Source organism: Sphingomonas sp. GW821-FHT10F11 (assembly GCF_058809095.1).
In genome coordinates, this window is record NZ_JBXASH010000001.1 from 278926 (window position 1) to 336596 (window position 57671).

The 57671-nt window shown below is 66.4% G+C and carries 48 protein-coding genes (2 of these 48 only partly in view); 19 read left to right on the forward strand and 29 right to left on the reverse strand.

The annotated features are described in order from the left end of the window. The 8 genes from AC1RT8_RS01335 to AC1RT8_RS01370 form a co-directional block, all read left to right on the forward strand. Positions 1-730, forward strand: the 3' portion of a protein-coding gene (locus AC1RT8_RS01335; RefSeq protein ID WP_493073619.1) for an electron transfer flavoprotein-ubiquinone oxidoreductase. It extends 926 nt beyond the left edge of the window; only the last 730 of its 1656 coding nucleotides appear in the window; the start codon falls outside the window, past its left edge; the stop codon is at positions 728-730. 31 nt (positions 731-761) lie between these two features. Continuing rightward, complete coding sequence (locus AC1RT8_RS01340) at positions 762-2327, forward strand: tetratricopeptide repeat protein (protein WP_493073624.1); 1566 nt, start codon at positions 762-764, stop codon at positions 2325-2327. Next, positions 2324-3151, forward strand: a complete 828-nt coding sequence (locus AC1RT8_RS01345; RefSeq protein ID WP_493073628.1) for a 4-(cytidine 5'-diphospho)-2-C-methyl-D-erythritol kinase — start codon at positions 2324-2326, stop codon at positions 3149-3151. The genes AC1RT8_RS01340 and AC1RT8_RS01345 overlap by 4 nt, the downstream gene beginning before the upstream one ends. Before the next feature lie 211 nt (positions 3152-3362). Continuing rightward, positions 3363-4097 carry an N-formylglutamate amidohydrolase gene (locus AC1RT8_RS01350; RefSeq protein WP_493073630.1) on the forward strand — a complete coding sequence of 245 codons (735 nt, stop codon included), beginning with the start codon at positions 3363-3365 and terminating at the stop codon, positions 4095-4097. Between the two features lie 7 nt (positions 4098-4104). After that, a complete protein-coding gene (gene ilvD, locus AC1RT8_RS01355) occupies positions 4105-5826 on the forward strand; it encodes a dihydroxy-acid dehydratase (RefSeq protein WP_493073634.1) in 1722 nt (573 codons plus the stop codon). Next, complete coding sequence (locus AC1RT8_RS01360; RefSeq protein ID WP_493073639.1) at positions 5807-6214, forward strand: hypothetical protein; 408 nt, start codon at positions 5807-5809, stop codon at positions 6212-6214. Before ilvD ends, AC1RT8_RS01360 begins: the two co-directional genes overlap by 20 nt. Beyond that, positions 6211-7602, forward strand: coding sequence for an NAD(P)H-hydrate dehydratase (locus AC1RT8_RS01365; RefSeq protein ID WP_493073643.1), 1392 nt, complete (start codon positions 6211-6213; stop codon positions 7600-7602). The genes AC1RT8_RS01360 and AC1RT8_RS01365 overlap by 4 nt, the downstream gene beginning before the upstream one ends. Beyond that, positions 7599-8783, forward strand: coding sequence for a class I SAM-dependent RNA methyltransferase (locus AC1RT8_RS01370; RefSeq protein ID WP_493073648.1), 1185 nt, complete (start codon positions 7599-7601; stop codon positions 8781-8783). Before AC1RT8_RS01365 ends, AC1RT8_RS01370 begins: the two co-directional genes overlap by 4 nt. A gap of 16 nt (positions 8784-8799) precedes the next feature. On the opposite strand, the gene truA is transcribed toward AC1RT8_RS01370, so the two are convergent. Continuing rightward, a complete protein-coding gene (gene truA, locus AC1RT8_RS01375) occupies positions 8800-9540 on the reverse strand; it encodes a tRNA pseudouridine(38-40) synthase TruA (RefSeq protein WP_493073652.1) in 741 nt (246 codons plus the stop codon). After that, the gene (fmt, locus tag AC1RT8_RS01380) at positions 9537-10442 is read right to left on the reverse strand and encodes a methionyl-tRNA formyltransferase (protein WP_493073656.1); all 906 of its coding nucleotides are present in this window, start codon (positions 10440-10442) and stop codon (positions 9537-9539) included. Before fmt ends, truA begins: the two co-directional genes overlap by 4 nt. A gap of 53 nt (positions 10443-10495) precedes the next feature. Here fmt and recR point away from each other — a divergent pair, with 53 nt between their 5' ends. After that, positions 10496-11092 carry a recombination mediator RecR gene (gene recR, locus AC1RT8_RS01385; protein ID WP_493073661.1) on the forward strand — a complete coding sequence of 199 codons (597 nt, stop codon included), beginning with the start codon at positions 10496-10498 and terminating at the stop codon, positions 11090-11092. A gap of 56 nt (positions 11093-11148) precedes the next feature. Further along, positions 11149-11679: a peptide deformylase gene (gene def / locus AC1RT8_RS01390; protein WP_493073665.1), complete on the forward strand. Its 531-nt coding sequence runs from the start codon at positions 11149-11151 to the stop codon at positions 11677-11679. A gap of 36 nt (positions 11680-11715) precedes the next feature. Here the strand turns inward: def and AC1RT8_RS01395 are convergent, their stop codons facing one another. Then, positions 11716-13380 carry a formate--tetrahydrofolate ligase gene (locus AC1RT8_RS01395; RefSeq protein WP_493073668.1) on the reverse strand — a complete coding sequence of 555 codons (1665 nt, stop codon included), beginning with the start codon at positions 13378-13380 and terminating at the stop codon, positions 11716-11718. 153 nt (positions 13381-13533) lie between these two features. On the opposite strand from AC1RT8_RS01395, the gene AC1RT8_RS01400 reads away from it, so the two are divergent. Next, the gene (locus AC1RT8_RS01400; RefSeq protein ID WP_493073673.1) at positions 13534-14931 is read left to right on the forward strand and encodes a DNA recombination protein RmuC; all 1398 of its coding nucleotides are present in this window, start codon (positions 13534-13536) and stop codon (positions 14929-14931) included. A gap of 2 nt (positions 14932-14933) precedes the next feature. Beyond that, complete coding sequence (locus tag AC1RT8_RS01405) at positions 14934-15686, forward strand: AAA family ATPase (protein WP_493073679.1); 753 nt, start codon at positions 14934-14936, stop codon at positions 15684-15686. A gap of 30 nt (positions 15687-15716) precedes the next feature. Here the strand turns inward: AC1RT8_RS01405 and AC1RT8_RS01410 are convergent, their stop codons facing one another. Genes AC1RT8_RS01410 through AC1RT8_RS01445 form a run of 8 tightly spaced genes read right to left on the reverse strand, consistent with a single transcriptional unit; the run spans position 15717 to position 21606 of the window. Next, positions 15717-16424 carry an META domain-containing protein gene (locus AC1RT8_RS01410; RefSeq protein WP_493073683.1) on the reverse strand — a complete coding sequence of 236 codons (708 nt, stop codon included), beginning with the start codon at positions 16422-16424 and terminating at the stop codon, positions 15717-15719. Positions 16425-16484: 60 nt separating this feature from the next. Further along, positions 16485-17294: a TrmH family RNA methyltransferase gene (locus AC1RT8_RS01415; protein WP_493073688.1), complete on the reverse strand. Its 810-nt coding sequence runs from the start codon at positions 17292-17294 to the stop codon at positions 16485-16487. Positions 17295-17301: 7 nt separating this feature from the next. Then, on the reverse strand, positions 17302-17574 hold the full coding sequence (locus AC1RT8_RS01420; protein WP_493073692.1) for an HPr family phosphocarrier protein: 273 nt from the start codon (positions 17572-17574) through the stop codon (positions 17302-17304). Continuing rightward, on the reverse strand, positions 17574-17981 hold the full coding sequence (locus tag AC1RT8_RS01425) for a PTS sugar transporter subunit IIA (RefSeq protein ID WP_272626945.1): 408 nt from the start codon (positions 17979-17981) through the stop codon (positions 17574-17576). The genes AC1RT8_RS01420 and AC1RT8_RS01425 overlap by 1 nt, the downstream gene beginning before the upstream one ends. Next, on the reverse strand, positions 17978-18946 hold the full coding sequence (gene rapZ / locus AC1RT8_RS01430) for an RNase adapter RapZ (protein WP_493073699.1): 969 nt from the start codon (positions 18944-18946) through the stop codon (positions 17978-17980). The genes AC1RT8_RS01425 and rapZ overlap by 4 nt, the downstream gene beginning before the upstream one ends. Then, a complete protein-coding gene (locus AC1RT8_RS01435) occupies positions 18943-19365 on the reverse strand; it encodes an HPr kinase/phosphorylase (RefSeq protein WP_493073703.1) in 423 nt (140 codons plus the stop codon). Before AC1RT8_RS01435 ends, rapZ begins: the two co-directional genes overlap by 4 nt. Further along, on the reverse strand, positions 19362-20930 hold the full coding sequence (locus AC1RT8_RS01440; protein WP_493073706.1) for a sensor histidine kinase: 1569 nt from the start codon (positions 20928-20930) through the stop codon (positions 19362-19364). Before AC1RT8_RS01440 ends, AC1RT8_RS01435 begins: the two co-directional genes overlap by 4 nt. Then, on the reverse strand, positions 20899-21606 hold the full coding sequence (locus AC1RT8_RS01445) for a response regulator transcription factor (RefSeq protein WP_493073708.1): 708 nt from the start codon (positions 21604-21606) through the stop codon (positions 20899-20901). Before AC1RT8_RS01445 ends, AC1RT8_RS01440 begins: the two co-directional genes overlap by 32 nt. Positions 21607-21777: 171 nt before the next feature. Here AC1RT8_RS01445 and AC1RT8_RS01450 point away from each other — a divergent pair, with 171 nt between their 5' ends. The 3 genes from AC1RT8_RS01450 to AC1RT8_RS01460 are packed head-to-tail and all read left to right on the forward strand — an operon-like array spanning position 21778 to position 24276. Next, positions 21778-23385, forward strand: a complete 1608-nt coding sequence (locus AC1RT8_RS01450; RefSeq protein ID WP_493073710.1) for a phosphoenolpyruvate carboxykinase — start codon at positions 21778-21780, stop codon at positions 23383-23385. A 39-nt stretch (positions 23386-23424) separates the two neighbouring features. Continuing rightward, positions 23425-23877 carry a hypothetical protein gene (locus AC1RT8_RS01455; protein ID WP_493073711.1) on the forward strand — a complete coding sequence of 151 codons (453 nt, stop codon included), beginning with the start codon at positions 23425-23427 and terminating at the stop codon, positions 23875-23877. Positions 23878-23916: 39 nt separating this feature from the next. Further along, on the forward strand, positions 23917-24276 hold the full coding sequence (locus AC1RT8_RS01460) for a hypothetical protein (protein WP_493073713.1): 360 nt from the start codon (positions 23917-23919) through the stop codon (positions 24274-24276). 355 nt (positions 24277-24631) lie between these two features. Here AC1RT8_RS01460 and AC1RT8_RS01465 read toward each other — a convergent pair whose 3' ends face one another. After that, on the reverse strand, positions 24632-25081 hold the full coding sequence (locus AC1RT8_RS01465) for an NfeD family protein (protein ID WP_493073715.1): 450 nt from the start codon (positions 25079-25081) through the stop codon (positions 24632-24634). Further along, a complete protein-coding gene (locus AC1RT8_RS01470; RefSeq protein WP_493073717.1) occupies positions 25078-26052 on the reverse strand; it encodes an SPFH domain-containing protein in 975 nt (324 codons plus the stop codon). Before AC1RT8_RS01470 ends, AC1RT8_RS01465 begins: the two co-directional genes overlap by 4 nt. 173 nt (positions 26053-26225) lie before the next feature. Here AC1RT8_RS01470 and guaB point away from each other — a divergent pair, with 173 nt between their 5' ends. Beyond that, positions 26226-27683 carry an IMP dehydrogenase gene (gene guaB / locus AC1RT8_RS01475; RefSeq protein WP_493073720.1) on the forward strand — a complete coding sequence of 486 codons (1458 nt, stop codon included), beginning with the start codon at positions 26226-26228 and terminating at the stop codon, positions 27681-27683. A gap of 133 nt (positions 27684-27816) precedes the next feature. Here the strand turns inward: guaB and AC1RT8_RS01480 are convergent, their stop codons facing one another. Then, positions 27817-28341, reverse strand: a complete 525-nt coding sequence (locus AC1RT8_RS01480; RefSeq protein ID WP_493073721.1) for a gamma carbonic anhydrase family protein — start codon at positions 28339-28341, stop codon at positions 27817-27819. Positions 28342-28518: 177 nt separating this feature from the next. On the opposite strand from AC1RT8_RS01480, the gene AC1RT8_RS01485 reads away from it, so the two are divergent. Next, on the forward strand, positions 28519-30045 hold the full coding sequence (locus AC1RT8_RS01485; RefSeq protein ID WP_493073723.1) for a glucuronyl esterase domain-containing protein: 1527 nt from the start codon (positions 28519-28521) through the stop codon (positions 30043-30045). Positions 30046-30054: 9 nt separating this feature from the next. On the opposite strand, the gene AC1RT8_RS01490 is transcribed toward AC1RT8_RS01485, so the two are convergent. From AC1RT8_RS01490 to AC1RT8_RS01515, 6 genes are all read right to left on the reverse strand, one after another. Continuing rightward, positions 30055-30789: a GDSL-type esterase/lipase family protein gene (locus AC1RT8_RS01490; RefSeq protein WP_493073725.1), complete on the reverse strand. Its 735-nt coding sequence runs from the start codon at positions 30787-30789 to the stop codon at positions 30055-30057. A 72-nt stretch (positions 30790-30861) separates the two neighbouring features. Further along, complete coding sequence (locus AC1RT8_RS01495) at positions 30862-31227, reverse strand: hypothetical protein (protein ID WP_493073727.1); 366 nt, start codon at positions 31225-31227, stop codon at positions 30862-30864. A 178-nt stretch (positions 31228-31405) separates the two neighbouring features. Continuing rightward, positions 31406-32575 (reverse strand): patatin-like phospholipase family protein, encoded by a 1170-nt coding sequence (locus AC1RT8_RS01500; protein ID WP_493073730.1) that lies wholly within the window; start codon positions 32573-32575, stop codon positions 31406-31408. 11 nt (positions 32576-32586) lie between these two features. Continuing rightward, on the reverse strand, positions 32587-33030 hold the full coding sequence (locus AC1RT8_RS01505; protein WP_493073732.1) for a hypothetical protein: 444 nt from the start codon (positions 33028-33030) through the stop codon (positions 32587-32589). Between the two features lie 122 nt (positions 33031-33152). Continuing rightward, complete coding sequence (locus AC1RT8_RS01510) at positions 33153-35066, reverse strand: pyrroloquinoline quinone-dependent dehydrogenase (protein WP_493073736.1); 1914 nt, start codon at positions 35064-35066, stop codon at positions 33153-33155. A 161-nt stretch (positions 35067-35227) separates the two neighbouring features. Then, entirely contained in the window at positions 35228-38173 is a 2946-nt protein-coding gene (locus tag AC1RT8_RS01515; protein ID WP_493073739.1) for a TonB-dependent receptor domain-containing protein, read from the reverse strand. A 435-nt stretch (positions 38174-38608) separates the two neighbouring features. On the opposite strand from AC1RT8_RS01515, the gene AC1RT8_RS01520 reads away from it, so the two are divergent. Continuing rightward, entirely contained in the window at positions 38609-40336 is a 1728-nt protein-coding gene (locus AC1RT8_RS01520; protein ID WP_493073743.1) for an outer membrane protein assembly factor BamB family protein, read from the forward strand. Between the two features lie 67 nt (positions 40337-40403). Here AC1RT8_RS01520 and AC1RT8_RS01525 read toward each other — a convergent pair whose 3' ends face one another. Then, on the reverse strand, positions 40404-40736 hold the full coding sequence (locus AC1RT8_RS01525; protein ID WP_493073746.1) for a c-type cytochrome: 333 nt from the start codon (positions 40734-40736) through the stop codon (positions 40404-40406). Positions 40737-41101: 365 nt separating this feature from the next. On the opposite strand from AC1RT8_RS01525, the gene AC1RT8_RS01530 reads away from it, so the two are divergent. Then, on the forward strand, positions 41102-42205 hold the full coding sequence (locus AC1RT8_RS01530; protein ID WP_493073752.1) for a ComEC/Rec2 family competence protein: 1104 nt from the start codon (positions 41102-41104) through the stop codon (positions 42203-42205). Positions 42206-42234: 29 nt separating this feature from the next. Here the strand turns inward: AC1RT8_RS01530 and AC1RT8_RS01535 are convergent, their stop codons facing one another. The 8 genes in view from AC1RT8_RS01535 to AC1RT8_RS01570 are tightly spaced (at most 57 nt apart) and all read right to left on the reverse strand, a layout consistent with a single transcriptional unit that may run on beyond the window. Further along, positions 42235-45825 carry an eCIS core domain-containing protein gene (locus AC1RT8_RS01535; protein ID WP_493073756.1) on the reverse strand — a complete coding sequence of 1197 codons (3591 nt, stop codon included), beginning with the start codon at positions 45823-45825 and terminating at the stop codon, positions 42235-42237. Position 45826: 1 nt separating this feature from the next. After that, complete coding sequence (locus AC1RT8_RS01540) at positions 45827-47779, reverse strand: ATP-binding protein (protein ID WP_493073760.1); 1953 nt, start codon at positions 47777-47779, stop codon at positions 45827-45829. After that, positions 47776-49605, reverse strand: a complete 1830-nt coding sequence (locus tag AC1RT8_RS01545; protein ID WP_493073765.1) for a hypothetical protein — start codon at positions 49603-49605, stop codon at positions 47776-47778. Before AC1RT8_RS01545 ends, AC1RT8_RS01540 begins: the two co-directional genes overlap by 4 nt. Before the next feature lie 8 nt (positions 49606-49613). Further along, on the reverse strand, positions 49614-51773 hold the full coding sequence (locus tag AC1RT8_RS01550; RefSeq protein WP_493073769.1) for a hypothetical protein: 2160 nt from the start codon (positions 51771-51773) through the stop codon (positions 49614-49616). A gap of 46 nt (positions 51774-51819) precedes the next feature. Continuing rightward, on the reverse strand, positions 51820-53106 hold the full coding sequence (locus AC1RT8_RS01555) for a hypothetical protein (RefSeq protein ID WP_493073773.1): 1287 nt from the start codon (positions 53104-53106) through the stop codon (positions 51820-51822). Between the two features lie 18 nt (positions 53107-53124). Then, positions 53125-54399: a hypothetical protein gene (locus AC1RT8_RS01560; RefSeq protein WP_493073776.1), complete on the reverse strand. Its 1275-nt coding sequence runs from the start codon at positions 54397-54399 to the stop codon at positions 53125-53127. Continuing rightward, positions 54396-55661, reverse strand: a complete 1266-nt coding sequence (locus tag AC1RT8_RS01565; protein ID WP_493073779.1) for a hypothetical protein — start codon at positions 55659-55661, stop codon at positions 54396-54398. The genes AC1RT8_RS01560 and AC1RT8_RS01565 overlap by 4 nt, the downstream gene beginning before the upstream one ends. A 57-nt stretch (positions 55662-55718) precedes the next feature. After that, a protein-coding gene (locus AC1RT8_RS01570) for a phage tail protein (protein WP_493073781.1) crosses the window boundary here: on the reverse strand, positions 55719-57671 show its 3' portion. 813 nt of this gene lie beyond the right edge of the window; the window shows 1953 of its 2766 coding nt (coding positions 814-2766); the start codon falls outside the window, past its right edge — the gene reads right to left on this strand; its stop codon occupies positions 55719-55721.

Sequence of the window (57671 nt, forward strand, 5' to 3'; positions counted from 1 at the left end):
CGGGCTGCAATCGGTACCGAAGCTGGTCTTCCCGGGTGGCGCGCTGATCGGGGATTCGGCGGGTTTCCTCAACGTGCCCCGCATCAAGGGCAGCCATACCGCGGTGAAGAGCGGAATCATGGCCGCCGAGGCGGCCTATGACGCGGTCCAGGCAGGCCGGTCGAGCGACGAGCTGACCGCCTATCCCGAGGCGTTCGAGCGGAGCTGGGTGAGGAGGGAGCTGTCGATCGTCCGCAACGTGGTGCCGCTGGTGAAGACCTTCGGCGATTTCCTCGGATCGGGCCTGTCGGGCATCACCATGTGGTTGGAGAATTTCGGCATCAAGATGCCGTTCACGCTCAAGCACCATCCGGACAATGAGAGCCTGTGGCGCAAGGACCAGGTCAGGAAGATCGATTATCCCAAGCCCGATGGCGTGCTGACTTTCGACCGGCTGTCCTCGGTGTTTCTGTCGAACACCAACCATGAGGAGGACCAGCCGGTTCACCTGACGCTCAAGGACCCGGCCATCCCGGTCGCGTACGATCTGCCGATGTATGACGAGCCGGCGCAGCGTTATTGCCCGGCGGGCGTTTACGAGATCGTGGGCGAAGAAAGCGGCGATCCGAAGTTCGTGATCAACGCGCAGAATTGCGTCCACTGCAAGACGTGCGACATCAAGGACCCCACCCAGAACATCAACTGGGTGGTGCCGGAAGGCGGTGGAGGACCGAATTATCCGAACATGTGATCGACTGGGCATCGCGCTGCTGGCGCTGACCGTGGCGACGCCCGCCTGGGCGGATCGCGGTGCCGACGACCTCGCCGCCTATGCCCGTGCCCGCGCTGCCGACGGCGACGGTCGGGTCGAGCAGGCGGCGGCGGGTTACGCTACCGCGCTGGCCGGCGCTCCGGGCAACCTCGCCATCGCGCGGCGGGCGTATCGCGAGGCGATTGAGGCGGGCGACGATGCGCTGGCCGACCGTGCGATCGTGACCTTGGATGCGGCGCGCGCGGCGCCGCCCGATGCGATCCTGTTCAGCTATGCCCGGGCGGTGCGCGCCGGGGACAAGGCGGCGGCTGCCTCGATCCTGACCCGGATCGGTGCTGGGCCGTTCGATTTCGTGGCGACCCTGCTCGGGGCCTGGGCGGTCTACGATGCGGGTGGCGATCCGATCGCGAAGCTCGGCGAAGGCAAATCCAATCCGGTCGCGCGCCGCTACACCGCGGAAAACCGCGCGTTGCTGCTGATCGCGACCGGCAAAGTCGATGAAGGTGCGGTTGCGCTCCAGGCGCTGCTGGGCGCGGATCAGGCGAGCCTCGATCTACGGATCAATGCGGCGGAACTGTTCGCGGCCAAGGGCAGGGCTGATATCGCCAGGGCGCTGCTGACCGGCAACGATAGCGCGGTGGTCGTCCTTCGCCGGACGATCGGTGACGGCGTGCCGCCATCGAGTGCATTCGGCGCGTCGCGGCTGTTTGCGCGGCTGGCGGCCGATCTTTCGGAGGGCGAACCCACCCCGATCGTCATCGCACTGGCGCGGGCCTCGCTGCGGCTCGATCCGGGCAACGACCGGGCGCGCATCCTGCTGGCCCAGGCGCTGGCGCGTGGCGGGGCGAGCGACCGTGCTTTGACCCTGCTTGGTCAGGTCGAGCCGTCCAGCCCGTTCCATGAGGCGGCGTTGCAGGCGCGCGTTGCCGTGCTGAGCGGGGCGGGCGAGGGCGCCGGTGCGTTGGCCGCCGCGACGACCCTGTCCAATCGCAAGGATGCCACCAGCATCGACGCGGCGCGGGTCGGCGACCTCCAGACCGGTGCCGGGCGCTTCGATGAGGCGGCGCGCGCCTATACGCTCGCGATCAGGCGCGCGGGGGACAATCCGCCCTGGACTTTATTCCTGCAGCTTGGCGGCGCGCTCGACCAGGCCGGGCGCTGGCCCGAGGCGCGCAAGGCGCTGGAGCGCGCGGTCGCGATGGCGCCCGACGAAGCGGTCGCGCTCAACTATCTCGGCTATGCCCGGCTCGAGCATGGCGAGGATCCCGTCGCCTCGATCGCGCTGCTGGAGAAGGCGAATGCGCTCCAGCCCGGCGATGCCTCGATCATCGATTCGCTCGCCTGGGCCTATTTCAAGCGCGGCGACATACGCAGGGCTATACCGATGCTCGAACTGGCCGCGCGAGGACAGCCGGCCAATGCGGAGATCAACGAGCACCTCGGCGACGCTTATTGGTCGCTCGGGCGCCGATACGAAGCGCGCTATGCTTGGCAGGCGGCCGCGATCGTCGCAGATACGGAGGATGGTAGCCGGATCGCCGCCAAGATCGCTAATGGGATGCGCGCAAAACCGTGATCGTCGAACAGGCTCCGGCCAAGATCAACCTGGCGCTGCATGTTCGCGCACGGCGTGACGACGGCTATCATGAGATCGAGACGCTGTTCGCCTTCCTGCAGGATGGCGACGAGGTGCGGCTGGTGGATGGTCCGCCGTCCTTTGCAGTCGAAGGGCCCTTTGCCAACGCACTGGCGGGCGAGGGCGACAATCTCGTCACGCGCGCGGCTTACGCCTATGCCACGGCCTTCTCCGGCCCGGCGGACGGAGCGTTCACGCTGGTGAAGCGGCTGCCGGTCGCGTCCGGCATTGGTGGCGGATCGGCGGACGCGGCGGCTGCGCTGCGCGCGCTGGCGCGACGGGATGATGTACCGCTCGACGATCCGCGGCTGTTTTCCATTGCCGAGGGGCTTGGCTCGGACGTTCCCGCCTGCCTGCTTGGCCGCAGCGCGCTGGGGCGGGGCAAGGGCGAGCAACTCGAGCCAGTGGACGGCCTGGCCGATATGCCGGTCCTGCTGGTCAATCCGGGTGTCGCTGTCTCGACCGGGCCGGTCTTCGCCGCCTGGGACGGCAGGGATCGCGGAGCGATCGGCGACGGGTCGTTGCTTGGCCGTGCAATTCTCGGCCGCAACGATCTCGAAGCTCCCGCCCGGCGGATCGCGCCGGCGATCGGCGACGCGCTGACGCTGCTGATCGATAGCGACGGAACGCGTCTGGTGCGGATGTCGGGCTCGGGCGCCACCTGTTTCGCCCTGTACAAAAGGCCCGAGGATCGCGCAGCCGCGGCTCGTGCCATCCGCACCGCCCGGCCAGGCTGGTGGTGTCTCGAATCAGCACTCGCGTGACGGTTTATCGCCCCGAAATGATACGCTTCTTCACCGGCGTGCGACGCGCAGCACGGCAATCCGTAATTGGCACCGCTCTTGCTGGTCGAAGATCGAACGGGTCCGTCGCTCCAGGCGATGCGCCCGCTGATGATCCCCGGCCCTCCCGGGCGTCATCCCCCCAAGGCGGCGGCGGGTGCGAACTCGTCGCCGTTTTGCGTGAGGCAGGCCGGTGAGCGCGCCTGTCATCCTGCCCGGCCTACCCGGTGCCATCCTCCTGATCTGCGACCATGCCTCGAACCTGGTGCCCGAAGGCATGGACCTCGGTATCGACGCCGCCTTGTTCGACAAGCATATCGCGATCGATATCGGCGCCGCACCGCTGACCGAAGCGCTGGCCGTGCGGTTGGGAGCGCCGGCGATCCTCGCGACGGTCTCGCGGCTGGTGATCGACCTGCACCGCCAGCCCGACCATGCCTCGCTGATCCCCGCCACGAGTGACGGGCATGCGATCCAGGGCAATGTCGATGCCGACCGGGCGGACCGTGTCGCACGCTTCCACGCGCCCTATCACCGTGCGCTGGCGGCGATGATCCGGGCTGGGCGGCCGACCTTGCTCGCCTCGATCCACAGCTTCACGCCCGAACTGGAGAGCGGTGGGGCGGGGGCGAGGCCGTGGCATGCCGGCATTCTGTACAATCGCGATCGGCGCGCCGCGGATCCTGCCGTGGCGATGCTGCGGGCCGCTGGAATCGAAACGGGCGACAACGAGCCTTATTCGGGCCGGGTGCTCAACGCGACGCTCAACCGGCATGGCGAAGCGAATGGAATCCCGAGCCTCGCGATCGAGATTCGCAACGATCTGATCCGCGATGCGGCCGGCGTAGCGCGTTGGGCCGACATTCTCGCGCCTATTCTGACGAAAATCAGCAATAGTCTTGCGCGAAAGGTCCCTCTCGCGACATAGGCGCCGCATGACTCACCAGTTCGACAAATCAAAGCTCCCCAGCCGGCACGTCTCGGTCGGGCCCGAGCGCGCGCCGCACCGCAGCTATTATTATGCGATGGGCATATCCGAGGAGGATATCGCCAAGCCGTTCGTGGCGCTCGCCAGCGCCGGCAACGACAGCGCGCCGTGCAACACCACGCTCGATGCACAGGCCGACGCGGCGCGCGCCGGCGTGATCCAGGGCGGCGGCATGCCGCGGCGGTTCAACACCATCACCGTCACCGATGGCATTGCGATGGGCCATCAGGGCATGAAATCCTCGTTGGTCAGCCGCGAGGTGATCGCCGATTCGGTCGAGCTCAGCGTACGCGGCCATTGCTACGACGCACTGGTCGGCTTTGCCGGCTGCGACAAATCGCTGCCTGGCATGATGATGGCGATGCTTCGCCTCAACGTGCCGAGCATCTTCGTTTATGGCGGGTCGATCCTGCCCGGCCGTTATCACGACCGCGACGTCACTGTGGTCGACGTGTTCGAGGCGGTCGGCCAGCACGCGGCGGGCAATTGCCCGCTCAAGGACCTGACGGAGCTGGAAAAGGTCGCCTGTCCGGGGCACGGCGCCTGTGGCGGCCAATATACCGCCAACACCATGGCGTGCGTTGGCGAGGCGATCGGCCTGTCGCTGCCCAATTCGAACATGGTGCCGGCGCCATACACGACGCGCGAGCAGATCGCGGTCGCGGCCGGTGCCCAGGTGATGGAATTGCTCGCCGCCAATATCCGTCCGCGCGACATCTGCACGCGTGAGGCGTTCATCAATGCGGCGCGCATCGTGGCGGCGACCGGCGGTTCGACCAACGGCGCGCTTCATCTGCCGGCCATGGCGAGCGAGGCCGGTATTGATTTCGACCTGTTCGACGTCGCGGATATATTTAAATCAACACCTTATATCGCCGACCTGAAACCGGGTGGGAAGTATGTCGCCAAGGACATGTACGAGGCTGGTGGCGTCTACATGCTGATGAAGACGATGCTCGAGAACGACTTGCTGTTCGGCGATTGCCTGACGGTCACCGGCAAGACGCTCGGCGAGAATATCGATCGGGTGACGTGGAACCCCGACCAGAAGGTCATCTACGACGTGAAGGTGCCGATCAGCCCCACCGGCGGCGTGGTCGGCCTGCGCGGCACCCTGGCGCCCAATGGGGCGATCGTGAAGGTCGCGGGCATGCACCGGCTTCAGTTCAGCGGTCCTGCCCGGGTGTTCGATTGCGAGGAGGATACGTTCGCGGCGGTCGAGGCGAGGGAGATCAACGAGGGTGAGGTCATCGTCATCCGCTATGAGGGCCCCAAGGGCGGACCCGGCATGCGCGAGATGCTCTCCACTACCGCCGCACTCTATGGCCTCGGCCTGGGTGAGAAGGTGGCGCTGATCACTGATGGCCGCTTCTCCGGCGCGACGCGCGGCTTCTGCATCGGCCATGTCGGACCGGAGGCGGCCGATGGGGGCCCGATCGCCCTGGTCGAGAATGGCGACATCATCAGTATCGATGCCGAAGCGGGTACGATCGACCTCGACGTGGCGGAGGATGTGCTCGCCGAGCGCCGAGCCAAATGGGTGCCACGCGCGCATGACTATCAATCCGGCGCGCTCTGGCGCTATGCGGCCACGGTCGGCCCTGCCTATAAGGGCGCGGTCACGCACCCTGGAGCCAGCGCCGAAACCCATGTTTACGCGGATATCTAGCGCACTGGTACTTGCCCTCGGCCTCGCCGCGTGCGGCGAGGCGAAGACCGATCACGGCACGCTCGCCAATGTCGAGGCGGCGCAGATCGCCCGCGCCGAGGAATCGGGTAATATCGTCTGCGCCCGGGCCGGGTCGGCGGATTTCGCGCGCGTCTGCACCGTCGACCGCGAGCAGCGCGACGAAGGGCTGGTGTTGACCGTCCGCCATCCCGACGGCGCGTTCCACCGGCTGCTGGTGACCAAGGACGGGCGCGGCGTAATCGCGGCGGACGGAGCGGAGCAGGCCGTCGTGACGGTGCTGGACAAGGAAAGCATCGAGGTGGCGCTGGGTGGCGACCGATACCGCCTGCCGGCGACGGTGCGTGGACCCTCGAAGCCGGCGCCATGACGTCACTTTCAGGCAAGCCCTTGCTGACGGCCGCGGAAATGCGCGTTGCAGAGGACGATGCCATCGCCGGGGGATCGACGGTCCAGGGCCTGATGGACCGCGCCGGGCGAGAGGTCGCCGAGATGGTGCGGCGCCTGGGCTCGGGCAATGAAGTGCTGATCCTGTGCGGGCCGGGCAATAATGGCGGGGACGGCTATGTCGCGGCAGCGGCCTTGCACGCCGCCGGTGTGCCGGTGCGTGTTGCCGCCAGTGGCGAGCCCCGCACCGATGCTGCAAAGCACGCCCGCGCGCGCTGGAACGGAGAGGTTGAGACGCTCACCAGAACGGCGCCCGCGCCAGTCCTGGTGGATGCGCTGTTCGGAACCGGGCTGTCCCGGCCGCTCGACGCGGCGATCGCGGCCGATCTTGTCCGCGTGCGCGACCGGGCAAGGCTGGCGATTGCGGTCGATCTGCCGAGCGGTGTCGCCACGGATGATGGAGCCGTGCTGAACGAGATTCCCGTCTTCGACCTGACCCTGGCGCTCGGCGCGGCCAAGCCTTCCCATCTGCTCTATCCCGCCGCGGGCCATTGCGGCACGGTCCGGGTCTTCGACATCGGCGTGCCGGTGTCGAGCGACGCTGTCGTCCTCGACGAGCCACGCCTGCCGGCACCGGGACCGGACTCCCACAAATATACGCGCGGCATGGTAGCCGTCATCGGGGGGGAGATGCCGGGCGCGGCCAAACTCGCTTCCCTGGCCGCGATGCGGGCGGGCGCTGGCTATGTCCTGCTGCTCGCCGATGGTGTGGCGAGGCTGCCCCATGCAATCGTCCGCAGGCCGTTTACGGCGGAGGCATTGAACGACACGCGCATCGGTGCGGTGGTGATCGGGGCCGGGCTGGGCAGGGGCGCCGTAGCCGGAACGCGGCTTGATCTGGCGCTGGCCTCGTCGCGCCCCCTCGTCGTCGATGGGGACGCGCTCCACCTTCTCGACGAGCCGCGGCTCGCGCGGGTTCGCGCCCATGCGGCCCCTGTCGTGCTGACGCCGCATGCGGGCGAATTCGACGCGCTGTTCGGCAAAGGTGCCAGCAGCAAGATCGACCGCGCACGGGCCGCCGCGGCGATGGCGGGCGCGACCATCGTCTTCAAGGGGGTGGATACGGTCATTGCCGCACCCGACGGTCAGGTCCGGGTCGCCCAGGGCGCAAGCCGGTGGCTTTCGACTGCGGGCACCGGGGACGTGCTGGCCGGCGCCATCGGTGCGATGCTGGCGGCGCGCGCCGGATCGGCGATCGATGCCGCCTCGGCCGGTGTCTGGCTCCATGGTGCAGCAGCGAAGCGGCTGGGCGGCGCCTTCATCGCCGACGATCTTGCCGAGGCACTCGGCGGCGCCCGGGCCTCGTTATGAGCGACAAGATCATCCGAGTCGCAGCGCGGGGCGATGGCATCACTGCCAATGGCCGTCACGCGGCGCTGGCGGCCCCAGGCGACACGCTGACGGCGGAAGGGCAGGTAATCCCCGGTCCACATCACCAGACGGCGCCATGCCGTCATTTCCCGACCTGCGGTGGCTGCCAACTCCAGCACCTCGACGACGAGAGCTATGCGCGCTTCATCAGCGACCGGATCACCGGATCGCTCGAGGCGCAGGGCCTGGCCACCGAGATCCGTCCGCCGGCGCTGTCGCCACCGCGCACCCGCCGACGTGCGGCACTACAGGCCGAGGCAAAGGGCGGGCGCATCCGGATCGGGTTTAGCGAGGGATCGAGCCATGCGCTGGTCGATCTGCAGGAGTGCCGGATACTGACCCCCAGGCTGTTCGCGCTGGTGTCGCCACTGCGCGGGCTGCTAGGGCGTTTCCTCAAGGCCAATCGCCGCGCCCGGCTGCACCTCACCGAGGCTGATCAGGGCATCGACCTGCTGATCGAGGGGATCGAAGCCGAAGGGCTGGAGGCGGCCGAGGCGATCACCGCCTTCTGCCAGCGCCACGGCGTCGCGCGCCTGTCGATCGACAATGGCCTGGGGGCGGAGACGCGGTGGGAGCCGGAGCCGGTTACCATCACGCTGGCGGGCGTCCTGGTGCCGATACCGCATAATTCGTTCCTCCAGGCGACACGGGAGGGGGAAGCATCGCTCGTCGCCGCCGTGCGCGAAGCGATCGGGCAGGCGGTGACGGTAGCCGATCTCTTTTCCGGACTCGGCACCTTCGCGCTGGCGCTGTCAGGGCGAGTCTATGCGGCGGAGGCGGCGCGTGACGCCATTTTGTCGCTCAAGGGGGCAGGTGCCCGGACGGGGCGCCAACTCTTCGCCGATCACCGGGACCTGTTCCGCCGGCCGCTGACCACGGCAGAATGTGACCGGTTCGACGCCATCGTGCTCGACCCGCCCCGAGCAGGTGCACGCGAGCAGGTGGTGCAGCTGGCGGTGGCGAAGACGTCCGTCATTGCTTATGTTTCCTGTAATCCCAGCAGCTTTGCGCGTGATGCCGAGATATTGTGCAAGGGTGGCTACAAGCTGGAATGGATCCAGCCGGTCGGCCAGTTCCGCTGGTCGATTCATGTGGAGCTGGCGGCGAAGTTCAGCCGCTAACCTCTACATGATTGGATCAGGGGTAATCCGCCCGCAGGAAGTACAAGCCGTCCGGCGGCGCATTCAGCCCGAGCTTTGATCGGTCCCGCGCCTCAAGTACAGCTTGCAGGTCGTCAGGCGACCATTTCCCCTGGCCGACCAGCCCCAGGCACCCGACCATCGACCGCACCTGATGGTGCAGGAACGACCGTGCCGACGCGAACACGCTGATCCGGTCGCCGCTGGCAACTACCTCGAGCCGGTCGAGCGTGCGCAACGGGCTGTCCGCCTGGCAATGCGCCGAACGGAAAGTGGTGAAGTCATGCCGGCCGACCAGCCGCGCCGCACCCTCGGCCATCGCTTCAGCATCGAGCGGTGTCGGTACGCGCCAGGCCAGCCCGGTCTCGAAGGTCAATGGCGCGCGGCGGGTGATGATCCGGTATTCGTAGTGACGCGCCAGGCAGGAGAAGCGAGCATGCCAGTCGTCCGGCACCGTCTCGCAGGCCAGGATCGCGATCGGGGCCGGTCGTATGACAGCGTTGAGCGCCTCCATCAGCCGGAACGACGTGATCGTCCGTTCGATATCGACATGAGCGCGCATCCCGGTCGCATGAACCCCTGCATCGGTGCGACCGGCGGCATGGACCGTGACGGCCTCGCCGGTGATCTGCAGCGCGGCGATCTCGATTGCCTCCTGCACGCTCGGGCCGTGCGCCTGGCGCTGCCAGCCCATGAAGGGCCTGCCGTCATATTCCACGGTCAGCGCGAAACGCGTCATGAGAGCTGCGTTCCGGGCGGTATCGCAAAGCCGCGCAGCAGCTCGGATGGCGTCATGACGCCGCGTCCCGCGCGCTGCAAGAGCGTCGGACGGATCGCACCGTCGCTACAGGCGATGGTGAGTTGGTCGTCGAGAACCGCACCCTCGCTGCCGCTGCCGGGAAGCACGTCCGCGGCGAGTAGGCGGATCCGCTCTGCGCCCAGCTCGAAAAAGGCGCCGGGGACCGGGTTGAACGCCCGAATCTGCCGCTCGACCTCGACCCCGCTCTTCGAGAAATCGATGCGCGCCTCGGCCTTGTCGATTTTGGGGGCGTAGGTGATGCCGTCCCCGGACTGCGGTACTGCGGGATAGGTGGCGATATCGCCAAGCACTTCGACCATCAGCCGCGCGCCCATCGCGCTCAGTTCCTCGGTGAGGGCGCCGGCGGTCTTGCCGTCGATGGGCGTCCGCTCCTCCAGCCGCACCGGCCCGGTATCGAGCCCGGCCTCCATCTGCATGATGCCGACACCCGTCTCGGCATCGCCGGCGAGAATCGCGCGCTGGATCGGCGCGGCGCCGCGCCAGCGAGGCAGGAGCGAGCCATGGACGTTGAGGCAGCCCAGCAGCGGCGCTTCGAGCACCGCGCGCGGCAGGATAAGACCGTATGCCGCGACCACCGCCACATCCGACCCAAAGGACGCGAACTCCGTCTGGGCGTCCGGGTCGCGCAGCGACATCGGGGTCCGGACGGTGATGCCCAGCGCCTCGGCGCGTGCCTGGACGGGGGAGGATGTCAGCGCTTTGCCACGGCCGGCGCGGCGCGGCGGCTGGCTATATGCCGCCACGACATTATGGCCTGCATCGACAAGTGCCTGGAGCACCGGCACCGAGAATTCGGGCGTTCCCATGAAGACGATCCGCATGGATACGCTCTGGCCGCTTGGCAGAGGCCCACGCAACCCCCTATCTGTTCCCCATGGCATCTCCCGAGATCGAAGCCCTCACCCAGGCGCTTGCCCGACTGCCCGGCCTCGGGCCGCGATCGGCGCGGCGCGCGGTGCTTCACCTGCTCAAGAAGCGTGAGGCGGCACTTGGGCCGTTGCTATCAGCACTCACCGCGGTGGAGGAACGGCTCTCAACCTGTTCGATTTGCGGCAATATCGATACGATCGATCCATGCGGCATCTGCGCCGATCCGCGTCGCGATGCACGCTCGCTCTGCGTGGTCGAGGAAGTGGCCGATCTCTGGGCGCTCGACCGGTCGCGGCTTTTCCCGGGACGGTTCCATGTCCTTGGCGGGCGCCTGTCCGCGCTGGAAGGCATTCGCCCGGAGGATCTGAGCATCGATTCGCTGGTCCGGCGGATCGAGGTCGGCGGTATTGACGAGGTCGTGCTGGCGATGAACGCGACGCTGGAGGGCCAGACCACCGCCCATTATATCGCCGAGCGGATCGAGCGCTTCCCGATCCGCGTCACGCAACTCGCGCACGGCCTGCCGGTCGGTGGCGAGCTGGACTATCTGGACGAGGGCACTTTGGCCCAGGCCCTTAGGGCGCGCCGCCCGGTTTCCTGACCATGGTGCGCGACCCGTCGCTTGACGTCGGGCCCGGGCTTTCCTAGCTCGCCTGCATGTCTGTTCTGGAAATCCTCGAAGTCCCGCATCCGGGCCTGCGCGCCGTCGCCAAGCCGGTCGACAAGATCGACGACGCCGTCCGCGCGATCGTCGCCGACATGTTCGACACCATGTATGATGCGCGGGGCATCGGCCTCGCCGCGACTCAAGTCGGCATCGAGCAGCGTATCGTCGTGATCGATCTGCAGGAGCCCGAGAGCGACGAGGAGGACGCCAAGCCCGTCCGCAAGCCGCTGGTCTATATCAACCCTGAGCTGGTCTCGGTCAGCGAGGAAACCTCGGTCTACAATGAAGGCTGCCTGTCTATCCCCGAGCAATATGCCGAGGTCGAGCGCCCGACGCGGTGCCGGGTGAAGTGGCTGGACCTCGATGGGGCCGCCCATGAGGATGATTTCGACGGCCTGCTCGCGACCTGCATCCAGCATGAGATCGATCATCTGAACGGCGTGCTGTTCATCGATCATATCTCGCGCCTGAAGCGCGACATGGTGCTGAAGAAGCTGGCCAAGGCGCGCAAGGCGGCCTGAGCCTGTTCGGCCTCTCCCCTCGGGGAGGGCTTCAGGTCAAAACAGGCCTTCAATCTCCCCATTGACGCCAAACCGGATCGATTCGGCCGCCGGCACGCGCGGCAAACCCGGCATGGTCATGATCTCCCCGCAGATCGCGACCACGAAGCCGGCACCCGCCGCCAGCCGTACCTCGCGCACCGGCACGACGTGGCCGGTCGGGGCGCCCAGCTTGGCCGGGTCGGTCGAGAAGCTGTACTGAGTCTTGGCCATGCACACGGGAAGGTGGCCGAACCCGGCATCCTCCCAGCGCTCAAGCTGCGCCCGGACGCTCGGATCGGCGATGGCCTCCTCGGCGCGGTAGATACGCGTCGCGACGGTGTTGATCTTCTCGAACAGCGAGAGATCGTCGTCATAGATCGGCGCGAATTGCGGGGTGGCGTGGTCGCAGAGATCGGCGACCCTGGCCGCCAGCGCCTCGGCACCGGCGCCGCCATCGGCCCAATGGGTGCACAGGATCGCCTCGGAGCCGTGGCTGGCGGCGATATCGCGGATCACCCCGATCTCGGCCTCGGTGTCTGTCCCGAAGAAGTTGATCGCGACCACTGCGGGTACGCCGAACTGCCGCACATTCTCGATATGCCGCGCCAGGTTGACGCCGCCGCGCCGCACCGCCTCGATATCGGGCATGGCGAGATCGGCTTTGGCGACACCGCCGTTCATCTTCAGCGCCCGCACGGTCGCGACGATCACCGCCGCGGCGGGCTTCAGGCCTGATTGCCGGCATTTGATGTCGAAGAACTTCTCCGCGCCCAGATCGGCGCCGAACCCGGCCTCGGTCACGACATAGTCGCCAAGGCCCAGTGCGGCGCGCGTGGCGATCACCGAGTTGCAGCCATGGGCGATATTGGCGAACGGCCCGCCATGGACGAAGGCCGGGTTGCCCTCCAAGGTCTGCACCAGGTTCGGCTTGATCGCCTGGGCGAGCAACACGGCCATCGCGCCGTCCGCCTTGAGATCACGTGCGGTCACCGGGCGCTTGTCGCGGGTATAGGCGACGACGATCCGGCCGAGCCGCTCCTCAAGGTCTTCCAGCCCGCTCGTCAGGCACAGAATGGCCATCACCTCCGAAGCGACGGTGATGTCGAAGCCGGATTCGCGCGGATATCCGTTGGCCGGGCCACCCAGTGACTGGGCGATGTCGCGCAGCGCCCGGTCGTTCATGTCGAGCACGCGGCGCCAGACGATCCGCCGCACGTCGATGTCGAGCGCATTGCCCCAATGGACATGGTTGTCGATCATCGCCGCGAGCAGATTGTGTGCGCTGGTGATCGCGTGGAAATCGCCGGTGAAATGAAGGTTGATGTCCTCCATCGGCCCGACCTGGGCATAGCCGCCGCCGGCCGCGCCTCCCTTGGTGCCGAAACAGGGGCCGAGCGACGGCTCGCGCAGGCACAGCACGGTCTTGCGGCCGATGCGGTTAAGGCCGTCGGCTAGGCCGACCGAGGTGGTGGACTTGCCTTCGCCCGCCGGTGTCGGGCTGATCGCGGTGACCAGGATCAGCTTGCCGATCTGTCCGGTCGCCGGGACGCGCGCCAGATCGATCTTCGCCTTGAAATGCCCATAGGGCTCGACCGCCTCCGGCGGGATGGAAAGCCGGGCGGCGATCTCGGAGATGGGCTTCAGGGTGGCGGCGCGTGAGATCGCGATGTCGGTCAGCATGGCGCGCAGTCCTAGCGAACGCCCCGCCAGCCGCAAGCCTTCCTCGATTTGCGACGATTGTGTGAATGGAGACGCGCCGAGCCGAAGGTCCCGCACCTTGTTAACCCACCCCCGGGGCGGTAGGTTCGTGCTTCGTTCCATAGGAGCAAACTGTTGGATCCGGTTACCCTCGTCATCATCGTCATCGCCCTATTGGGGGCGCTCGCTATCGGTTGGTGGCTGGGCAAGCGTGGCATTGCGGAGATCCGGGCCGAGCGGGACGCGCGTACCGAGGAGTTCAAGCGCGCCATCGTCGATCTTGCCGGCGCTGAGGAGCGCGCCCGCGCCGCGGCGCAGCTTCGCGATGAGATCGATGCCATCCGGGACGAACGCGACGGCTTTCGCACGGAGAACGCCACGCTCCGCGCCCATGCCGAGGCGTTCGAAGCCCGGCTCGAGGAATTCAAGAACTCGCGCGAGGCGATGACCGGTCATTTCAACGAGACCGCCAGCAAGCTGCTCAACGACGCGCAGAAGCAGTTCCTCGAACGCGCGGAGGCCCGTTTCAAGCAATCCGAGGAGACGGCCGGCCAGAACCTCAAATCGATGCTACAGCCGGTCAGCGATCGTCTCATGAAATATGAGGAGACCGTCACCAAGGTGGAGAGCGAGCGCAAGGGCGCCTTCGATCAACTCAAGGGCCAGCTCGAAGGCCTTCGTATCGGCCAGGAGAAGGTCAGCAGCGAGGCGGCCAAGCTGGTCAATTCCCTCCGCAATGCGCCCAAATCGCGCGGGCGCTGGGGCGAGCAGCAGCTCAAGAATGTGTTGGAAACCTGTGGGTTGTCCGAACATACCGATTTCGAGACTGAAGTCAGCATCGCCGGCGGCGACGAGGGCGGCCGGCTTCGCCCTGATGCGATCGTGCGAGTGCCGGGCGGGCGTTCGCTGGTGATCGACGCCAAGGTGTCGCTCAACGCCTATCAGGACGCGTTCGGTGCGGTCGACGAGGCCGAGCGGCTGGTCGGGCTTGCGGCGCATGCCGCCTCGATGCGCGCGCACGTCAATGGCCTGGGCAACAAGGCCTATTGGAGCCAGTTCGCCGATGCGCCCGACTATGTCATCATGTTCGTGCCGGGCGAACATTTCCTATCCGCCGCGCTGGAGCATGATCCGACTTTGTGGGATTTCGCCTTCGAGAAACGCGTGCTGCTGGCGACGCCGACCAATCTGATCGCGATCGCGCGTACCGTCTCCGCCGTGTGGCGGCAGGAGCGGCTGGCCAAGGAAGCGCGCCAGATCGGCGAGCTGGGCAAGGAGCTGTACGACCGGCTGGCCAAGGCTGCGGGCGATCTGCGCAAGGTGGGTGGCGGACTGACGTCGGCGGTCAACAACTACAATATTTTCGTCAGCAGCTTCGAAAGCCGAACGCTGGTGACGGCGCGCAAGCTGCGCGACCTCAATATCGAGCCCGGCGCGCGCGAGATCGAGGGCGTCGAGCCGGTCGAGGCGCTGGCCCGCTATGGCGACACGCCGATCCTGGTGGATGGGTCGATGAACGAGGCGGCCGAATAGGGATGGCGAAGTATCGGCACACGTCACTGCCGCCGCCCTATCTCAAACGAGTCTGGTTCGATCCGGATGCCGAGATCGAACCCGCGGCCTATCCCTGGTGCCTGCCGCTGTTCCGGGATTGCGATTTCGAGCTGAGCTTCGACCGTCCAATTACCGTGATTGCCGGCGAGAATGGCGTCGGCAAGTCCACCTTGCTGGAGGGTATCGCGGTGCTTGCCGGTTTCGACGAGAGCGGTGGCGGGCCGGGCTATCGTGCGGTGGATAATTCGCGTGCCCGGGAAGTGAGCGGCGGCACGCTGGCCGGTGCGTTGAAGGCAAGCTGGTTGCCCAAGATCGGCCGGGGCTGGTTCTTTCGTGCTGAAAGCTTCTTCTCGGTCGCCCGGTATCTGGACGAAGCAGATAGTCCCATGGCCGATTTCCTGTCCCATTCGCATGGCGAGGGGTTCATCCGCTTCTTCGAGGAACGCTGCGCCCAGCCAGGCATCTTCATCTTCGACGAGCCTGAATCCGCGCTGTCGCCCAACCGGCAGTTCGATTTTCTCAAACTCCTGCGCAGGATGGATCGGGGCGGGCAGTCACAGGTCATCATGGCGACTCACTCGCCCATCCTGATGGCGCTTCCCGGCATCAGCCTGCTCCGGATGGGCAAATATGGGCTTGAGCCGGTGCTGCTCGAGGACACGGAGCATTTCCGCATCATGCGCGAGTTCGTGTCGGACCGGCACGGCTTCGTAGAGGCAATGCTCGACGAGTGAAGAAGCCGGGCCCTGTCCGGAATGGCGCGATCAGCGCCGCTCCGGACCGGTCCGCACCAGCACCAGGGTCCGCAGGCCCGTGGCGCTCAGCACGAGCTTGCCGTCGCGGTTGGTGCTGACGCTCAGGCGCTGGCCGAGCAGGCGCATGATCGCCTGTTCCTGCACCATCGCCGGGCCCATACAGGCCATCTTGGTCGACATCAGCGGACCCGTGATCAGGAAGCCGCGCTCGAAGCGGAACGAGCCGCCGAAGCTGTTGCAGCCGCTATTGCCGCTGATCCGGTTGCCGGAGAAGGAGATCGTCGCCGCGCGCGGCCCGCGCACCGGGCGGCCTTCGATCGCCTGGACCTCCCAATTGCCCTCGATCACCGGCGCGCGGGGCGGCGCGACGATCGGGTCGCCGCCGCAGCCGCGCACGGTCTTGCGGCCGACCATGACCGTCACGCTGTCGGGATAGTCGCGGTCGCTCATCCCATCGCTGCAGCGCGAGCGGGTGACGTCGATCGTGATGCGTGGCGTGACGTAGCGCAGGCCATTGAAGCTGGGGCGGGGGACAGGCGCTGTCGTCGTCACGCGCGTGCGGCCATAATCGCCGACATAGCGGATCAGGCCCTTTTCGATGGTCAGCGCCCAGCCGGGCTCGGTACCGACCGCCTTGTACGGCACGTCGCGCGGCTGCGCGATAGCAGTGCCGGCGATCAGCAGGGCAGGGGCGGAAAGGGCAAGCGCGAACTTCATCTCGGGTCTCCTTGACTGCCCGATAGGCAAGCCAGGCTGAACCGGTCGTTACGTAGCCGTTCAGCCGCGCGAAGGCTTGGTCTGGGCGAGCACCTCATACGCCATAACGGCGGTTGCCACAGCAGCATTGAGGCTGTCGGCCTTGCCGAGCATCGGGATCTTCACCAGCAGGTCGCATTCGGCGGCATAGTCAGCCGGCATGCCCTGCGCCTCATTGCCGGTCAGCAGGAAGGTCGGGGAGGTGTAGGTCGCGCTCCGGTAGTCGTGGTCCGTGTCGAGGCTCAGCCCGACCAGCTGCCCGGGGCCGGCGCGGAGCCAGGAGACGAACTCGGCCCAGCCGGTCTGGACGATCGGCACGGTGAACAGCGCGCCCATGCTCGCGCGTACCGCCTCGACCGAAAAGGGATCGACGCACTCGCCGATCAGGATCAGCCCGCCCGCGCCGACCGCATCGCCGGTGCGCAGGATCGTGCCGAGATTACCCGGATCGCGCAGGCGCTCGGCGACCAGCCAGATAATCGAATTCGTGCGGTCCAGCCTTTCCAGCGGCGTCGCGAATTCGGCGAACACACCGACCACGGCCTGGGGGTTATCCTTGCCGGACAGCTTGGAGAGGATGTCGGGGACCGTCTCGATGGCTTCGCCGCCCGCCGCCTCGACATCGGCGATCAGCGCGCGGACGAGGGAATGGTTGGCGCTGTCGCGGGCGAAGAACAGATAGTCGGGCAGGCGCCCGCTCTCGCGCGCCTCGGTGAGGATGCGCAGGCCTTCGGCGAGGAACAGGCCTTCCTCGCGCCGATGCCTTTTCTCGCGAAGCGCGCGGACGCGCTTGATGAGCGGGTTGGAATAAGCGGTGATCTCGCGGGGCATGGGAGGCTCAATCCTCCCCGAACTTGGCCTCGACCAGCTCGCACAGCGCACCGACCGCCTGTTCGGCGCCGTCGCCCTCGGCGCTGATGACGATCGAATCGCCCATCGCGGCGCCCAGCATCATCAGGCCCATGATCGACGTGCCGGTCACGCTGCCGGCACCGTCCTTCTCCACCGCGACCTCGACCGGTTGAGTCGAGGCGAGGGTGACGAACTTGGCGCTCGCCCGAGCGTGGAGCCCGCGTTTGTTGGTAATGAGGACCGTGCGGCTGACCGGCATCAGGCGGCGGCCTCGCCAAGAACTTCGGACGCGACCGAGATATATTTGCGGCCCGCCTCGCGCGCGGCGGCGACGGCGTCGACCACCTTCATCGCCTTGCGCGCCGATTCGAGCCGGATCAGCATCGGCAGGTTGATGCCGGCGATCACCTCGATACGGCCACGTTCCATCAGCGAGATGGCGAGATTGGACGGGGTCCCGCCGAACAGGTCGGTCAGCACGATCACGCCCCGCCCGGTATCGACCGCGGCGATCGCTTTGGCGATGTCGGCGCGGCGCGCCTCCATATCGTCGTCCGGGCCGATCGCGATGGTCGCGATCCGCTCCTGCTTGCCGACGACATGCTCCATCGCGGTCACGAATTCCTCGGCGAGGCGCCCGTGAGTCACCAGAACCAGGCCGATCATTGCCCCGACTCTTTCATTGCAGTTTCAATCACGGAAAGACCGTCCCCTTGGGCATTTTCTGCCACACCCTCGAGCGAGTCCTGCGGCGCCGCAGCGAGATCGCGGTGCGCGACCGTGGGCGAAAATCCTTCGTCGCGCAACCTTGCGGCGACTCGTTCCGCCACGTGCACGGAACGGTGCCGCCCGCCGGTGCAGCCGAAGGCGATGGTGACATAAGATTTCCCCTCGGCGCGATAGCGCGGCAGCAGGAACAACAGCAGCGACTCGATCTGCGTCATCGCCATATCATAGGCCGGATCGGCCGCCACATAAGCGCTGACATCCTTGTCCAGGCCCGTTCCGGGACGAAGATCCGGCACCCAATGCGGATTGCGCAGGAAGCGCATGTCGAACACCAGATCGGCGTTGCGCGGCAAGCCGCGGGCGAAGCCGAACGACATGACCGACAGGGTCGGTTCACCCAGCCGCTCGCCCGAAAAGGTCGATCGCACCTGCTGCGCCAACTCGTTCGCGCTCAGATTGGTGGTGTCGATCAGCCGGTTCGCCCAGCGCCGCATCGGCGCGAGCAGCTCCCGCTCACGCGAGATGCCGTCCGAGGCGGGGCGATCGAGCGCCAGCGGATGGCGCCGCCGCGTCTCCGAATAGCGCCGCTCCAGCTCGCCGCCTGAGCAATCCAGGAACAGGGTGCCGATGTCGTGCCCATGCTCCTCGCGGAGCTTCTTGATCCGCTTCACGATCCGCTCGGGATCGAAATCGCGGGTGCGGGCGCCGATGCCGAGCGCGAGTGGTTGCGAGGACCGCTCAGCGCCTTCGGGCAAGGGGGCGCCGAGCAGCCGGTCGAGCAGGAGCAGCGGGAGATTGTCCACCACCTCCCAGCCCAGATCCTCGAGCGTCCTGAGCACGGTCGACTTGCCGGCGCCGGACATGCCGGTGACGAGCAATATATCCTTTGGGTCGCGCTTCATGACGCGCGCTCTAGCAGGTGCTTCAAGGCAAGTTCCACCTTGATTGGTGCCGAGGCCTCGCGCGGATCGAGCGCGATCGCCGGGACCGGCACACCCTCGAACCAGCGCGACTCGGGCTCCGGCAGGCGTTCCACCGCACCAGCCAGGCGGATCAGCAGGGCGACCGGCACAGGCTCAACATGGGTAACGGAGATAATCCCGACGCCGCGGATCTCCATCCGCCCGGCAATCGTTGCGGGTGCGCTGGCAAGCAGCACCTCCTCGGAAGCCGTCAACACCGTATAGTCGTCGCTCACCAGCAGCGCGCCACGATCGATCAGGCGAAGCGCGAGATCGGACTTGCCGGCACCCGACGGCCCTTCGAGCAGCACGGCATGGCCACCGATCGCCACGGTCGAGGCGTGGATCGTCTCGCTCATCTCTTGTCCGATATGGGGAGGCGCACGACGAATCGCGCGCCCCTGAGCCGGTCCTCGCGCGATTCGACCGAGATGGCGCCCTGGTGCCCCTCGACGATGGTGCGGGCGATGGCGAGGCCGAGCCCGCTATGCTTGCCGAATTCCTCACCGTCCGGGCGGAGCGACTGGAAGCGGCTGAACACCTGTTCGCGCGCTTCCTCGGGCACGCCGGGCCCCTCATCCTCCACCCGCACGACCAGATCGTCCCCATCGCGGACCGCCGACACCACGATCAGGCCGCCATCGGGCGAGAAGGAAACGGCGTTCTCGATCAGATTCTCGAACACGCGCTCGAGCCGCGCGCCTTCGCCCATCGCGATGAGCTTCTCGCCGATGCGGTGGTCGAAGCGGATCTGGATGTCGCGTTCAACCCCGCGTTCGGCGCGCTGATCGAGCAGGGCGCCGATCATCGCGCCGACATCGACATCCTCGAACTTGGCGCGGCTGAGCTGAGCGTCGAGGCGCGAGGCCTCCGAAATGTCGGTGATCAGTCGGTCGAGCCGGTGGACGTCGTCACGCACGATCGCGAGCAGCCGCTCCTGCAGTTCGGGGTCCTTGACCGAGCTGAGCCCCTCGACCGCGGATCGCAGCGAGGCGAGGGGGTTCTTCATCTCGTGAGTCACATCGGCGGCGAAGGCCTCGGTCGCGTCGATCCGGGCGCGGAGCGCGAGGCTCATGTCGGACAGGGCACGCGCCAGCATGCCAAGCTCGTCGCGGCGCGAGGGCAGGCGAGGCACCACCACTTCGCGCGCGCGCCCCAGCCGTACGCGCACCGCAGCGCGGGCGAGCCGGCGCAGGGGTCGTACGATCGTCCGGGCGAGGAACAGCGAGAGCAGGATCGAGATGGCCGAGACGATCGCCAGCACCACGCCGAGGCGGAAGCGCTCGACCCGCACCGTCTGGGTGATGTCGCGGGCGTTGATCGTGGTCATCACCACCCCGCCGGTCGGCAGCGCCGCCGCGGCCGTGATCACCGGGGTGCGATCGGGCGCGCGCCATACGGTGGCGGGCACGCTCTCGGTGCTGCGCGCGGTATGGACATCGGGCCATTCAAGGCCCTCAGCGCGCTCGCGGTACAAGGGCGCGCGGGGCGCGCCGACGACGGTGTCGATCACCGCGTCGAGGAAGCGCGCCGTGTCCTGTTGCCAATCCTCCTTGTCGGGATCGCGCAGCACGAAATTGCGCAGGCCCAGGGCGCGCGTATCGGTGACGAGCTTGCCCTGATTGTCATACAGCCGGATGCGGGCGCCGGTGTCGCGCGCCAGCCGCAGCGCGAGGATGTTGTGGCGCTCGGGCGCGACCGACCCCATCGCCTCGGCGATCAGTCGTGCCTCGCGGCTCGCCTGCGCGACGCGACTGTCGACGATCCGGCTGCGATAGCTGTCGAGGTAGAAGAAGCCGCCCGCCAGCATCGCCAGCGCGATGATGTTGACCGCAAGGATGCGCGGTGTGAGCGATACCTGCCCGGACCAGCGAAGCGTCAGCTCGCGGTCGTCATTCCTCGGAGAATCGGTAACCCGCGCCATATAAGGTCTCTATGGCATCGAACTCGGGGTCGATCTGCCGGAACTTGCGGCGCACGCGTTTGATGTGGCTGTCGATCGTGCGATCGTCGACATAGATATCGTCGTGATAGGCCGCGTCCATCAGCTGGTTACGCGTCTTCACGATACCGGGGCGCTGGGCGAGCGTCTCCAGGATCAGGAACTCGGTGACGGTCAAGGTCACGCCCGCGCCGTTCCAGGTCACGCGGTGCCGGGCGGTGTCCATCGCCAGCCGCCCACGGACCAGGCTGCCGCCGGGATTCTCCTCTTCGCCAGCGGCGCCGGCCACAGCGAGTTCCGAGCGGCGCAGGATCGCGCGGATGCGGGCGATCAGCAGTCGGTGCGAGAAGGGCTTGGAGATATAGTCGTCCGCACCCATCGCCAGACCGAGTGCCTCGTCCAACTCGTCATCCTTCGACGTCAGGAAGATCACCGGCGTGGTGCTCTTCTCGCGGAGGCGTCGGAGCAGTTCGAGCCCATCCATGCGCGGCATCTTGATGTCGAAGATGGCGAGGTCGGGCGGATTCTCGATCAGCGCCTTCAGCGCGGTCTCTCCATCCGAATAGACCCGGGTGACGAATCCCTCGGCCTGGAGCGCGATCGATACGGAGGTGAGGATGTTGCGGTCGTCGTCGACGAGCGCGATCGAAGCCGTCATCGGCAATGCAACCCTTGTGCTGTTGGGAAGGGGTTAGTCCAAAGCGCGCGCCTGCTCAACACATCGTGGTCTGACAAATTGTCTCGACTGGACAATTGCCTGTCCCTGGCGATATGCGCGACTCGCACTCAGCGGCACCGACCGCGCGCCCAGTATCAGGAGAGCAAGGACGTGAGCGATCGTATTCCCGACGCAGGCCTCGAAGCGCAAGGCATTGAGACACGCGCCACCTTGCACTGGAATCTGGTGACGGCGCGCCTGATCGAGGCCGCCGTCGCCCGTGGCGAGGGCAAACTCTCCGCCGACGGGCCGCTGGTGGTCGAGACGGGACAGCACACCGGTCGCTCGGCGCAGGACAAGTTCATCGTCCGCGATGCCGAGACCGAAAACACCGTCTGGTGGGGCAAGAGCAACAAGGCGATGACACCGGAGCATTTCGCCGCGCTCAAGGCCGATTTCCTTGCCGCGCTGAAGGACAAGGAAGACCTGTTCATCCAGGACCTGTTCGGCGGCTCGCAGCCGGAACATCGCGTCCGCGTGCGTATCGTCAACGAACTCGCCTGGCACAACAGCTTCATCCGCACGATGTTGGTGCGGCCGGAAGAGAGCGAACTGCGCGGGTTCGAGGCCGAATACACCATCATCGACCTGCCGAGCTTCCGCGCCAACCCGGCGCGTCACGGCTGCCGCAGCGAGACGGTGATCGCCGTCAGCTTCACCGAGAAACTGATCCTGATCGGCGGCACCCGCTATGCCGGCGAGATGAAGAAGTCGGTGTTCAGCCTGCTCAACTATCTTTTGCCGCCGACCGGCGTGATGCCGATGCATTGCTCGGCGAATATCGGGCCCAAGGGCGACACCGCGGTGTTCTTCGGCCTGTCGGGCACCGGCAAGACCACGCTGTCGGCCGATGCCAGCCGCACGCTGATCGGTGACGACGAGCATGGCTGGTCGGACACGGCGGTCTTCAATTTCGAGGGCGGCTGCTACGCCAAGATGATCCGCCTGTCGGCCGACGCCGAGCCGGAGATCTTCGCGACCACCAAGCGCTTCGGCACGATCCTCGAGAATGTCGTGATGGACCAGGTCACGCGCCAGCTCGACCTCGACGATGCCAGCCTCGCCGAGAACAGTCGCGGCGCCTATCCGATCGACTTCATCCCCAATGCCTCGGAAGAGAATATGGGGCCGGTGCCGCGCAACATCGTGATGCTGACGGCAGATGCGTACGGCATCCTGCCGCCGATCTCGAAACTGACGCCGGACCAGGCGATGTATCACTTCCTCTCGGGCTATACCGCGCGCGTCGCGGGCACCGAGATCGGCGTAACCGAGCCCGATGCGACCTTCTCGACCTGCTTCGGCGCGCCGTTCATGGCGCGTCATCCGTCGGTTTACGGCAATCTGCTCAAGGAGCGGATCGCCAAGGGCGGGGTGGATTGCTGGCTGGTCAACACCGGCTGGACCGGCGGCAAATACGGCATCGGCCGTCGCATGCCGATCAAGGCGACCCGCGCCCTGCTCAACGCGGCACTCGACGGCAGCCTGAACAATGCCGAGTTCCGCACCGACCCGAATTTCGGGTTCAAGGTGCCGGTGGAAGTGCCCGGCGTCGACACCGCGATCCTCGATCCGCGCGAGACCTGGCCGAACAAGGCCGAATATGACGCAACCGCGGCCAGGCTGGTCGACCTGTTCGTCGAGAATTTCGCCCAATTCGCCGACGATGTGGACGAGGGCGTGCGCCAAGCCGCTCCCAAGACCCCCGAAAACGCCTGAAACGCCCGGTCGTCGATCGGGCCATGGAAAGCCCGATCGATGACCGATTTCCCTTACCGAGTCTTTGCCAACGACGCCGCGATCCGCCGGATTGGGGAGGGCCTGCTCGCCTGCGTCTTGCCGCGCGCCGAATGGACTCATGAAGCGCATCTCGCCGCGACGCTCTGGCTGGTCCGCGACCGGCCCGATGTGGACATCGACACAGAGATTGCGGGGATCATCTCGCGCTACAATGAGAGCGTCGGCGGGGTGAACGACGACAACCAGGGCTATCACGACACGATCACCCATGTGTTCGTGGCGGGCATCCGCCTGCATCTTGCCGGGCGCGCCGCGAACGAACCGCTGGTCGATGCCGTCAATGCCTTGCTGGCGAGCCCGATGGGCAGGCGCGACTGGCCGCTCGGCTTCTACAGCCGGAACCGGCTGTTTTCGGTGCCGGCCCGGCGCAAATTCCTGGCCCCCGACCTCGCGCCGCTTCCTGCCCTGTGATAGACGGAGCGGACATCCACACGGCCTGAGGAATTTACCATGGGAATGCTCGACGGACTGCTCGGACAGGTGACCCAGAATGTCGACATCAAGAACCTCGCGGCCAAGGTCGGGCTGACCCCCGAACAGGTCGAGAGTGCGGTGACGGCGCTGGGGCAGGCGCATAGCGCCCCGACCGACACGGTCGATACCGCCGCCTCCGCCACCGGCCTGCCGGCCGACACGCTGCAGCAGATTGTCGGCCATATCGGCGGCGAGGGCGCGCTCGGCCAGTTCGCCAGCCTGTTGCAGGGCTCCGGCATGCTCGGCAAGGTCGGCGGGATGCTCGACCAGGACGGCGACGGCAATCCGATGGATGAGATCGCCGGCTTCGCCAAGGGGCTGTTCGGCAAGAGCTGAACCCTGGCTCCAGCGGGCTGCGAAAATTCCCCGTTCCGTGCAATTGACAGGGAATTATCAGGGAATTTCGTTTTTTCTGCCCGTTTTTGGGTGGTTTTGGCTAATTCTCTGATGATAGATCAATGGTTTGATCCGAAATTCCCTGTTATTCGATAACAGGGAATTTCGCGAGGCATAACAGGGAATTTCGGTCGGTACAGAGAACGTGGTGCCCACGGCACGAGGACCCCGGAAGAAGTCCGGGTGACGATTGAAGAAACCCCAACGATAAGAAAGAGCGGGACCGCCCTGAGGCGCTCCATTCAGCGCGATAATGCGACGGCCTCCGCTTCATTTGAATCGATCGTTGACTGCCTCAGGCAGGCTCCACCAGCAGCACGCTTCCCGAAGCGCCGACGATCCGCACGAATGCGCCAGCCGCAGCGTCCGGACCGCGGGCTTTCCAGGCGCCGTCGCCTATCTTCACCCGGCCTTCGCCCGCGGTGATGGCGTCGCAGACCTCGGCTGTGGTGCCGATCAGGCGCGAGGTGCGGTCGTTGAGCTGCGGATCCTCGGTCGGAACCTCGCTCTGGTGATACCAGCGCCGGCCGAGCCCGACCGCCGCTGCGGTGAACAGGGCGAACAACAGCGCCTGAACCAGCACGGGCAGCCCGGGGACCGCAAGCAGCGCGAAGCCGGTGAGCGCCGCGCCGGCCGCCAGGAAGATCATGAAGAAGCCGGGCGCGATCAGCTCCGCGATCGCCAATGCTAGCGCGGCGGCGAGCCACAGCGCGCCGTGGCTCCAGACGAAACCGAGAAAGGTCATTTCTGGCCTCCCTCGAACGGACCGCGCGGCCGTGCCGGCGGACGCGGCGCCGACGAGTCGCCGTAACCGCCGATCGCTTCACGCGCGAGCTCGCCGATTCCGCCCAGCGTGCCCATCAACTGGGTTGCTTCGACCGGGAACAGGATCGTCTTCGCATTGGGCGAGGTGGCGAACATGCCGATCGCCTCGACATATTTCTGGGCGATGAAATAGTTGATCGCCTGGGTGCTGCCACCCTCGATCGCGTCCGACACCATCTTGGTCGCGGCCGCTTCCGCCTGGGCCGAGCGCTCGCGCGCCTCGGCGTCGCGGAACGCCGCTTCCTTGCGGCCTTCCGCCTCGAGGATCTGCGCCTGTTTCAGGCCCTCGGCGCGGTTGATCTCGTTCTGCCGTGCCGCCTCGGATTCGAGGATGGTCGCGCGCTTCTCGCGCTCGGCCTTCATCTGCCGGGTCATCGCGTTGACGATGTCGGCGGGCGGACGGATGTCCTTCAGCTCGACACGGGTGATCTTCACGCCCCAGGCTTCGGTCGCCTGGTCGACGACCTGGAGCAGCCTCGTGTTGATCTCGTCGCGCTTCGACAGGGTCTCGTCCAGGTCCATCGAGCCCATCACGGTGCGCAGATTGGTGGTCGAGAGCTGCATGATCGCGAGATAGAGATCGCTGACCTCATACGCCGCCTTGGCCGCGTCGAGCACCTGGAAGAACACGACGCCGTCGACCGCGACCATCGCATTGTCCTTGGTGATGATCTCCTGACCCGGAATGTCGAGCACCTGCTCCATCATGTTCACGCGCCGGCCGACCCGGTAGAAAAAGGCCGGGTAGAAGTTGAGCCCGGGCCGCGCGACGGTGGTGAAGCGGCCGAAATGTTCGATCGTGTACTGATAGCCTTGGCGGACGACCTTGATGCTGGTCATGAAATAGAAAATGACGACGACCAGAACCAGGCCGGCAAGTGTGAGAGTCATGGTGTGGAACCCCCGACAAGGGCCGCGAAGGGCGCGGCCGATACACGCAGATTAGCAGATTGGCGGGGCCGTTATAGTGAAATGCGACACGAGCGGCGGGGCCCCTAGCGCACCCGCGGCCCCTTGTTTACATGGACCGCCACGACTCGCTCCCCCGCAGGAAACTGGCACCCATGGACATTCGCCTCGGCCTCACCTTTGACGATGTCCTGCTCGTGCCGGCTGAATCGGACATCGTCCCGAGCCAGACGAACACCGCTACCAGGGTGACGCGCGAGATCACGCTCGACATCCCCATCCTGTCCTCGGCGATGGATACGGTGACCGAGGCCGACATGGCGATCGTCATGGCGCAGCTCGGCGGCATCGGCGTGCTCCACCGCAATCTCGATATCGCCGAACAAGTGGCGGCGGTGCGCGCGGTCAAGCGTTTCGAATCCGGCATGGTGGTCAATCCGATCACCATCACACCAGAGGCGACGCTTGCCGAGGCGCAGGCGCTGATGACTCGCCACAAGATCAGCGGCATTCCGGTCGTCGAGGCAAGCGGCAAGCTCGTCGGCATCCTGACCAACCGCGACGTCCGCTTCGCCGGCAATCCGCGCCAGCCCGTCGCCGAGCTGATGACTCACGAGAATCTCGCGACCGTCGCGCCGGGTGTGAGTCAGGAGGAGGCGCGCCGCCTGCTGCACCAGCGCCGGATCGAGAAGCTGCTCGTGGTGGACGATGCCTATCGCTGCATCGGCCTGATCACCGTCAAGGACATCGAAAAGGCCGTCACCTATCCCAACGCGACGAAGGACGCGACGGGCCGGCTGCGCGTTGCCGCGGCGACGACCGTCGGCGACAAGGGGTTCGAGCGGACCGAGGCGCTGGTCGATGCGGAACTGGATCTTGTCGTCATCGACACCGCGCACGGCCACAACCGCGACGTGGCGCGCGCGGTCGAGCGGGTGAAACGGCTCAGCAACTCGGTCCAGGTCATCGCCGGCAACGTCGCCACGGCGGAGGCGACGCGGGCGCTGATCGATGCGGGTGCCGACGGGATCAAGGTCGGGATCGGCCCGGGATCTATCTGCACCACGCGCGTGGTCGCCGGTGTCGGTGTGCCGCAGCTCACCGCGGTGATGGATTGCGCCGAAATTGGCCTGAAGGCCGGCGTTCCGGTGATCGCCGATGGCGGCTTGCGCACCTCGGGCGATCTCGCCAAGGCGCTCGCGGCGGGTGCGTCGGCTTGCATGATCGGATCGCTGCTCGCCGGCACCGAGGAAGCGCCGGGCGAAAGCTTCCTGTACCAGGGCCGCGCCTATAAATCCTATCGCGGCATGGGCTCGGTCGGCGCCATGGGTCGCGGCTCGGCCGATCGTTATTTCCAGGGCGACATCAAGGATCAGCTCAAGCTGGTGCCCGAGGGGATCGAGGGCCAGGTGGCGTTCAAGGGGCCGGCACGGGATGTGATCCACCAGCTGGTCGGCGGGATTCGTGCTGCCATGGGTTATACCGGCTCAGCGACGATCGAGGACCTGCAGCGGCGCGCGCGGTTCGTCCAGATCACCGGCGCGGGCCTACGCGAGAGCCATGTCCATGATGTGACGATCACGCGCGAGGCACCGAATTACCCGACGCGATAGAACGCCGGCCTTCAGAAACGTCATCCGGATTCGTTCCGGGGCCTACCGTTCCACGCACCAACGGGTTTCGACTCTTGCGGATCAGTGGATGCTGGAACAAGTCCGGCATGACGGTGGTGAGTTGAAGGGTTGTCTAGCCAACCCGCGTCAGCCCTTCGCTATAGGCCTTGCCCTTGTCGACATAATGCTGGGCCGACGCCTTGAGCATCGTCGCGGCATTCTCGTCGAGCGTGCGGATCGCCCTGGCCGGGCTGCCGACGATCAGGCTGTTCGGCTCGAAACTCTTGCCCTCGGTCACCAGCGCGCCCGCGCCGACGATGCAGCCATCGCCGATCACCGCGCGGTTGAGGACGATCGCGCCCATGCCGATCAGCACATTGTTGCCGATGGTGCAGCCGTGGAGGATCGCATGATGGCCGATCGTGCAGTCGGCACCGATCGTCAGCGGTGCGCCGGGATCGGAGTGGCACATCGCGCTTTCCTGGATGTTGCTGCGCGTGCCGACAATGATTGGAGTGTTGTCAGCCCGGATGACCGCGCCGAACCAGACGCTCGATCCATCGGCGAGATGCGCGTCGCCGATCACATCGGCGCTGGGCGCGACCCATACATCGGTTCCGACCACGGGCTGTTTTCCGTCGATGGCGTAGAGCGGCATTGGCGTCCTCCTCGTTTCACCTCGCATAACGTGCGGGGCCAGTGAGGGGGAGGGGATTCAGGCGATGTCGGACCGTCGAGTGCTGAGTCGCTCCCAGAAGCCGATTGGCAATCCTTTCATCTCAATATATCATATATGATGTGAGGTGCATTGGTGCCCGCTCAGGAGGGGAATGCCATGAAAGTTGCGCTGCTGCGCTCGTGCTGTGCTCTTGCCATGCTGTCCGGCGTGGCGATGTCCGGATCGACCCTGGCCGTGTCGCAGCAGGGAACGGTCGCGCCCTGGACCGCCGAGCAGGACCATCGGAACATGATGGACCAGCTTGGCATCAAAGCCCTGCGCCCCGGCCATAGCGGCCAGCCCGACGGACCGAATCCCGCCAATTACGATCCGGCCAGGGCGAATCCCTTTCCCGACTGGCCCGATATCCTCACGCTGAACAATGGCAGGAAGGTCACCACCGCCGATGGCTGGTGGAAGCAGCGCCGGCCCGAGATCGTCGAGGCGTTCGAGCGCGAGGTGGTCGGGCGGATTCCGGCCACCGTGCCCAAGGTGGCCTGGTCGGTCGCGAGCACCGACAATGAGGTCATCGGCGGCAAGCGCATGGTGGCGAAGCAACTGATCGGGCGGGTCGACAACAGCGCGTATCCGGCGATCGAGGTCGGCATCAGGATGACCCTGGTAGTGCCGGCCGAGACGATCAAACCGGTGCCGGTGCTGATCATGTTCGGCGCGGCACGCTATCCGGCGCCGAGCCAGCCGACTGCCGATGAAGCGGCGAGGATCGACGCGGCGATGAAAGCCAGTCTCGTCGGACGCGATCCGTCGCTCGCCGCCGCGTTCCAGGCGCATCCGGGCTTCATCTTCGTCAACCCGCCGAGCTTCTTTCCGGCGCCGCCGAGCGACGAGCGGATCTCCGCGCTGGTCGCGGCCGGCTGGGGCGTCGCGCTGGTCGATACGTCGAGCATCCAGGCTGACAACGGCGCGGGGCTGCGTGGCGGGATCATCGGCCTCACCAACAAGGGTCAGCCGCGCAAGCCCGAGGATTGGGGCGCGCTACGGGCGTGGGGCTGGGGGGCGAGCCGGGCGCTCGATTATCTCGAGACCGTGCCCGCGGTGGATGCCAAGCATGTCGGGATCGAGGGTGTGTCGCGCTACGGCAAGGCGGCGTTGATCACCATGGCGTTCGACCAGCGTTTCGCGATGGTGCTGGTCGGATCGTCGGGCGAGGGTGGGGCCAAGCCGCATCGCCGCGACTTCGGCGAGGCGGTGGAGAACCTCACCGGGACCGGCGGCTATCACTGGATGGCCGGCAACTTCCTGAAATATGGCGCGTCGCAGGCGAGCTTCGGCAGCAGGAACGCGGGCGACATCCCGGTCGATTCCCATCAGCTGATCGCGCTGTGCGCGCCACGGCCGACCTTCATCAGCTATGGCGTGCCGGAGAAGGGCGACGCCAACTGGCTGGACCAGCAGGGGAGTTACATGGCGACCGTCGCGGCGGGGCAGGTCTGGACCCTGCTCGGCGCGAAGGATCTGGGCGTCGGCAACGACTATCGCACCGCGAAGATGCCGCCGGTGCTGACCGACCTGCTTGAGGGGCAGCTTGCCTGGCGCCAGCATGACGGCGGGCACACCGATGCCCCGAACATGAAGTATTTCATCGCCTGGGCCGACCGGCAGATCGGGTGGAAGGCGCCGTAGCGAACGGCGTTATTTCGCTTTCATGGCCTTGTCGATCGCTGCCTGGGCGAGCGGGGCCATCGCCGCGAAAGCCTCCGCATTGGGGTGGACGCCGTCATGGGCGTAACCCGGCTTCATCCCACCTTCCGGGGTCGCGATAGCGGGCCAGTAATCGGCATAGACGATGTGTTTCCGCGCGGCATAGTCCTTGAGCCAGACGTTGAGCGCCTTGATCTTCGGCGCGGGTTTCTGGCTCTTGCGCCACGGGAATTCGATCGCGGGCGGGATCGAGGCGAGGATCACCTTGATGCCATTGGCGTGGGCAATCTCGACCATGCCGGCGACATAGCCTTCGATCTCCTCGGGCGTGGAGGGGCCGGTGTTTTCCGCGACATCGTTGGTGCCGGCCATGATGTGGACGACCGCCGGCTTCAGCGCCACCACGTCGCTGCGGAAGCGAACGAGCATCTGCGGCGTGGTCTGGCCGGAAATGCCGCGGCAGATGAAATGCGCATTGCCCCTGATGAAGGGCTGCTCGGCCCAGCCCTGGGTGATCGAATCGCCCAGGAACACGACGCGCCGCGGATCCGCGGTGGCGAGCAGCGGCGTATTGGCCTCGCGGTAGCGGTTGATGAACGCCCAGTCGCCCTTCTCGCCCTGACCGATCGGGGGCCTGGCGACCGGCGCGGGTGCCGTCTGCGCCGAGAGCTGGGCGACCGACAGCGCGATCGCGGCGATCAGGCTGACGGTGACGAGGGCCCGCATGCATCTCTCCCGTTCGAGGTTCAATGCTGAAACCTATCGGGATCGGCTCCCCGATGCACGCGGGAAGCGGGGTCAGGCGAGTGCCGCGATCTCCGGGCGGATCATCGACCGCAGCATGATTCGGCAGGATCGCACCGCGACCCGCAGCGCCGCGGCAAGATCGGGGCGGAGTTGATCGGTCGGCGGCGTGACATCGTCGCCCTCGAGCAGATCGAGCAAGCGGTGCTCGTCGCCGGTGATCGCGCTGTCCGAGGGGGATCCGGCATCGAAGCGGCGCCGGGACGCAGCCTCGAACAAGGTCAAAAGGCCATCGAGCACTGGGGCGAGCAAGCCATAGCCCCGAGTCTCGAGCGGCGCGTACAAAGCGGGCTGGATCGAGTTCCCCGTGTCGCGCGCAATGCGCCAGCTTCGTACGGCCTCAAGAATCGCCGCTGTCATGGATGTGGCGGGGGTAGGCACAGCGATAACGGGGCTCATGGTACATCCTTCCTGAGACCCCTTACGTCTTGTCGCTTTTTGCGACTTATTCGCAACTGATAGGCGCGTCGGGTTACAGGAGCAAGACAGGGAGGCGGATTTTCAGCCGTTTCCGGAGGCATTTTGCCGCCGGCCGCCGTCAGCGCGCTGGATAGGGTTTCCAGGCATCGCCCCCGTTCCACCGGCTTAGGCCATAAGCGCGCAGACAGGCCATGGTTGCCGGACTGAAGATTTCCGAATCCTCGTCGGCAACGGCCTCGCAGCTGTTGCCTGCGGCGTCGGCGACCTTGGTCGTCATCCCGGGAAAGGTGCGCGCCGTATCGTAGATCGAGGCCAGTTCCACCTGGTTGAACACGATCGACCTGAGACGGTTGAGGCTGGGCAGCAGCTTTGCGGGCAGGGCGGCGATCGGCTTGGCCACGGGATCGCCGTTGACCAGGACATACATGGTTCCGCCGGCGCCGCGTTCCGCGAGCGCCCTGCCGGCCGCATTCTGCACCTCGGTGACGAACACCGATTTGCGCACGCCGCCATCGAGATAGGGACGGCCGCCGACCGTGACCTGACGGAAGACCACGGGCACCGCGGCCGAGGCCAACAGCGCGCCGACATAGCATTCCTCGCGCTCGGGCTCCTTCAGGTCGCGCGCCATCCGGGTCAGGTCGACCGCATACATCTTCCCGTCGAGCGCATCGACGGTACCGACCAGCAGCGAACGCCCGCTATTCTCGGGCGCGGCGACCTGGTCGATCAGCGGCCGAAGCCGCTCGCGGATATAGAGATTGGCCGGCCCGATATCGGCCATCGAAGCGTGGCTGATGAAGAACAGGCTGCCATGGCGTTTCAGCAATTGCCGTTCGCTGGTGATGGAATAGGCGTCGAGCAGCTTCTGGTCATAATCGCGGCCGAGAAAGGCGAAGGTCGCCTGCAAGGCGCCCGTGCTGACGCCGGTGACCACTTCGAAGCGTGCCGGGCGGGCATTGGCGCCGGTGCCCTTGTCGGACCAGCCCTTCAGGAAGCCGGCGCCGAATGCGCCCCATTGACCGCCCCCCGACAGGATCAGGAACTGCGGCGGCGTTTTAGGGCCATTCGCGCTCGCGGTTATCGGACCGGCGACGGCGTCGGCGAAGACCTGTTCGATCGTGCGATTGTCCCCCGCCGCCCGTAGCTGCGTCTCATCGGCGGGGGTCGCTCCCAGCGGAATGCGGAACCGTTCGATCGAATGGCATCCGTCAAAGGCCAGGGGTTTGTCAGTGGCGCAAGCCGGCAGAAGCAGGAGCGAGACAAGAGCGGAAGCTCGGGTGATCATCGGGTCTCTCCTCATGTCGCATTCCGGCCGAATTGGGCGATGATCAGCGGCGCCAGCCAGGTCCAGAGAAGGGTAATCGCGGTGGCAATGGCGACCGTCTGTTCCGAGGGCTCACCCCTGGGCAGGAACCATCCGCCCAATATCACCACCCAGAGCAGGAAGGATATGACCGCGACGCCGATGGCCACATATTGCGGGTCGCTACCGTCCGCCTTCGCGGTCGTGATGCGGCGGAACAGAATGATCGCGGCCACGCATAGCCACGCGAACCACCAGGTCTTCACCTCCACTGCCTTGAGGAGCGTTACGCCGGCGGGATAGATGGAAACGACTTCGACCGGGAACAACTTGGTCAGCTGGGTCAGATAGGAATCGTTCGGTGGCGTCGCACCACCAGCAGCGGCCTTGAAATTCGGCGATGCAGTATTGATCCTGAGCGTGCTGTGCAGTGCCATGTTACATCTCCCGCCTTGTCCTTCATTACGGGCAGGATGGCTCGGGACGGTATGACGGACGCGTGATGGCCGTCACGGTGGCGCATTTTCATGCAAGCATCTTGCAGGTGCGGCGGATAGCCTCAGCGTGGCAGCGCGAAGGCGGTCAACGCGTCGCTGGTACGCGGGCTGTTGTGGTAGCTGCCGCCGGTCGACACCACCGCGACATATTGCCGGCCATCAGTACCGCGATAGGAGATCGGGGTGGCATGGGCCGAGGCCTCGAGCTTGTGGGTCCAGACCTCCTTGCCGGTCCTGATCTCGAAGGCGCGGAAGCGGGCATCGTCGGTCGAGCCGATGAAGAGCAGGCCGCCTGCCGTGGTGATCGCGCCGCCCGTGCCGTGGCGGCCGGTGTTGCGCAGGCCTTCGGGCAGGTTGTCGGTGACGCCCAATGTGCTCTGCCAGACGATATTGCCGGTCTTGCTGTCGACCGCGCTGAGCTGGCCCCAGGGCGGGCGCTGGCACATCAGGCCGGTGCCGGGCTGCTGGAAGCGACCGCCGACACCGCCCGGCATCCAGGCGACCGGGCCGTCGGTCTTCACCATGGTGGTGACCTGGCCGAAATTGTTGGTGTTGACGAGGATATAGCCCGTCTTCGGATCGAAGGTCGCGCCGCCCCAGTTGGAGCCGCCTTCAGTGCCCGGGAAGACGATCAGCGGACGATCGGGCAGCATGGGCTGATACTGCACGCCCTCCGCCATGTTGTTGCTCTTGATCCAGTTCTCGCACCAGCTCTTCAGCTCAGGCGTGACATCGGCGATGTCCTTTTCGATCGAGAAGGTGGTGCGGGCCAACGGCGGTGTGATCGGGAAGGGCTGGGTGGGGGCCGCAAGCTCGCCGGGCACGGTGCTGGCCGGAACAGGGCGTTCCTCGACCGGATGGATCGGCTTGCCGGTGACCCTGTTCAGCATGAACAGCAGCGCGTTCTTCGCCACGACCGCAACGGCGGGCACGGTCTTGCCGCCGACCTTCGCGTCGAACAGCAGCGGCGCGGATTCGAGATCGATGTCCCAGATGTCGTGATGCACGACCTGGAAGTGCCAGAGATATTTGCCGGTGGCCGCGTCGGCCGCGACGAGCGAAGTGCCGAACAGATTGTCGCCGTGCCGGTCGCCGCCATAACGATCATGCGTCGGTGCGCCGATCGGCAGATAGACGATGCCGCGCTTGGCATCGAGGCTCATGAAGCCCCAGACATTGACGCCCGAGCGCTTCTCCGTGCTGCCCGGCGCCCATGTGTCATACCCAAGCTCGCCCTTGCGGGGCACGGTGTGGAAGGTCCAGACGAGCTTGCCGGTGCGCGCATCCCAGGCGCGGACGTCGCCGCGCGCGCCGAGCGCCGGGTTCTCCTGCACCGAGGAGCCCGTGATGATCAGGTTCCTGAAGACGATCGGCGGAGTCGTCATGCCATATTGCGCCGCCGGCGACCCGTTCATGATCTCGTCGGTCTTCAGATTGACGACGCCATTTTCGCCGAAGCCCGGCGCATAGGCGCCGGTGGCGGCGTCGAGGCCGATCAGCCGGCCGTCGCGCGTGCCGAAGAAGATGCGCGGGCCGGTCTTGCCGTCGCCGGCCCAATATTCGACGCCGCGCAGCGAGGGCTGGCCGGGGCCAGGGATCTCGCGGACCCAGATCTCCTTGCCCGTCGTCGCGTCGAGCGCGGCGACCCGGGAATAGGGTGTGGAGATATACATGCGGTTGCCGACGACCAGCGGGGTCATCTCGGAACCGGCGAATTGCGAGGCACGCTGGGCGCCGGCACCTTCGGCCGCGCGGCGCGCAGCCTCGCCCGTATCGGCTGCAGCCTCGGTATGGGCCGGCTTCATCCGGTAGACCCAGGCGATCTGCAGGTCGTTCACATTGGCGGGCGTGATCTGGGCGAGCGGCGAGTGGCGCATCGCGCCCTTGTCATGGCCGTAGGTGGGCCAGTCGGTGGCGTCCTGCGCAAGCGCCGAGGTGGAAAGCAGGGCGAGGCCCAGGAACCCGATCTTCAGCATGTATCCACCTTGTGGCGCCGAAACGGCGCGGGGGTTCAATAGCATGGAGGCGTTGCCCCCGTAGGGTTGCTTCGTGAAACTTCCCTCATTCCGCGAGAGCCGAAGAGCAAAAAAAGCCCGCCTCCCCGATAGACGGGAAGGCGGGCCATGAGGGGGGTCTCTTAGAACTTCACTTTCAGCGCGACCGTGACGGTACGGCCGAACGGGTTGTGGATCAGGCTGTAGTAGCCGGCGCCGGTATTGTAGAAGGGCGGGTCCTGATCGAAGATGTTGAGGCCGGAGACCGACAGGCGCGAGCCGTTCAGGAAACCGCCCTTGAATTCATAGGCCATGTTCAGGTCGAACGTGGTCTGTGCCTTCACCTTGTCGCCGCCGCCGTTCGGGTTGCCATTGGCGTCCCGCGTCAGCGGTGCGACCGTGCTCGACGACCAGTTGCGGAAGCCGCCGGTATAGTTGGCGAACAGGCGCGCCGAGAAGGCACCGCCGGCCCAGCCAAGATAAGCACGCGCCTTGCGCTTCAGAGACGGGAAGGTGCCGTTGTTGCCCGCGGTGTTGAGCACGCTGTACTTCGGGCCGGAGCCGAACGACTGATCGAACTTGGTGAATTCCGTGCCCGAAAGGCCGATGCTGAACGTGCCGGCATTGTCGGTGCGGTAGTCATAGTCGATCTGATAATCGATGCCGGAGATGTCGAGGTTCAGCCAGTTCGTGTTCAGCGTGTGGAAGATGTAGCTGGTGCACGCCGCGGTCACGTTGGTCTGCGGAATCCCCTGGGTCACCGCCGCGATCTGGGCCGGGGTGGCGCAGCTCGGATAGAAGGTCAGCAGATATTGCGCCGACGCCGTGTTGATCACGTTGGCGAGCTGCGGACCGGTCACGCCGCCGGTGAACTCGGTGTTCCAGTAGGTGAAGGCGGCATGGAGCCCGGGGATGAGCGACGGCTCGACGTCGAAGCCGAGCGACCAGCCGCTGCCTTCCTGCGGACCGGCATTGGGGTCGCCGGTCGTGTTCTGGATGCCCTGCAGCGTGCTGATGTTGCACAGCGCCTGGCCGGCGCAGCCCGGCAGGATCGTGACGACATCGGGATAGGCGGCGGTTGGCACGGAGATGTTGTTGGTCTGCGTGTTCCAGCCTGCGGTACCGAAGGCGCCGAACTTGTCGCCGATGATCGTCAGCGGCGGCGCCACGAACGAGGTCGACCAGTTGCCGCGGAAACGCAGGCCCTGGATCGGTTCGAGGTTGAAGCCGATCTTCGGGTTCGTCGTCTCGCCGAAATCGTCATAGTGATCGTAGCGGCCGGCAAGCGAGATGTCGAAGCGGCGGATGAACGTATCCATCTCCGGCGAAACGATCGGCACGTTCAGCTCGACGAAACCCGAATAGACGGTGCGATCGAACGGGAAGAAGAGCTGCTGCGAGCCGAGCGACGCCGGGCCGCTGTTGTTGGCGCGCGTCACGAGCTGGCTGAGCTGAGTCTTGAGCAGCTCGACACCGAACGCGACCTTGACCGGGCCGGCGGGCAGATCGAACAGGGAGCCGCTCGCGCTGGCACGGATCTGCTGATAGCCGCTGGTGGCACGCAGTCGGTTGGCGTTGTCGAGCAATCGCGCGATCGTCGCCGCCGAGGTGCGGTTGGTCGAACCTGCCGGGCGCCAGACGTCGAGCGCATTGTCGGCGGTCAGCGGCAATTGCGTGACGACGGTGGTCGTGCCGGGGATCGAGATCTGAGTCAGGTTGCCGGCGCCGTTGGTGGTGCCGTTCAGCGCCAGGTTGGCGACGCTGCTGTTGATCCCGCCGGTGGTGTAGGTCGTGCTCTCGTCACGGCCGACGCTGGCGAGGAAGTCCGCATGCCAATCGTCGGTGATCTCATAGGCCGCCGTGAAGTTTGCGTACATCGAATCTGAATCGGAGCGGCCATGGGCCGGGCCGACCAAATCGGTCGCATCCCAGGTGACGGTCTGCTGGTTATAGGCGGGATTGGGCGTCACGCCGTCCGCCAGGAATTCCGAAATCCCGGGCATCTGAACGTAGAAGGGGTTCGCCCGTGCGCCGGTGCGGAAGACGGTCGCCTGAACGGTGCCTGCACCCTGCAGCGTGTCGTTGCGGCGGCGGGCGTAAAGCAGGTCGAGGCCGATCGTCAGGCTGTCGGTAACGTCGAAGCTGACCTTGCCCATCACGCTCTGGCGTTCTTCCTTGCCGACGAGATCGGTCACACCCCAGCTGGTGCAGGGATAGAAGGCCGCACTGTTCCCCAGAGGCGTGCCGGTATAGGGCCCGTAATAGATGCCGCCCGCGCCATTGGGCTGCACGCCGGCCGGCGAGCAGCTGCGGGTCAGGAAGCTGGTGCCGCCCTGCGGGATATGGTTTGGATAAGTGAAATCGCGGTCGGCGTTCCGCAGATTATCCTGATAGCTGTATTGAGCGCCGATCACGGCCCAGCCGCGATCCCAGGTCTGGCCGGCGAGCAGGCCCGCCTGATAGCCGGTGGTGCCGTTACGCAAGGTGACCGAGCCTTCGGCCTGGATGCCGTCGAAACGCTTGCGGGTGATGAAGTTGATGACGCCGGCGACCGCGTCCGACCCGTAGATCGAGGATGCGCCCTCGGCGAGGACCTCGACGCGCTCCAGCATGATGTTGGGCACGATGTTGGGATCGAGGAAAGTGTGGTTGGTGCCGCCCGTCGGGCCGCGATGGCCGTCGATCAGCACCAGGGTGGAGTTGCTGGCGCTGGCGCCGAGCTGGTGGATGCTGGGCTGGTAAAAGGCCGACGTGTTGCCCTGGCCGGTGATGCCGCTGAGCGACGGGACCGAGGCGAGAGCACCGGTGACCGTCTGGGCACCGGTGTCATGCAGCGCCTCTGCGCCGACCGCGACGAGGTTCGAACCGATCGGGGCAACGCCACGGATGCTGGTGCCGGTGACGACGATGTCCTGCTGAGGCTCGGCCGCGCTCTCGTCGTCGGCGGGGAGTGGCGCCGCGGGCGTCATCTGGGTCGCCTCCGCGCCCGGCGCGGTCTGCGCCCAGGCCGGCATGGCGGCGATGCACAGGGCAGTGCCCAGCGCCATCTTCGATCCACCACGGGCGAGATTCATCAATACCTTCGACACATGCATCCCCTACCTGAATTTGCCGGATTCGGCCTCTTTCTCGAATCTTGTATACATCTCGAAAAAGCGGCGTCAACACACGTGTTCGAGCTTTGGGCACGGCGGACGTGGGTGTGCTTTTGGTGTCACAAGGCGCGGGACAAAGTGGAGGAATGCCGCCGTTTTCCGCAGTAAATATGACAAATTATCAATTATATATCGTGAGATTAAGCGGATCGTGCGTCATGTCGGGTTGTCATGCGCGTTTCCCGCAACGGATCGAAAATTCGGCCTCCGGAATCCTTCGGGCGGAGCCTCGGACAACAACATTGACATCGAAAACCGGGTGCCTCATCAAAACATGTATACCGGATGGAGAGGCCGCCGGTGAGCGTTTCGCATCGCCTTGAGGGACCCTTTCTCACGGCGTACTTCACCCGTCACATAGAGGCAGCGATGTCCAGAAAATATCTTCCGCTCGTTCCGGTACTGATCGCCTCGCTTGCCGCTACCGGCGCCGTCCAGGCGCAGCAAGCGGCACCGACCGCAGTTGCGGCGCCGACGGCGAACGACTGGACCACCTGGGGATATGACGAGGAGCGAACCGCGTGGAATCGGGGCGAACGCACGCTCGACAAGAAGAACGTGTCGAAGCTGAAGCTGCAATGGAGCACCAAGCTCTCGACGCCGGTTACCGATGTGGTGTTGTCGACCCTGACCTCGCCGATCATCGCGGCGGGCGTCGCGACGCCGCAGGGCGCGAAGAACATGATCTATCTGCTCGGCGCCGACGACACGCTGTTCGCGCTCGATGCCGATAGCGGGGCGACCCTGTGGCAGAAGGCCTTCCCCAACCCGATCATGGCGAAGAAGAACGCCACCTGGCTTTGCCCCAACACGACGAACGCCACCCCGGTGGTCGACAAGGCCAGAGGGCTGATCTTCTTCATTCCCAGCGATGGCAAGCTGCGCGCGCTGAGCCTGGGCGACGGTGCCGAGAAGATGACGCCGATCGAGATGGTAGCGCCGTTCACCCGCGCCTGGAGCCTCAACCTGATCGACGATATCGTTTACACCACCAGTGGGCGCGCCTGCGGCGAGGTGCAGGATCCGCGATCGGCCATGGCATCGGCGGTCTCGCCGATCGTACGGCGCAATGCCGCAGCGACCGCGTCAGCCGCCCCCCCGGTCATGACCGACCCGTCCGCCGTCACCGCGGTCGACGTGCGCGACCTGGCCAAGCCGGAACTCACCCGTTTCTACACCAGTGGCGGCCGCCCGGCCGGGCCCTGGGGTCGTGGCGGGCTTGCCCGGGGGCCCGGCAACACAGTGATCTTCCAGACTTCCGACGGCGTATACGACCCGCCCGCCGGAAGCTGGGGCGACACGATCATGAAGCTGACCCCAAAGGCGACGCGGGTGGCGGATTCGTTCACGCCGGAGAATTTCAAATACATCTTCGCGCATGATCTGGCGGGCTCGGCCAGCCCGGTGGTATTCCCGTTCGGCGGCAAGACCCTGGTCGCGACCGCGCAGAAAGAGGGAATCCTCTATCTGCTCGACGCCAACGATATGGGCGGCGGCCAGGCCAGGAACCACCAGATGCCGGTCTACAAATCGCCGCAACTCGGCAACGACGCGGCGGCCGGCACCGACCCGAGCCAGGGCGTATGGGGCGCCGTGACGACCTATGAGAATCCCGAGGGCAAACGGTACCTCTATCTGCCGATGTGGGGTCCGCGCTCCAAGTTCGCGCCCGCCTTCAAGAGCGACGCCGGGGAATCGCCCAATGGCAGCATCATGGCGTTCCAGGTGGTGAGCGAGGGCGACAAGATCTCGCTGAGCCCGGAATGGATTTCCGGCAACATGATAATGCCCGACCCGCCGGTGGTGGCGAACGGCGTAGTCTATGCGACCCAGACCGGCGGCCAGGCGATGCAGAACCCGACCCTGCCGGACGGATCGCGCCTGAACAGCGCGACCGCGGCTTCATCCAAATACCGTTCGACGCCGGTGGGCAATATTATCCTCTATGCCTTCGATGCCGAGACGGGAAAGCAGCTCTATTCGAGCAAGGACCTGATCAAGGACTGGACCCATTTCAGCCAGCCGGTCGTGGCGCTGGGCAGGGTGTATCTCGTGTCGCACGATGCGCGGGTCTACGCGCTGGGCGTTCGCAAATAAGCGCGCGGTTCCTGCCGCGGTCGGAAAGAAAGGGCGGGGCCGTGCCGGCGGACCCGCCCGTTCCGTTTCAGGGAGCAGGGGCGGCGGGCGCCGATGCCGCAGCCGCAGCCGCAGCCTTGGGCGCCGCCGGCGCCTCGGCGAAATTCTTCGCGAGATAGTCGATGACGGTCTCCTGCTCTTCGGGCTTCAGCTCGGCACCGCGATCGACCATCAACTGGACCGTGGCGGCCCAGTCGTCCCCACTCTTGCGCTGGGCGAGGACGGTCGCGGGGGTGTGGCAGCCGCTGCAGCGTTGGTTGATGAGATCGAGCGCCGGGCCGGGAGGAGGGACCTGGGCATCGAGCATCGCGACCGGCGGTTGGGCCGACAGGCTGTGGCCCGCCAGAAGCCCTAAGGTCAAAAGGGCAGCACCTGCTGCAAAACCATGCTTGATCCGCATTGTCACATGAACTCCAGTGAGGGACAGCTTCCCGGGGCTCGTCGCCGCGCCTTGCCTCCTAATTATGTATGCAAGATTGCGCAACGCTGAATGGGCGAGGCGTGCTCGGCGCGGGGCCGGAGCGGCGGTCGTCGGGATTTTGCAAGGCTCTTTGCGACACCAGGGCCAGTGCGACCGGTTTGCAAACGGTGCCAAGGCATTGTAATTTTTTGTATACAAGGATTGTGATGCGTATGACGCAACGGTACAGCGATCGAAACGACGCACCTGCCAACCGCGGGTACGCTTGCCGGCCGAGCGGCCGGAGGCCCGAGAGGAACAAGCCTGTGACGATCATCCGCCATGGCGTCGCGCGCAGGCTGGCCGCAGCTATCCCGGCCTTGCTGCTTGCCACGCCCGCGGCGCTGCCGGCCGCCGCCGCTCCGGCCAGGCCGCTCCGCCTCGTGTCGATCGACATGGAGGGCGGAGGCGGCACCCTGTTCGTCACGCCGCAGGGCAAATCGATACTGCTCGATGCGGGGTGGCCAGCCGGCGCCCGCGGTATGCCGGTGGCCCAGTCAAGCGTCAGCCGGGTCGTCGCCGCGGCGAAGGCGCTGGGGATCGGCAGGATCGATTATCTGATCATCACCCATTACCATCTCGACCATGTCGGTGGCGTGCAGGACCTGCTGGCGGCGATGCCGGTCGGTGAGATCATCGACCACGGCCCCAATCGCGAAATGCCGCCGGCGGGCACGATACCTGGCCTCAATGCGACCGCCTCGCTCTATGCACGCTACGAAGCGATGCTCAGCGGACGCAAGCACCGCAGCGTGAAGGCGGGCGACCGCATCACGGTCGGGCCGCTGACGCTCGATATCGTCTCGGCGGATCGCGGCCTGGTGCCGGGTGCGCTCAAGGGCGGGGGCGGGCCGACGCCGGGCTGCGATGCGCCCAGGCTGCCCGATATGGGCAATGGCGGGGAGGAGAATCCACGCTCGATCGGTGTGGTCGCCAGCTATGGCAAGGCGCGGATCGTGAGCCTGGCCGACCTGACCGCCGATGTGGAGATCGGGTTGGTCTGCCCGGTCAACCGGCTTGGGCGCGCCGACCTGCTGGTCGTGTCGCATCATGGATCGCAGCTGAGCACGACGCCGCCGCTGCTGGCGGCGCTTCAGCCGCGCGTCGCGCTGATGGCCAATGGCGCGACCAAGGGCGGCGACGCCCGGGTTTTCCAGACGATCGCGGCGGCGGCGTCGCATCCGGTGGTGTGGCAGTTGCACTATGCGACGAAGAGCCCGGAGGTGAACCGGCCGGCCGAGTTCATTGCCAATCCGGAGGGCGCTGAGGATGGCGGCTTCTCGTTGGACGTGTCCGTGTGGCCCGATCGCCGGATGCGGGTGACCAATCCGCGGACGGGGCATAGTGAGGACTATCCGGCGCTGCGTTGAGGCTTCGCGCAACGAGCTGCCCGATTAGGTTATGGGTTAGCGCCGTGTTGCTGACGCAGGAACTCGCGCGTCCGGAGGCGGATGATCTCGAAGTCGCCGGGCGACAGGATGACAACCACGCCGTCGACGACCATTCCCCGCAGGATCGTGTTCGACAGCGCATCGACCGACTCGATCATGTGCGCCGCGGCACGCATCTCGCTGCCGCCCTTGGTCGGATCCTTGACGCCGCGTGGCGACGGGTCCTTGCGGATCCGTTCGTCTTCCTTCGCGAGACGTGCGCCGGTGACGGGGTCGAAACGGCTCATCGCATGCTCTGCGAGACGCCAGTCCTTGGCGCTTCCGGCCGGTGCCTGGGGGCCGCCCTGGGTAAGGCCCAGCCTGTTGCGCCCCACATCGCCGACATCCGCGGTACGGCCTACCGTGGACGGGATCGTGACCGCACCCAGCGGATTGCGCACGCCTTCCATCACGTTGATCACCATGCCCGCGCCAGCGGACTGAGCGGCCTGGATCGAATGGGCCGGACTGATCTGACCCTGATGGGCCATTTCGAGCATATAGCCGGCGGGGAGCGAGGTATCGCCGCCAAAGGGCACGGTCAGCACGCTCGCCGCCGACCGCGGGGGCGTGATGATTGGTGAGATGTTGGTGATACCGGGAATATCTCCCGATCGCTCATAGGCGCCGATCGTGACGCGGGTATTGGAGGCCTGGTTGAGCGCGAAACCTTCGCCGCTATTCGGGCTGCGCGGATTGTTCGGGCGCTGGATGATCGCGCTGACCGGCGTACCGACATGCTGGCCGACGATGAAGGTCGTCTCTCCGCGCGCGGCATTCTGCACGAGCATCGATCGGATACCCTGTGTGGGATTGCCGGCGGCGCCGGCATAATAAGGCCGGTCGCGCGCGCCGGTGCCGGTGGCCTGGATCGCACCGACGACGCGGGGGTCGCGGTCGCGGTGGAAGAACGCCTGGACCTCGAGCCGGATGACGTTGAGCGCCTGCTGGCTTGAGATGGGCACCAACGAGTCGATCAGCGCGGTGGGGTTGATGGTGGCGCGGATCTCGCCGCTTGGCCCAAGGGTGAGATCGTTGAGCTTGTACTGAAGCTTCCAGACGAGCAGTCGCGCACGGAGCAGCGGCCCCGGCGGACCCTTCTTGAACAGGCCGCGCACGACCGGTTTCAGTTCCCGGACGGCCTTGTCGAGATCGCGTTGCTTCTCCGCGTCGGTGCGTTTGTCGAGGCTCTTCACCGCGCTCTTGGCCTTGCTCACCAGCAATTTGCCGAGCTTCTTGGCCTGGGCGATGATCCAGCCGGCGACGCGGTCGAACGCCTTGAAGACGGGTGCACGGACCTTGGCGATCAGGTTGTTGACGATGGTGGAGACCTTGCCCAACCCGGCGAAGCGGGCGAGGAAGCTGATCACCAGGGTCAGCAGGCCGGCCATGGTCTTCTCGACGCGGTTGGCGGCGGGGCCGACATTGCCGGCGGCAATGGTCGCGATCGAATCGATGAAGCTCGCGGCGACCTGGGCGATCTGCTGCAGCCGTTCGATGAAGAACATGACCGTGTTGTAGATCGAGATGATCGCCTGGATGAGCGCGCCGGCCGGGCTGAGCATCATGGCGAGCTTGGAGATCGCGACCTCGACGATCTTGCCTTTCACGAAGGCCATGACCTGGTCGATGACCATGTCCTTGAGGTTGGTCAGGGACTCGACGATCTGCTGCCATGCCGCCGCCGGCCCTTCCTTGACCAATGTCTTGACCAGCGCGAACCCCTCTTCGAGGCCCTTGACAATTGTCTCGCTGCTCAGGGCGACCAGCCGAGGGCGGAGATGGGCCCAGGTCAGGCCGAGCACCGAGAGCACGAACTTGAGCAACTCGCTCAGCGAGAAGCCCTGCGGGATATAGACTCCGGCACCGCCCATCGCGCCGGTGAGCCAGCCGATCAGCGACGCCTTGAGATGAGTGAGGAACCTGCCGGCGAACTGGGTGAGGCCGAGCTTGCCCGCGCGGACCAGGGTCTGGACGAAGCCGACAGGGTTTTTGAGGATCTTGTTGAAGGCCGCACCGGCCTTGGCGATATAGGGCATCGCGCCGGGGGCGACGACCTCGACAATGATCTTGAGCAGGTCGATGACGGTGCCCAGCGCCCATGAGCCGAAATCGCCCATGAAGTTGCCGAAGACCTTGGCGAGCTTGATGAAGGCGCTGGGCAGCACCACGAAATCCATGATCTCGAGGCCCTTGAGCGCGGCGATGAACCGGCTGGGGATACTGGAGACCAGCGCCTTGATGCCCCCCATCGCACCCTTGAACCAGGCCCAGGCGCGGGGGATCGCCTTGGCGCGCTGGATGTTCGCCCAGAGCTCGTCCTGGCCGACCAGGGTTAGCAAGCCGCCGATCACTGCCTCGGCGGTTGGCTGGACCGCTTCACCCGTCACCGGATCGAAGCCGATCACGACTTTCAGAAGCGGGTAGCCGGCCGACCCTTCCGCGAGCGCCGCCAGGGGGCGCAGCACGGCCTCGCGGACCATGCGGAGGATTTCGCTGAACAGCGACTTGGCGAAGGAGATGATCTTGCTGATCGGGTCAGTGAAGATCGACTTGGCGCGTTCCCACACGCCGCTGAGGTTGAAGATGTCCTTCCAGCTCAGCGATTCGAGGAACTTGTCGATGGCGGCCTTGATCGAGGCGCCGCTGATGCCGAGCGACTTGAGCTGGCCTTCGATCCAGCCCCCGACCTTGTCGAAGATGCCGTAGCTGTCGAGCACGCGGGTGATGACGTTGCCGCCGGGCAGGAACTCGACGATCGCGCGCAGGATGTTGGCGGCGCTCGCCTCGACCGCGCTCATGTTGATCGGGTTCACGCCGATCAGGATGGTGAACATGCGGAACCCGGGAATGGCGTTGGCCGCATCGGCGAAGAAGTTGAGCGCGTCGCTGAGGCCTAGACGGCTGGCCTGACGTTCGGTGCGCTGGCTTATGCGGGTCTCGGCGGCAGGATCAGCCTTGCGCTGGATCGTCTCACCCTGCTGGATGGTGTGGGTCAGCTCGTGCGCGAGCAGCTCCATGCCGCCCTTGCTGTTGGGGTCATAGGCGCCGCCACCGAAGAAGATGTGGTTGCCGAAGGTGAATGCGCGTGCGCCGAGCTTGGCCGAGAGCTTCGCGGCGTTGCCGTCGGTGTGGATGCGCACCCCGGCGAAACTCGCGCGGAAACGGGGTTCGAGCGTTTTGCGTGCCTTGGCGGGCAGCGCGGCACCGCCGGTCGCGGCTTTGCGGACTTCCTTCTCTACGTCCGGATTTGCACCAGCCTTGGCGCTCTTGTTCGCGGCCGGCGCGGCAGCACGGTGAAGCATTGGCGCACTGCGGTGGGTCGCGTCCGGCGCGGGAGCGGGCATCGAGACGACGGCACGGGCGACCCGGTCGGCCTCGACTTCCGCCGCGTCGTTCGGTTGCGAGACGCGCAGCGATGGCTGGATCGTCCGCTTGCTGAGCAGGGTCGAGCGGCTGCCGTCGAGCGCGGAACGGGCGACGGTGGCGCGGGTCGGCTGCGTAGCGCGCACGGTGCTGCGCGATTCTTCGGCCTTCGCCTGGCGCGCGTTTTCGGCCATGTCAGCCGACTGCCGCGAGCGGCAGCTTCAGAGGACAATAATCGCCCGTCTTGCGATATTCGCGCACCACCGCCTGGCGCAGATCGGCGTCGCCGATCGGCAGGCCGGCATCGAAGGCGAGCAGGCGGGCGTGGAGCGCGACGTTGCGCAACTGGCCGCCGCTCAGCGCGCAACGGCAGGCGATGTCGTGGAGCAGCCCGGGCGAGACACGGTGCTCGCCGAGCAATTGGCGGAGGATATCGTGGCGGCGGATCTCGTCGGGTGGATGGAAGGTCAGGACAGCGTCCATACGCCGCGAAAAGGCGGGGTCGATCCGGTCAGCATCGTTGCTGGTGACGACCAGGATGCCGTCGAAGGATTCGATCCGCTGAAGCAGGAAGTTGGTTTCGAGATTGGCGTAACGGTCGTTGGACGAGGAGACATCGGTGCGCCGCGCCATCAGGGCGTCGCCTTCGTCGAGCAGCAGTACGATATTGAGCGATTCAGCGGCCGAGAGCGCGCGTTCGAGGCTCTTTTCAGTCTCGCCGATATATTTGCTGACCGTCGCGGCGAGATCGATGCGGTAAAGGTCCTTGCCGAGTGCAGCGGCGATATGGCGCGCAGCGAGCGTCTTGCCGGTACCGCTGGGCCCGGCGAACAGCGCGCGGACGCCGCGCCCGCCGCCGGGTTCCCCGAGGGCCTCGCGGTGGCGGCAACGGAGGATCAGCGCGTCGAACTCGGCGGCGTCCTGAGCTTCGAGCTGGAGCGGCTCGGGCACGCCGTTCTCGATCGGCGTGGCCAAAGCATCAAGGCCGGCGTCGCGCAGATCGCGCAGCGCGGCGATCACATCCTCGCGGGCGATGGCGGAATGACCGGCGAGGGTGGCGCGGCTGGCGGCGCCCTCGGTCGCGCGGCGGATATTGCCCGAAGTGAGCGAGAGATCGGAAAGCGTGACGGCGAGGGGGGCCAGGCCAATGGCGCGCCATTGCGCCTGACGCGCGACGGCATCGGGCATGGGGCGCGGGATCATGATGGTGGGCGCGGTGCCGGCCGCGCGGACGCCGCCGATCATGCCCGTCACTATGCCGACGGGTCCCGCGAACAAGGGATGCGGCGGCAGTTCGATCGTCTCGCCCGGCGCTGGCTGCAGCTCAGCCAGGATCAGGGCGTTGCCGGCATGAGCGAGCGCGCCGGCGGTGCGCCACAGGACCGGGTCGGTGAGCAGGGCGGGGGCTACCGTGAGCACATTGAGCCCAGCGAGACGCGCGGCGGTGCGCAGCAGGGTGCGCCGGCCATTGCTGCGCGGGCCGCGGACGAGCAGCAGGGCGCTGCGGTTGGCGGCGAGCATCTGGGCGAGGCCGGCGGGATCGGGATCGCCGACCCAGTTGTCCGGATCGGAGAGCGTGCCGCAGGGCTCGAACAGCGCGCCGTCGAGGCGTGGGAGCGCGCCCGACAACAGGTCGAGCAGTGGGTTGGCGAGGCGCAACTGCCAGTCCGGGCGTGCTGCCTGGGGGTCGGCGACGGTGACGATCCCGGCGGCGATCATCTCCAGCAGCAGGTCGCGCACCGCGCCGCCCTCCCGGTCCGGAACCGCCTCGCGCCAAAGGGCGGTGAGGCCACCCAGGGTGGCGAAGCCGGGTGTGGTCTCGGCCAGCAGCGCGAAGCTCGGGTCCTCCTCGATCAGCGCGATGGTCGCGATCAGGTCGCGGTGCAGCACTGGCCGGCCGGTGGTGAGGCGCGTGAAGGGAAGACCGGGAGAGGTGGCCGCCCAGGTTTCGACCGCGTCGGCCCATTCCACAGCGCGGGGTACGCGCGGTCCGCCCCAGAGTTCGGCGCATTCGTCGAGATAATCGGCGAGGAAGGCCGGGCGATCGTCGGGCGCGACGAGTTCGGCGAGGCGCAGCACGGTGCCGAACAAGGTGAGCCGGAAATGGCTCGAGGTACCCGGGGCGAGCGAGGCGAAACGTGCGCTCATTCGAAGGCGAAGGCGATCGATCGCCCCTCCGCCGGCTGCCAGCCCGGATTGCGATCGAGCCCGGTGAGGCGGAGTTCGACCGGATGGCGATCCAGACCGAAGGTCGCGCGGATGTCGAGGTCGCGGATATCGACACGGGCGGGCTGGGCGAGGAGAGCGACGCCGGTACCCGCGAGATGCTCGAGACGTGCATCGAGATAGAGGGCGAGGCAAGCAGCCCAGCGGTCTGTCAGCGGCAGGCGCGCGGGCGCCCTGGAAACCAGGCGTGGCGGGCGACGATATGGTGCCCGGTCCTGCCGGCCGACGCCGTCGGAAAGAGGAAAGCCCTGCGGGTGCCACAGGGTAGTGCGGTTACGACGGCGAGTCAGGCGCGGCGCGGCGGTGGTTGCGAACCCGGTCAGCCAGTCGGGTTCGACCCGCCACCTGGCCGGTAGATCGCCGCCCTCGGCATGGGCGGCGATCCAGTTCGACAATGGGTCGCGGCGATAGCGTTGGCCGAACCAATAGCGACCGATACGATCGACCAGCCAGAGCGGGGAGGGGGCGAGGCGCTTGCCTTTGGGCTGGGTGAAATCGGGATAGAGGCCCAGGGCAATGAAGGCGTTGATCAGGAACAACAAACCGCCATAGCCGGTCGTCAGGCTGACATCGGGGGCGAGGAACATGACGGGCGTCATCGATCCCGGGGTCGTGGTCGACGCAAGGGTATCCGGGACGGCGCCCGGCGGCCGGGACGGCTCGCATTGCGGTTCGGCCTTTGTTGGACGCCATGTCGAACCTGGCTCTTCCCCCTCAGGCTGCGGGTGGGCGATCACCGGGCGCATCGGCGTAACGGAGGCCTTGTCAGGTGCCGTGTGTATCATGCCATGCGCGCGGGGACGGGCGCGGAGTCTGGCTGGGGGATCGGCAGGTGCCGTCGACAGGCGTGCATGGGGGAGTAGGCTGGGCGGCGGCTCGGCATGACTGACCGGAATCGATGCGTCGGGCCGCACAGCGAAATCGGCGATCGCGGCAGCGAGCTTGGCGGGTTGCGCCGCGGCGCTTGCGGGCGCGCGGACAATTGCCAGGGCAGCGAGGAGGAGCGTGCGTTCAGGGTACGGAAGCGCTTGCCAGGCATTGCCTCGCTCCTCGATCCAGGCTGCGATCTCCTGCAGGAAGCGGCGCCGGGCTCTTGTCGGCACTCTCGCTGGTGTGATGACCATATCCGCCAAGGGGGCAACCCCGGGGCCAGGAGCGGAGGCGATGGTAATGGCGGCGGCGAGCGGGAGAGCGAAATGGGCTTCGATCGCGCGGCAGGCGATGGCGAAATCGCCTGGTTCGAACCGCGCGATCCAGTTGGCCGCCACGCCGATCTCGGCGAGCCGCGCCAGGGTCGTGACCAGCAAGGGCGCGTCGGGAAGCAGCGAGACGCGCTGCCAGCGCGCGAGCGAAGTCTCTCCGGTTGCTGCGGCGAATGCCGCAAGGGCCGGTGCCGAGCCGTGCTTCACCCACAGGGCGACCAGCCAGGCGGAATAGCGGGCGCGACCAGTGAAACGATACGGGCGATCCGGCGAGAAACGGTCGCCCGAACCCCTGTCCGCCCCGACGAGCAACGCGCGCAGTTCGGCAAGGATGCGATCGGGTATCCGGGCAGCACCGGCGCCGCCCGTTGTCGGGATGCGTACCCGCAATCGGGGAATATAGAGCAGTTCCTCCGGGTCCAGCCCGAGCGACTCGATCGACACCCTCTCCAGCCAGCGCTGGGCCTCGCCCCGCGACGCACGCCATCCGGTGACGCGCGCGCGGTGAACGGCGAGATCGGCGCCTGTGGAGGGGCGGGTCAGCACGGCCCGCCTTATTGCGGCTTGACGGGCGTCGCTGCCGTTACGGGCCGGACGACGTTCAGCGTGTCGAGCGGTCGTCCTACCTGTGGGCCGTCGGGGCGGTCCGGGCCCGAGCCGCGCACGCTACGCACCAGCGAGCCATAGCTGCCCATCGGGATGCCGACGGTGAACTTCTTGCCGCCGATCGAGACGCCCATGCCGCTGTTGAGCGTGCCGCGCACGATGTGCATAGGAAGGTTCATACCCAGGGGCAGCAGGACCGGCCCCTTTACGGCGCGCATCGATTCGAGTGAATTCCCGTCGAGCGCCACCGGGTTGGCTTCGGTCATCACTACCTGAAGGTCGAAGCCACCGCCCGCGAATGGCACACCCTTGGCGAAGCGCAGGCGCAATTGCTGTGCGCCGAAGGGCACGAAAATCGTCGAGCCGGTCCCGATCTGGAAGCTCGTGCGGAAATCGTCGAACGAGCCAAGCAGTGCGCCGACCCGTGCGGCGGTACCGGGGCGGAGGCTGTCGCGAACGGTTTCCGCCTTGATCCCGGCACGTTTGGCTGCCTCCTCGCTCATGCCGGCAGCGGAATAACGCGCCTTGTCGATCGCCGCCTCGCCATCGGCAAGCAGGGTCACCACGGAGCCGCCGCGAACCGGGATATCCACTGTCCTGCCCGCCGACATCGCCGCCGGGTCCAGCTTGAACTGCTGGCTTGGCAGTTTCAGCGACGGCCCGGCGAGGATAGATGTGTGCAATATCTGGGTATCGTCCTTGAGCGAGTTGATCACCCAGCGATGCCGCCCGGTCGCCTCGGCCCCGTCGAACTTGCTCTCCCAGGCGAAGCCCGGCCCGCCGTTGAGGAACTGTTCCTGCAGCATCACGCTCTGCGCGCGCGGGAAATTCTTGCGCCATGCGCCGGTCGCGATCTGCGGCGCGACATCGAATGGCGAATTCACCTGGACGAAGTTCATGTTGTACTGGCGCGTGATCGGCGATCCGCCGCCCGAATGGGCGACATCCACACGCACGCACTGATGCGGGTGGGCGGTGAAGAAGTCGCGCTGCGACATGCCCGAGCCCTGGTAATTGCCCGTGGTCAGCAACGTCCAGTCGCCCGAGGAAAGCGCCATATATTCGCGCGACTTGACGGTCTGGAGCGGTGCGGTGGGATTGGTCGAGGATGGAATATTGGTCCACATCCAGTTCGGGCTCAGGCCGATATTGTTGATCTTGAAGGTGGCATTGACCCCGGTGGAATCCGGCTCGGCGCCGGTGCCCGCGGGCGAATTGGCGACGGTGGAGAAGAATTCGTTATTGCCCGTCAGCGATATCTTGCTCGGATCGGTGCCGACATTGCCGAAGCCGGTGATCTGCAGACCGGCCGGGAACAGGCTCGTGTCCAGCGTGACATTGCCCCAGCGCGGAAGCGGCAGTTTCGCGTCGGGGAGGGCGGAAAAGATATCGTCGCCGATATAACCGCCGGCGGGCCAGGTATATTGATAGGCGGTGCCGTTCGGGCCCAGGCTCGGGTCGGTCGCGATCACGTCCGCGAACATGCCGAAGAAGTTGTTGGCGAGGAACGGATAATTCGCCTTGGCGATCTTGACCTCGACCGACCAGCGGCCGTTCATGCCATTGGGCGCAGCGTTCGCCTTGACCTCGACGCCGGGCGGCAGGCTGCCGTCGGTCAGCGCACCCCAGGTCACGACCCCGCCGGCTTCGCTGCCGGAGCTGTAGCCGGGATGCGGATCGAACCCGCCGGGCGCTGATACGCAAGGATTATCCGCACAGGGGAACAGCAGCAGTCGCTTATAGTCGTTCGACGCGTTGGTGGGGTTGAACGCCAGGACGACCGCGTCGTACTTGTCGAAGCCGCCGGTGTCCTCGGCCTCGAAATAGAGGTAGAGATTCTGGGCATCCGACATGCCCCGCATGAACGCGGCCGAGAGCGAGGCGCCATCCTCCAGATAGAATTTGAAGCTCTTGTTCCATTCCGCCGCGTTGGCGATGCCGTCGATAGTGACGGGGCTGTTGGTGACCGGGAAAGCCAGCTTCTCGTTGGCGTTGTAATTCGCGCCAACCGTGCCACCGCCCGGGCAGCCACCGAGCAGGAGCGACAGGGCACCGAGTCCAGAGAGCTGGCCGAGCAGGCGGCCCTTGCGGAGAATGGTTGCGGTCATTGCTTTATCCTTCTGTTATAATGCAGGAAACTCCGATACTTTCGGTTCAGGGGAGTATGTCGACGACGCGCAGCTGCGCGGAGAAGGGCAGCTTTTCGACGCCGTTGTTGGATTGAACGACGAAGTCGAACTGGCCGTCGGCAGCGGTGAACTGCGTGCCGTTGTTCTTGGGCGCTATCTTCAGCGCGACGACGCTGGTCGCGCCGGGCGCACCAGCGTTGATCGTGGCCGAGCTCGTACGCTGCGCGCCCCAGTCGGACGCCGGACTCGCCGCCGGTGTGCTGACCTGATAGGTGCCGGCCAGCTGGAAAGCATATTGGATCGAGAGCGTGATCGTCCCCGGGGCACCCTGGGGGCTCCGCTTGATGAACAGCGTGTTGTTGGCGAATTTCGCGTTCGACCCGATGGCGGTGATATCTTTGACCTTGATCTTGTCGGTCGGGATGTCCTGTGCCGCCGTAATGGTGATCGAGGTCGGCAGCGAACTCGCGTTGAAATCGGGGAAGTTCGTACCGTTGACGTTGATCACTAACGTCCCCGACCCGCTGGGGCCCGTGGTGACGGTGACGACCCGGGTGACGGTGACGGCATTGAGAGCCGAGGCCGGCGTGACGTCGATGGTCCCCGCCGTCTTGTTGACCGCGGCCCAGCCCTGGCCGCTGATCTGCGGCGACACCACGAATTTTTCGTCATGCGAGCTCTGGACCTGCAGCTCGAACGTATAGTCATAGGCCTTGTTGGGCTTGATTGCTTCGCTGGGTGTCACCGATTTCAGCACGAAGGAGAAGGTTGCCTGGATATTGGCGGCCACGCCGGGAAGCTGGACATAGCTGCCCTGGTCGCTGCCCGCAGGGTTGGACACCGAGAGGATGACGGTGCCGCCGCCGGGCGGCAGGCCGATGATGGCCGGCGCATCCAGCACCAGGCGTGTAGGGCTGCTGCCATCCTTGATCCGGTCGAGCGGGATATTGGTCTCGTCGACGTCGATCCGGCTCAAGAGGTTGGCATTGAGATTTTCACCGAAGACGGTGAATTCCTGGCCGGTCTTGACGAGTTGCGGTACGATCTGGGTGATCACCGGCACATGCGGAACCGGGTCGGCGGCGCCCTCGAGCGCGGCGAGGCGGATCGAATGATCGTTGATATCGCTCAGCATCTGGTTGAACAGCTCGGCGGTAATCAGGTCGCCCGGCGCCACACCTGACGGGCGCAGGCCGATCAACTGTTCGAACAGGGCGTTGCGTTCGGCCTCGGTGAGCACCCCTTCGAGCGCATCGAGGATGCTCGACATCGGGACAGAGATGCTGCCGGGGTCTGCAGTGGGTTGAACCATGATCGATCCTTTCCGGCGTCAGCCGCCGCCGAGCGCGTAGTTGGCGTAATTCCAGCGGTGGAGGTTGAAGCGGGCGTCGCCGCGGAAGGCGATGTTCGCCGAAGCGAAGAGCAGATACGGGTCGGGCTTGGCCGGGTCCGCCGCCGCCTTGGCGCCTGCGATCAGGTTCTCGGCGACCGCATAGAGCCAGACAATCTCGCTGCTGGCCGAGCGGATCGCGGGGAAGGCGAGGCTTTCCCGGATCAACTGCTCGACGGTCGCGCTGTTGATGTGGACCGGGCCGCGGATCGTCATGCCGCCGAAGAAATCCTTGGCCTGGTCGGCGGTCATGCGAGGCAAAATCCCGACCGGCGGCAGGTGCCGGAAGTGCGTCCGGGCCTTGAGCGCGGGCGTATTGGCGGAACGCAGCGCGCCGAAATGCGCCTGGAACTGTGCCAGCATCGCGCGGCCGGTGGCGATGCGGCGCGGCGCGGTAGTGCCGAAAAAGGCGCCGGGAGAATCGAGCAGCGAAAGGGGACGGCGGACGGCCCAGTTGTCGAGCAGGGTGAGTTCCGCCGCGCCCTTGAACCCGATTAGTGCGAGCGCGACTTCCTGTTCGGAGAAACCATGGCCGGCCATCGCATCAAGCAGCGGATCTGTGCGTGCCCCGCCGGCGACCAGGGCGGTCGCCCAGTCGACCAGCACGCCTGGGCCGAAGCATTTATAGGCGAGCGCGTTGCGGAAGTCCGGATCGGTGACGTTCAGATCGGCATAGAGCGACGAGGGGATTTCAAGCAGGCGGAAGCGGACCCCGTCGATCCGGCGATCCACGTCGCAGGGTGCGCCGGTCGCGCCAAGCCCGTTGGAAGGCGCGCGGCCGGCGCCGGTCTCGGCGGGGGCGATGGTGAGGAGATACAGGCCTTCGCCCGCGACATAGGTGCCGCCCGCCAGCGGCACGCAATCGTCGAAGGCGCAGCCGCCGGTGGCGAAGCTGGTGGAATCGGTGCGCGACAGGCGGATGCGCTCGGGCTGGGTCAGGCGGAGCAACTGCCCGGTGCGGCTGATCGCGAGGCCGGGCTGGACCTGGATCGAGGCAAGGCTGTCATCGGCGTCGGGCGGCAGGGCTGACACGTCGAGGCCGAAAGCGATCCCGTCCCCCAGCGCCTCGCCCAGTCGCGCCTCGCTGCCGCGGCGCGCGCGCTGCTCGCGCTGCATATCGCCGCCGGTCAGCAGACGGCCGTTGAAGAAGTTGACGCTCTCGATGCCGCCGTCGCTGACCGGCTGTTCGAGCGCGAGGAAATCGCCGCCGCTCATTTGACCAGGCCCGTGATGTGCCAGGTGCCCGTGCCGTCGGACACAAGGCTGACCGCGCCGCGAACGGCGAGCTTCAGGTCGTTCTTGCCGTCAATGGTGGTCTTGATGGGAGTGCTGACGGTGATCTCCGCCTTGCCTCCCGCCTTGATGTTGAGTTCGCTCCCCAGATTCTTGGAAGCACCCGGAACCTTGACCGTGATCGGCACGTCGGAGCGGACGATTGCCACCCGGGTCTTGCCGGATATGGTGCCCGCCGCGGTGATGAACTCGAAGCCCTGGCCGGTGGAGTCCGCGACGACGACTCCGCCAAAGCTCGACTGGGCGATACCGGCAGAGAGCAGCACCGGACGATTGCTGTCGTCGCGCGCCACGACGGTCGAGTCTCCGTCGACCGACCAGGTCTCGTCGGTCTTGACGATCGGGAACCAGATCTGGGCGAGGAGCACGCAGTCGTTGGCGGGCACCGAGGCAGTGTTGCAGCGTTGCGCTGCGACCCTGGGACGAAGCCTCGTCACCCACAATGTCTTGAGCGCTGTGCGGAAGCGTGTCTCGAACTCCGGGTGGATTTTGAGCGGTGCGATATCGCCGGCAGCGGGTTCGGCCGCGTCGGCGGGATAGAGGCCGAGCGCAAGCTGGAGCTGGATTTCCGCGATGCGCAACGCGTTGGCGAAGCCAGCGGCATCATTGGGCTGGCCATTGTCGGTGGAATGCATCGCGAGGAAGGTGTCGAGCGCCGGGATCGCCTCTGCCTCAGTCATCGGCGGGGCCTCGAAGGCGAAGTTGATCGTGTAATCGTCGGCGATGCGCGACGGCGCCATCAGATTCTCGTCGCTGCGGCAGGGCTCGCCCGGGATCGGCACCTCGGCGACGGCGCAATCGACATAGCAAAGGGTGAGGTAGAGGTTGAGGCTGGTGTGATCCTCATTGGGATCGAGCAGCATCAGGCGAATCTTCTCCTTGATCTCGTCGCGGGCGAGCCAGGCGTTGAGGCTGCCGCATTGCTCGCGGCCGACGCAGATCAACTGGCCGCTTGGCGCCGCGGCAGCGCCGGCGGTGACTCGGATGCGGGGGCCGTTCAAGCCGTCGTCCTCGACCGAAACGGCGAGGCCCGACAGCGTGCCGTAACCGAGGAAATCGCGGACGATCCATTTGTCGCGCGCCGAATGATAGGCGAACTCCTGGCGGTAATCGTCGACGCCCAGGACCATGCCGGGCACGAAATTGACGTGGCGGCCGGGGTCCGCCGCCGAGGCCGTTGCCACGGCCGTGAATGGGCTACAGCATCCCATGGAATGGCTCCCCTTGTTGGGTGTGTTGTCTCAGCATGCGATCCGCTCCCTGCCCGGGCGCGGGGCGTCTGGTCCGCCGACGAAGGAGGCGCCGACATAGGCGCGGCCAAGCACCGCGCCGGGCACCAGCTCGGGTGCGCGACTGCCCTGGCCGATGGCGCTGTCCAGCCCGAGGCGGGCTTCGCCGACGCGGTTCATCGCCCAGTAGAAGCGGACGTCGAAGATGGTGTGCGCCGGCTTTTCCAACGTGACGATGCGGCGCGCGAGCGCGAGATCAGCGGCTTCCTGCGCCGGATCGGCGTCGACACTGGCGCGCGGGAGCAGCACCGCGAAGCGATGGGCGGCGCGGCCGATCGGCAGCTCCTGGCCCTCGAAGCAGAGCCAGTCGCGCGCAGCGGCTGCCGTGCCGGGCAGATGGTCGGGCAGCGGGACCGACGCAAAATCGTCCCAGCCGCTATTGTGCGCAGCATTGAGCCGGTCGAGCGAGCGGTAGCGGGCGGCGAGGAAGTCCTGCCATTCGCGGCGATCATGGGACGGCAGCGCGACATAACGCAGCCATGGTTCAGTGGTCGCGGACGGCAGGTGGGCGGCGGGAGAGGCGATGCCGATCGCGTCCTGGAATGCCTGCCAGCGGGCGCGCTCACCCTGGCCGACTGCCGGTACGAAGCCGAATTGCGCCTGGGCCAGTGCCGTCCAGATCATTTCCTTGCCCGCGGGCGGGAAGAGCGGGAAACGGCCCGTCGGGGCGGGCTGTTCGGGCCAGCGCGCCCAGAGCCCGGCGGCGCCTTCCTCCGGCATCCAGTCGCCGTCGAGGCTGCGGATGCCGGGGGTGGTGATCGGGTCGGCGGGCGGGAAGACGCGCCCGCGGGTGCGGCTGACATAGGTCTCGACGATGCGGATCGCCTTGGCCGAGGGGCAGGCCGGGCGCTCCAGGTCGAAATCCTGCGCGCTGACCCTGGTGTCGAGCGCAAGTTTGAGTGCGAGGAGCAGGCCGCGGGTCGTGCCGCGCCAGCCGAAGAAGCGCGCGGCATTGGCGATGAACAGCCGGCGGCGGCGCTCGTCCCAGGACGGATCGAGCGCGACCTCGTACCAGCTCGACAGCCATTCGAGCAACTCGGCGGGCACGGTGCGCGGGTCGAGCAGCGCCTCGGCGCCGGCGATGCGATCCTCGATGCCCGTCTCGATCCCCTCGAAATTGGCGAGGAAGCGTTCGAGGAACGAGGCCGAGGCAGGTTCCTCGCGATACACGCCGGGCAGGAAGCGCTGGACCCAGGAGAAGCGCGGATACCAGAGGCGCAGCGCGCGCAGCCGGGGCGTCACGCGCTCGTCGCCGCTCAGGGTGATGCGCAATTGAGCATAACGGCCGGTGACATTCTGGAGCAGCAGGTCCCAGCTTCCCTTGCCGGCCGCAGTATCGGTGACGATCGCGGCGATGGCGCGCTTGCCGGGAAGCTCGGGGCCGCTCGGCGACAGTACCAGTTCGGGCTGGAGCACCCAGGCGGTCGCGGGCGTGACGAGCGCGGATTTCTCGTCGGCGGCACGGGCTTCGATGGTGACCGAGGCGCCGGGCGGGATGCAGGCGTCGAGGCGGATGCGATCCCATACGCATTGCGGTACGGCGCCGTCATGGATGGTGGTGAGGAAGCTGACGCTTTTCGCAAACCGGCGATGCACGACTTCGACGACCGGCACCCAGATCGGGTCCGTCGCGCCGCTGTCGTAACAGACCTGGTCCTTGACGGTGACGAGCGCCCGGCCGCCGAAACGGCGCAGCGGGAGCGTGTCGGGCAGCTCTTCCGCCTCCCATTGCCCATTTCGTTCGGCCAGGCGGACCCGGCGCGCCTGGTTGCCGCCTGCATCGGTGAGCAGCAGGACGGGCGCCTCCTCGAGCATGGTCGCGGTGAAGCAGCTCGCGCGGAAATCGAGGGTGCGTAGCAGACGAAGCGCGGTCTTGCCGGGATCGACGATATGGAGCGCGGCCGG

Excerpts from the sequence above, each read along its gene's own strand:
- ilvD (WP_493073634.1), top strand. The coding sequence starts at position 4,105 with ATGACTCACCAGTTCGACAAATCAAAGCTCCCCAGCCGGCACGTCTCG.
- AC1RT8_RS01360 (WP_493073639.1), top strand. The coding sequence starts at position 5,807 with ATGTTTACGCGGATATCTAGCGCACTGGTACTTGCCCTCGGCCTCGCC.
- AC1RT8_RS01365 (WP_493073643.1), top strand. The coding sequence starts at position 6,211 with ATGACGTCACTTTCAGGCAAGCCCTTGCTGACGGCCGCGGAAATGCGC.
- AC1RT8_RS01370 (WP_493073648.1), top strand. The coding sequence starts at position 7,599 with ATGAGCGACAAGATCATCCGAGTCGCAGCGCGGGGCGATGGCATCACT.
- truA (WP_493073652.1), bottom strand. The coding sequence starts at position 9,540 with ATGACGCGTTTCGCGCTGACCGTGGAATATGACGGCAGGCCCTTCATG.
- fmt (WP_493073656.1), bottom strand. The coding sequence starts at position 10,442 with ATGCGGATCGTCTTCATGGGAACGCCCGAATTCTCGGTGCCGGTGCTC.
- recR (WP_493073661.1), top strand. The coding sequence starts at position 10,496 with ATGGCATCTCCCGAGATCGAAGCCCTCACCCAGGCGCTTGCCCGACTG.
- def (WP_493073665.1), top strand. The coding sequence starts at position 11,149 with ATGTCTGTTCTGGAAATCCTCGAAGTCCCGCATCCGGGCCTGCGCGCC.
- AC1RT8_RS01395 (WP_493073668.1), bottom strand. The coding sequence starts at position 13,380 with ATGCTGACCGACATCGCGATCTCACGCGCCGCCACCCTGAAGCCCATC.
- AC1RT8_RS01405 (WP_493073679.1), top strand. The coding sequence starts at position 14,934 with ATGGCGAAGTATCGGCACACGTCACTGCCGCCGCCCTATCTCAAACGA.
- AC1RT8_RS01410 (WP_493073683.1), bottom strand. The coding sequence starts at position 16,424 with ATGAAGTTCGCGCTTGCCCTTTCCGCCCCTGCCCTGCTGATCGCCGGC.
- AC1RT8_RS01415 (WP_493073688.1), bottom strand. The coding sequence starts at position 17,294 with ATGCCCCGCGAGATCACCGCTTATTCCAACCCGCTCATCAAGCGCGTC.
- AC1RT8_RS01420 (WP_493073692.1), bottom strand. The coding sequence starts at position 17,574 with ATGCCGGTCAGCCGCACGGTCCTCATTACCAACAAACGCGGGCTCCAC.
- AC1RT8_RS01425 (WP_272626945.1), bottom strand. The coding sequence starts at position 17,981 with ATGATCGGCCTGGTTCTGGTGACTCACGGGCGCCTCGCCGAGGAATTC.
- rapZ (WP_493073699.1), bottom strand. The coding sequence starts at position 18,946 with ATGAAGCGCGACCCAAAGGATATATTGCTCGTCACCGGCATGTCCGGC.
- AC1RT8_RS01435 (WP_493073703.1), bottom strand. The coding sequence starts at position 19,365 with ATGAGCGAGACGATCCACGCCTCGACCGTGGCGATCGGTGGCCATGCC.
- AC1RT8_RS01440 (WP_493073706.1), bottom strand. The coding sequence starts at position 20,930 with ATGGCGCGGGTTACCGATTCTCCGAGGAATGACGACCGCGAGCTGACG.
- AC1RT8_RS01445 (WP_493073708.1), bottom strand. The coding sequence starts at position 21,606 with ATGACGGCTTCGATCGCGCTCGTCGACGACGACCGCAACATCCTCACC.
- AC1RT8_RS01455 (WP_493073711.1), top strand. The coding sequence starts at position 23,425 with ATGACCGATTTCCCTTACCGAGTCTTTGCCAACGACGCCGCGATCCGC.
- AC1RT8_RS01460 (WP_493073713.1), top strand. The coding sequence starts at position 23,917 with ATGGGAATGCTCGACGGACTGCTCGGACAGGTGACCCAGAATGTCGAC.
- AC1RT8_RS01465 (WP_493073715.1), bottom strand. The coding sequence starts at position 25,081 with ATGACCTTTCTCGGTTTCGTCTGGAGCCACGGCGCGCTGTGGCTCGCC.
- AC1RT8_RS01470 (WP_493073717.1), bottom strand. The coding sequence starts at position 26,052 with ATGACTCTCACACTTGCCGGCCTGGTTCTGGTCGTCGTCATTTTCTAT.
- guaB (WP_493073720.1), top strand. The coding sequence starts at position 26,226 with ATGGACATTCGCCTCGGCCTCACCTTTGACGATGTCCTGCTCGTGCCG.
- AC1RT8_RS01480 (WP_493073721.1), bottom strand. The coding sequence starts at position 28,341 with ATGCCGCTCTACGCCATCGACGGAAAACAGCCCGTGGTCGGAACCGAT.
- AC1RT8_RS01485 (WP_493073723.1), top strand. The coding sequence starts at position 28,519 with ATGAAAGTTGCGCTGCTGCGCTCGTGCTGTGCTCTTGCCATGCTGTCC.
- AC1RT8_RS01490 (WP_493073725.1), bottom strand. The coding sequence starts at position 30,789 with ATGCGGGCCCTCGTCACCGTCAGCCTGATCGCCGCGATCGCGCTGTCG.
- AC1RT8_RS01495 (WP_493073727.1), bottom strand. The coding sequence starts at position 31,227 with ATGACAGCGGCGATTCTTGAGGCCGTACGAAGCTGGCGCATTGCGCGC.
- AC1RT8_RS01500 (WP_493073730.1), bottom strand. The coding sequence starts at position 32,575 with ATGATCACCCGAGCTTCCGCTCTTGTCTCGCTCCTGCTTCTGCCGGCT.
- AC1RT8_RS01505 (WP_493073732.1), bottom strand. The coding sequence starts at position 33,030 with ATGGCACTGCACAGCACGCTCAGGATCAATACTGCATCGCCGAATTTC.
- AC1RT8_RS01510 (WP_493073736.1), bottom strand. The coding sequence starts at position 35,066 with ATGCTGAAGATCGGGTTCCTGGGCCTCGCCCTGCTTTCCACCTCGGCG.
- AC1RT8_RS01520 (WP_493073743.1), top strand. The coding sequence starts at position 38,609 with ATGTCCAGAAAATATCTTCCGCTCGTTCCGGTACTGATCGCCTCGCTT.
- AC1RT8_RS01535 (WP_493073756.1), bottom strand. The coding sequence starts at position 45,825 with ATGGCCGAAAACGCGCGCCAGGCGAAGGCCGAAGAATCGCGCAGCACC.
- AC1RT8_RS01540 (WP_493073760.1), bottom strand. The coding sequence starts at position 47,779 with ATGAGCGCACGTTTCGCCTCGCTCGCCCCGGGTACCTCGAGCCATTTC.
- AC1RT8_RS01550 (WP_493073769.1), bottom strand. The coding sequence starts at position 51,773 with ATGACCGCAACCATTCTCCGCAAGGGCCGCCTGCTCGGCCAGCTCTCT.
- AC1RT8_RS01555 (WP_493073773.1), bottom strand. The coding sequence starts at position 53,106 with ATGGTTCAACCCACTGCAGACCCCGGCAGCATCTCTGTCCCGATGTCG.
- AC1RT8_RS01560 (WP_493073776.1), bottom strand. The coding sequence starts at position 54,399 with ATGAGCGGCGGCGATTTCCTCGCGCTCGAACAGCCGGTCAGCGACGGC.